This is a genomic window from Halomonas sp. B23F22_20 (genome assembly GCF_043496985.1).
Lineage (GTDB): Bacteria > Pseudomonadota > Gammaproteobacteria > Pseudomonadales > Halomonadaceae > Halomonas.
The window spans coordinates 230,687-280,547 of the sequence record NZ_JBIEKH010000002.1 but is presented as its reverse complement, the minus strand read 5'-3'; the positions used below and the strand labels follow the sequence as shown (position 1 = coordinate 280,547).

The window sequence follows — 49,861 nt, the reverse complement described above, 5'->3', positions numbered from 1 at the left end:
CCGACCGCGAGGAGGGCTTCGCCAACCGCTGGCAGGCGCTGCGCGCCATCATCGTGCCGGGGCTGATCGCGGCGCTGGTGCTGGGCTCGATCTACGGCGGCGTGGCCTCGGTGACCGAGGCGGCGGCGATGGGCGTGTTCGGCGTGCTGCTGGCGGTGGTCGCCCGCGGCGAGTTCTCGGTCAAGACGCTGCACGAGAGTCTCGGCCAGACGCTGACCACCTGCGGCATGATCATCTGGATCGGCATTGGCGCCGCGGCACTGGTGGGGGTCTACAACCTGATGGGCGGCAACCGCTTCATCTCGGGGATGATCATGGGCCTCGACGTGGCGCCGATCGTGATCATCCTGGTGATGATGGCGATCCTGCTGGTGCTGGGCATGTTCCTCGACTGGATCGGGGTAGCGATGCTGACGCTGCCGATCTTCGTGCCGATCGTCGAACAGCTGGGCTACAGCCCGATCTGGTTCGGCATCCTGTTCGCGGTGAACATGCAGGTGTCGTTCCTGTCGCCGCCGTTCGGCCCGGCCGCCTTCTACCTCAAGGGCGTGGCGCCGCCCGAGGTCAGCCTCAAGGACATCTTCGTCTCGCTGCTGCCGTTCATCGCCTTGCAGCTGTGCGTGCTGTTCGCGCTGCTGTTCTGGCCGAACCTGGCCATGTGGCTGGTGGGCTGACGACGCCGGCAAGGCGACAGGGGTGTCGCCTTGCCCTCCCCCTCGACGCCCGACGGAGGCGTCTCCATCGATGACAAGGACAACATCATGGCGACACCAAGACTGACGTACCTGGAGAAGATCGGCTTCGGCAGCGGGGACATGGCCATCAACGTGGTCATCTCCTCGATGTTTCTGATCATCTCCTACTTCTACACCGACATCTTCGGTCTCAAGCCCTCCCATATGGGCATCCTGTTCCTGGTCGCCCGACTGGTCGACGCGGTGACCGATCCGCTGATGGGCATGATCACCGACCGCATCAATACGCCCCGGGGCCGCTATCGTCCCTACTTCCTGATCTTCGCGGTGCCCTTCGGCATCTCGGTGCTGCTGCTGTTCACCACCCCGGACTGGAGCTACAACGCCAAGCTGGTGTGGGCCTATTCGACCTACCTGCTGGTCACCCTGCTGTTCACCGCCGTGACCATTCCCTACATCTCGCTGATCGGCGTGCTGAGCGACGATCCCAAGGACAAGCTGTCCGCCAACGGCTACCGGCTGTTCTTCGCCAAGATCGCCGCCTTCCTGGTCACCATCATCGTGCCCAAGCTGGCCGAGTCATTCGGCGAGGGCCAGCTCGAACTGGGCTATCAGGTCGCCATGGGGCTGATGGGCGGCCTCGCCACCCTGCTGCTGCTGTTCTGCTATCGCACCACCACCGAGCGCGTCCAGCATCGCATCGATGACAAGCCCATCAAGCAGCAGTTCGCGCTACTGCTGAAGAACGACCAGTGGCTGCTGCTGTGCGGCGCCTGCTTCACCGGCACCATGGGCTACGTATTGCGCAGCTCCGTGGCCGCCTACTACGCGAAGTACTACCTGGGTGCCGGCCCGGGCATGCTCTCGGCCTTCCTGACCGTCGGCGTCGGCGCCGCCATCCTGGCCATGGTCGCCTCCACCTGGATCACCAAGCGCTACTGCAAGGTGCAGCTGTTCCGCTGGAGCCAGGTCGCGGTCGGCGTGCTCAGCGTGCTGATGTTCGTGCTGGTCGACCCCGGCGAGGTGGTACTCGCCTTCGTGCTCTACTTCCTGATTTCCTTCGTGGTGGACCTGCACGCTCCGGTGTTCTGGTCGGCCATCGCCGAGTCCGTGGACTACGGCCAGGCCAAGACCGGCCGGCGCGTCTCGGGGCTGGCCTTTGGTGGCATCTCCTTCTTCCAGAAGGCCGGCATGGGCGCCGCGGGCTTCCTGGTGGGCGTGCTGCTGACCTACTTCCACTACGAGCCCAACGTCGACCAGAGCGATTTCACGCTCACCGGCATCGCCCTGATGCTGTCCATCATCCCCGGTGTCTTCCACACCCTGATGGGCGGCTTCATGTTCCGCTACCGGATCACCGACGCCTACTACGCCTCGCTGGGCAACATCGGTGCCGACCGTGACACCTCTCCCTCGACCGAAAGCACCCTCGAGCCGGGCCGCGCCAACTGATGGCCATGCTACGTCCACCCGCACACGCCACGGAGTCCACCATGTCGCTATCTCCCGAGCCCCTGATCGAGCAGCGCGCCGACCCCTGGATCCTCGCGCACGCCGGGCGCTACTACTTCATCGCCTCGGTGCCCGAGTACGACCGCCTGGAGCTCCGATGCGCCGACAGCGTCGCGGGGCTGGCCGCGGCACCGGCGACCACGGTATGGCGCAAGCCCGACACGGGGCCGCTGTGCGAGCTGATCTGGGCCCCCGAGCTGCACCGCGTCGACGGCGACTGGGTGATCTACTTCGCCGCCGCGCCGTCCCGCGAGATCGTCGACGGCCTCTTCCAGCACCGCATGTACGCCATCACCTGCAAGGCGAACGATCCGCTGGCCGGCGAGTGGAGCGAGCCTGCGCAGATGGAGACGCCGCTCGACAGCTTCTGCCTGGACGCCACGACCTTCCATCTAAGCGGGCGCGACTATTACGTCTGGGCCCAGCAGGATCCGGAGATCCCCGGCAACTCGAACCTCTACATCGCCGAGCTGGCAGGCCCTGCCCACCTGGCCGGGCCACCGACACGGCTCAGCGTGCCGGAATACGACTGGGAGACGCGCGGCTTTCTGGTCAACGAGGGGCCCGCGGTGCTCCAGCGTCACGGCCGGCTGCTGCTCACCTACTCGGCCAGCGCCACCGACGAGAACTACTGCGTGGGGCTCTTGTGGGCCGACGCCGACAGCGACCCGCTGGACGCGGCGAGCTGGTCGAAGTCGCCGACGCCGATCCTGGTCAGCGATCCGGCCAACGAGATCTTCGGCCCCGGCCACAATGGCTTCGTGGTCGGCGAGGACGGCACCGACCTGCTCGTCTACCACGCCCGAACCTACACCGACATCCAGGGCGATCCGCTGTGGGACCCGAACCGCCACACCTACGTCAAGCCAATCCGCTGGGACGAGCGCGGCTTTCCGGATGTCGGCCGAGCCGGCGAGGACACTCTGCCGCCGGCCCGATGAGGAAAGGTCATCCGTCATCATCACGACAAAATAGAATCAACATATAAAATTATATGTTGCACATACACCCGGAGCCGGGGCTATGATGGGGCCACTTCGGTGCCTCGCCGCCCCGACCCGACAGCCGAGGAAACACGCCATGCGCATCATCCAATGCCTTCATGACGGCGCGGCCCGCGCCGCCTTGGTCGAAGACGAGAACACCGTCCGCCTGACCGAGGCCGACACCTACACCCTGGCCCGGCACGCCATCGCCGCCGGTCGTCCGCTGGCCGAGATCGTCGAGGCGGCGCTGACCGAGAGCCGCCTCGACTACCAGGCACTGATCGACGAGCGCCGCCTGCTGCCGCCGCTGACCCACGACGATCCGGCCCATTGCCTGGTGACCGGCACCGGCCTCACGCATCTCGGCAGTGCCGACACCCGCTCGGCCATGCATGCCAAGACCCAAGCCAGCGACGATGAGCTGACCGACTCCATGCGCATGTTCAAGCTCGGCGTGGAGGGCGGCAAGCCGGCCGCCGGCGAGGCCGGCGCCCAGCCGGAGTGGTTCTACAAGGGCGACGGCGACTGCGTGGTGGCCCCCGAGGCGCCGATGCCGGTGCCGGCCTTCGCCGAGGACGCCGGCGAGGAACCGGAGCTCGCCGGGCTCTACGTGATCGGCGACGACGGCCGGCCCTGGCGGGTCGGCTACGCCATCGGCAACGAGTTCTCCGACCACGTCACCGAGCGTTTCAACTACCTGTGGCTGGCCCACTCCAAGCTGCGCCACTGCAGCTTCGGCCCGGAGCTGTTGATCGGCGAGCTGCCCGAGCACCTCGAGGGCAACAGCCGCATCGTGCGCGACGGCGAGACCCTGTGGGAGAAACCGTTTCTCACCGGCGAGGCCAACATGGCCCACAGCGTCGCTAACCTCGAGCATCACCACTTCAAGTACCCGGGCTTCCGGCGCCCCGGCGACGTCCACGTGCACTTCTTCGGCACCGCGACGCTGAGCTTCGCCGACGGCGTCCAGACCCGCGACGGCGATCGCTTCGAGATCGCCCTGCCGGCCTTCGGCCGCGCGCTGCGCAACCCGCTGGCGTTCGAGGCCGAGGCCGCCGATACCCCCGTTCAATCCCTGTGACCTCAGGAGGCCCCATGACCCTGGAAGGCAAGCAACTGATCGGCCAGCAGGCCGTAACCAGCGACGGCAAGCCGATCCACGCCGTCGATCCCGCCACCGGCGAGACCCTGTCCCCGGCCTATCCCGCCGGCGGCCAGGCCGAGGTCGAGCAGGCCTGCGAACTGGCCTGGGCCGCCTTCGATAGCTACCGCGAGACCGGCCTCGCGGCCCGCGCCGCGTTCCTCGAGACCGTGGCCGACGAGATCGAGGCCATCGGCGATGAGCTGATTGTTCGTGCCATGGCCGAGTCCGGCCTGCCACGCGCCCGGCTGGAGGGCGAGCGCGGCCGCACCTGCGGCCAGCTGCGCCTGTTCGCCAACGTCGTCCGCGCCGGCGAGTGGCTCGACGTGCGCCTCGATCCGGCGCTGCCCGAGCGTGCCCCGATGCCGCGGGTCGACCTGCGCCAGCGCCATATCGCCCTGGGCCCGGTGGCCGTGTTCGGCGCCTCCAACTTTCCGCTGGCGTTCTCGGTGGCCGGCGGCGACACCGCCTCGGCACTCGCCGCCGGCTGCCCGGTGGTGGTCAAGGCCCACGCCGCCCACCCCGGCACCTCCGAGCTGGTCGGCCGCGCCGTGCAGCGCGCGGTGGCCCGCTGCGAGCTGCCCGAGGGCGTGTTCTCGCTGCTCTACGGCTCCGGCCGCGAGCTCGGCCAGGCGCTGGTGCGCGATCCGCGCATCAAGGCGGTGGGCTTCACCGGCTCGCGCAGCGGCGGCACCGCGCTGATGCAGGCCGCCCAGGCGCGCCCCGAGCCGATCCCGGTCTACGCCGAGATGAGCTCCATCAACCCGGTATTTCTGCTGCCCGCCGCCCTGGAATCTCGCGGCCAGGCGCTGGGCGAGGCCTTTATCGGCTCGCTGAACATGGGCGCCGGCCAGTTCTGCACCAATCCCGGGCTGGTGATCGCCGTCAAGGGCGAGGCGCTGGATGCCTTCGTGGCGTCCGCCGCCGAGGCGGTGAAGGCTTCCGCGGCCCAGACCATGCTGACCCCGGGCATCCATGACGCCTACGTGCAGGGCGTCGACGGCCTGGTCGCCAGCAGTAAGGCCCGCGAGGTCGCCCGCGGCGCCGCCGGCGAGGGCCCCAACGCCTGCCAGACCGGGCTGTTTGTGGCCAGCGCGCAGGACTTCATGAGCGACGAGGCGCTGCAGGCCGAGGTCTTCGGCGCCACCTCACTGGTGGTCGAGTGCGCCGACCTCGACGAGGTCAAGCGCGTGGCGGAATCCCTGGAAGGCCAGCTCACCGCCACCCTGCAGATGGACGACGGTGACCTGGACGCCGCCCGCGCGCTGCTGCCGACCCTGGAGCGTCGCGCCGGCCGGGTGATGGCCAACGGCTGGCCGACCGGCGTCGAGGTGTGCCACGCCATGGTCCACGGCGGGCCTTATCCTGCCACCTCGGACGCGCGCACCACCTCGGTGGGCAGCGCGGCGATCCATCGCTTCCTGCGCCCGGTGTGCTACCAGAACCTGCCCCAGGGCCTGTTGCCCGAAGCCCTGCGCGACGGCAACCCGGCCGGCGTCAGCCGCCTGGTCGACGGCCGGCGTGAAGCCTGAGGAGGCCTCCATGCCCGATAGCATGACCTTCGCCCTGCCCGAGGATGCCGACCAGGCGCTGCTGGTCGGCCGGGTCTGGCGCGAGGCGCCCTACCAGGGCCCGGCCCTGGTGGTGATCCGCGACGGCCGGGTGGTCGACATCAGCGCAAACGTCACCTGCATGGCCGACCTGCTCGAGCGCGACGATGCCGCCGCGCTTGTGGCCACGGCCGAGGGCGAGGACCTCGGCCCGATCGAGGAACTGCTTGCGCGCTCCCTGGCCGAGACGCCCGAAGCGCCCTATCTGCTCGCGCCCTGCGACGTCCAGGCGATCAAGGCCTGTGGCGTGACCTTCGCGGTCAGCCTGATGGAGCGGGTGATTGAGGAGCAGGCCGGCGGCGACCCGGCCCGGGCCGGCGAGCTGCGCGAGGAACTCCGCCAGGTGATCGGCGGCGATCTGTCGAGGATCGTCCCCGGCTCCGAGGCGGCCATGGCGCTCAAGGCCGAACTCCAGGCCCGCGGCGCCTGGTCCCAGTACATGGAGGTCGGCATCGGGCCGGACGCCGAGGTGTTCACCAAGGCGCAGCCGCTGTCGGCGGTGGGCTTCGGCCGCGGCGTGGGGCTGCATCCGGCCTCCGAGTGGAACAATCCGGAGCCGGAGATCGTGCTGGCGGTGGACGCCGCCGGCCGGCCCCGCGGCGCCTCGCTCGGCAACGACGTCAACCTGCGCGACGTCGAGGGTCGCAGCGCCCTGCTGCTGGGCAAGGCCAAGGACAACAACGCCTCCTGCGCCATCGGCCCCTTCATCCGCCTGTTCGACGAGCGCTTCACCCTGGACACGGTGCGCGAGGCCCGGGTGTCACTGCGCATCGAGGGCGCCGACGACGGCTTCGTGCTGGACGATTCCAGCGACATGCGCCAGATCAGCCGAGACCCGCTGGAGCTGGTGGGCCAGACCCTCGGCGCGCATCATCAGTATCCGGACGGCTTCATGCTGTTCCTCGGCACCATGTTCTCGCCGATCCAGGATCGCGACGGCGAAGGCCAGGGCTTTACCCACCACCTGGGCGACGTGGTGACCATCGCCACGCCGTCGCTGGGCGCGCTGGTCAACCGCGTCGACCGCTCGGACCGGCTGCCGCCCTGGACCTACGGCATCCGCCAGTGGATGGCGGATATGGCGAAACGTCGGTAAGCCAATGTGAGGCTCCGCCGGGGGACAAGCTGAAGCGAGGGGTTTTTGGCCATGGGTGAGGCGGATTCCGCCGAACGGGCTGGCCAAGGATGGCCAGCGCCGGTCCTGCTAGCGGCGCAGGATGCGAGAGCGCTGCAGGGCCAAAGTAGCGCCCAAGGACGGGTTCATAGCGCCCTCGCGCAAGCTTGTCCCCCGACTTCTCTTACACGCAAAAGGGGCGGCCCGTTCGGGCCGCCCCTTTCTTCTTTCCTCTTGTCGTTTGCTGACCTTTTACTACCCGCTCTCGAGCCATTCGCGATCGGCTTCCACGCGGAACGGCGTGGCCGGCAACCCTCGCACGCCTGGGCTGACCCGAAACAGTCCGCCGGCCAGGCCCTCGGCGTCACGATCTTCCGCCGCGGTGGTGATATAGAGCGTATCGAGCCCGGGCCCGCCAAAGGCGCAGGAGGTGACCCGCGAGGCCGGCAGCGGCAGCGTCTCGTCGAGGCGGCCATCGGAGGCGAAGCGGCTGACGCGTCCGCCCTCCCAATGGGCCACCCAGAGCCCGCCCTCGGCGTCGCAGACCATGCCGTCGGGGAAGCCCTGGGTCTCGCCGAAGCGGATGTGCTCGCGCTTGTTCGAAAGCCGACCGTCGGGCGCGAGATCGAAGGCATGGATCACCCGCCGCGGGGTGTCGCTGTGATAGAGACTGCAGCCGTCGGGGGCGATCGCCGGGCCGTTGGCGACCCGATAGCCGCTATCGAGTCGCCGCAGACGGCGGCCTTCCAGGCAGTAGAGCGACCCGCTGGATTGCTCGGCGGCGTCGTCCATGGAGCCGAACCACAGCCGCCCTCCCCGGTCGACCTTGGCATCGTTGAAGCGATTGCCGGCAGGCTCGTCGTCGGGGGTCGGCCAGGGCGTGACGATGCGCGGCCCGCCTTCTTCCAGGCGCAGGTGGACCAGCCGCGAGCGCAGTCCGGCGATGAAGCCGTCGCCGTCGTCGCGGGGCGCCAGCCAGCAGCAGGCTTCGTCCAGCGGCCAATCGCGGGTCTCTCCGGAGGACACATCGAAGACCAGCAGGCGGGCGCCGAGAATGTCGACGAACAGCAACTGGCCGGCCTCACCGCGCTCGGGGCACCACAGCGGCCCCTCGCCGAGCCGGGCACGACCGGACCACACGCATTCCAGTGTCGAGGCATCGACCATGGGCGTCTCCGTGCTCGAGAGTCAACGCATCGCGGCCCCACCGACCGGCGGGGCCGCGATGCCTCAGGCGCGCTGTCGGCGGGTCTGCTTCCAGCGATCGAACATCACCGCCAGCAGCAGGATGGCGCCGCGCACCAGGTACTGGTAGAAGGTCGGCACGTTGAGCAGGCCCATGGCGTTCTGCACGCAGCCCATGATCAGCACGCCCACCAGCACCCCGGTGATTGAGGCGATGCCGCCGGACAGCGCCACGCCGCCCAGCACACAGGCCGAGATCACGGCGAGCTCCAGGCCCTGAGAGGTGTTGGGATCGCCGAGCCCCATGCGCGAGGTCAAGAGCACCCCGGCGATGCCGGCGACCACGCCCTGCAGGCCGAAGACGATGATCTTCAGGCGCCGCACGTTGACCCCGGCCAGGGCCGAGGCCTCGGCGTTGCCGCCGGTGGCCAGCACGTTACGGCCGAAGGCGGTCATGTTGAGCAGCACGCCGAAGATCACGAAGCAGGCGATCATGGTCCACACCGGCAGGGTGAGCCCCAGGAAGGAGGCGCTGCCCAGCTCGAAGAAGGCCGGCACGGTGATCATCACCGCATCGCCGCCGGAGGTGATGTAGGCCAGGCCGCGCACGAACTCCATGGCCGCCAGGGTGGCGATCAGCGAGTTGATGCCGAATCGGGCCACCACGAAGCCGTTGAAGGCCCCCACCGCCCCGCCGGCGACCACGCCGCCCAGCACGCCGACAAGCACGCTGCCGGAGGCCGAGGTGGCCACCGCGGCAACCACCCCGGCGAAGGCCACGATGGAGGCCACCGAGAGGTCGACCTCGCCCAGCGCCAGCACCAGCATCATGGTGGTGGCGATGGTGCCGATCAGCGTCACCGAGAGCAGCAGGCCGACCATGTTGCGGCCGGTGAGGAAGTCGGGGATGAACACCGACAGCGCCACGAACAGCACGGCGAAGATGGCGATCAGCCCCGAGGTGTCGAGCAGGGTACGCAGCGGCTTGGTCAGCCCCCGGCGACCTTCGGGACGGGCCGGAGCACCGCCCTCACCCTGCGCAATCTTTTGCGTCGTCATAGCGATTTCTCTCGAGAGTGTTGTGATTTCAGAAGGCGCTCGCTCAGGCCGGCAGCGCCAGGCCCAGCAGCCGCTCCGGGGTGGCGTCGTCGCGTTCCACCACGTCGACCAGGGCACCGTCGCGCATCACGCCGATGCGGTCGCAGATCGAGCTGACCTCGGCCAGGTCGCTGGAGATCACCACCACGCTCTTGCCCTGGTCGGCCAGGTCATAGAGCAGGGTGTAGATGTCGCGCCGGGCCCCCACGTCGATGCCGCGGGTCGGCTCGTCCATGACGAACAGCTCGATCTCCTCGGACAGCCAGCGGGCCAGGATCACCTTCTGCTGATTGCCGCCCGAGAGCGTGCTGATACGGGTGCGCGGCCCCGACGTCTTGATGCTCAGCCGCTCGATGTACTCGCGGGTGTTGGCCAGCTCGCGGGCCGGGTGACGGAACAGTCCCCAGCGCTTGTAGAAGCGGCGGCAGCTGACGTTGAGGTTGTCGGTGACGCTGGCGATGGGGAAGATGCCCTGGGACTTGCGGTCCTCCGGGCACATGGCGATGCCGGCGCGGATCGCCTCGGCGGGCGTGCGAAAGCACCTGGGCTCGCCGGCAAAGCGCACCTCGCCGCCGCGCGGGCGCTCGACGCCGCACACCAGGCGCATCAGCTCGCTGCGTCCGGCACCGACCAGGCCGAACAGCCCGAATACCTCGCCGCGCCGGACGCTGAAGCTGACCGGCTCGCTCAGCCCCTTGCCATCGATGGCATCGATGGCCATCAGCTCCTCGCCGGCTTCGCGGGCGCGATAGCCGTAGACGTCATCGATGTCGCGCCCGACCATCTCACTGACCAGGGTGTCATGGTCCAGCGAGGCAAGGCTCTCGTGGGTGCGGATATGCTGGCCGTCGCGGAATACTGTGACCGCATCGCACATCTCGAACACCTCCTCCATGCGGTGCGTCACATAGAGCACCACCCGGCCCTCGTCTCGCAGGCGCTGCACGATGCGCTTGAGCTGGCGGGTCTCCTGCACCGACAGCGAGCTGGTCGGCTCGTCGAAGGCGATCACCTTGGCGTCGCGCAGCAGGGCGCGACCGATCTCGATCATCTGCTGCTGGCCGATCGACAGGTCGCGGACCTTGGTCGACGGATGGATGGCATCTTCACCGAGGTCGCGCAGGATGCGCAGGGCCTCCTCGCGCATCCGGCGGCGATCGATGAAGCCACGCCGGGCCGGCAGCTGGCCGAGCAGCAGGTTCTCGGCCACCGAGAGGTTGGGCGACAGCGTCAGCTCCTGGTAGATGATGGCGATCCCGTTGGCCAGGGCCTCACGGGCGTTGCCGAACACATGGCGCTCGCCGCCCAGCCACAGGGCGCCCTCGGTGACGCGATTGACACCGCTGAGCACCTTGAGCAGGGTCGACTTGCCGGCGCCGTTCTCGCCCATCAGAGCATGCACCTGGCCGGCCCGGGCGGCGAAACTCACCCCGTCCAGCGCGCGCACCCCGGGGAACTCGACGCTGATGCCATCGAAGCGCAGATAGGAATCAGACATGGGAGCCGTCTCCACCGCGGGCGAAGGGCCCGGCCCCTGGAGGTCCGGGCGGGCGGGATCAGAGGCCGAGGTCATCGCGCACTTCCTGCCAGTTGTCACGGACCATCAGGGTGCCGGTGGTCTCGGTGTTGGCCTGGGGCTTGTCGCCCTCGGTGACCCAGGCGTAGAGGTTCTCCGCGGTCTGGCGGCCGTGCATGGTGGAACTCACCGCCACGGTGCCGTGGAAGCCGGTGGGATTCTCGCGAGAGAATTCGGCGAAGGCCGCGCCGGAGCCGTTGATGCCAACGCCGATCACATCCTCGGCCCCCAGGCCGTATTGCTCGCTGGCCCGCACGCCGCCCAGCACGCTCTCCTCGTTGAGGGCATAGATCACCCAGTGCTCGAAGTCGCCGCGCTTGGCGAACACCGGCGAGGCCGCCGAGAAGGCGCTGCTGGTGTCGGTGTTCTGCTGGGGCGCATCGAAGATGTTGTCCTCCTGGAACCCGGCATCGAGCAGCGCATCGGTGGCGCCGTCGGTGCGCTCCTTGGCGGTGGGCAGCTCGTAGTTGGTGATGCGCAGCGCGGCGACCTCATCGGGATTCCAGCCACGCGCCTCCATCTCGGCGGCGAGGGCATCGCCCACCTGGCGACCGATCTTGTAGCCGGACATGCCCAGGTGCGGAACCGCCTCCATGGGCTCGCCGTCGGGGCCGACGAAGCGATCGTCCACGGTGACCACCTTCATGCCGTACTGTTCGGCGCGATTCATGATCGCCGGCCCCAGGCGCACGTCCGGCGGGCAGATCACGAAGCCCTGGGCACCCTGGGAGTTGAGGTTGTCGATGGCGCTGAGCACCTGCTGGCCGTCCTCGCCGGCCAGGCGTACCACCTCGAAGCCCTGCTCCTCGCCCAGGGCGGTGGCGGCCTCCTGCTCGTTGATGAACCAGGCCTGCTCTGGCTTCTTGACGATGAAGCCCAGGGTGACGTCGTCCTGCGCCTGGGCGCCGGTGAACGACGCCAGGGCGATGGCGCCGCCAAGCGCCAGGCGGGCGAAGCGAGACGTGAGTGTCATGCCGTACTCTCCTGTAGCCCCTCTCGGGGGTCGTTGTTGTCGTCAGTAACGGTTGTCGTGGGTAAGCGTCGTCGCGGCGAACGCACCCCTTCGCGCAGATGACAGCCTTACCCTAGTCAGCTTCCGGCATAACCTTCTAATACGTATCGGCGCTCAAACTGATATACGTTTGGTTATATGGATTCTACGGGGCAAGAGCACAGGGGGCTTGCACCGGGCTGCGCCGATCATGGCTCGCGACTAAAGTCGTTGCCCTGCCTACGCCCGAACGAAAGAAGCCGCCCGAAGGCGGCTTCGATGAGCAGAGGATCGGCTCGACGTTCAGTCGGTCGTGGAAAAGCGATAGACGGTGAGCGAATGATAGGTATCGCCGGGCTCGAGGATCGTCGAGGGAAAGGTCGGCTGGTTGGGCGAGTCGGGAAAGTGCTGCGTTTCCAGCGCGAAACCGGAGCGCTTGACGTAAGGCGCTCCCGCCTTGCCCGTCACGCTGCCATCGAGGAAATTCCCCGAATAGAACTGCAGGCCGGGCTCGGTGGTGGCGATCTCGAGCACGCGCCCGCTGTCGGGGTCGACGACGCGCGCAGCGGGCCGCGGCGACTCCAGGGGTGCGCTCTCCATGGCCAGCACGAAGTTGTGGTCGTAACCGCCACCGCGGGCGAGCTGACGATTGTCGTCGCCGATGCGCTCGCCGATCGGTACCGGTTCGCGGAAGTCGAAGGGCGTGCCCGCCACGTCGCGGATCTCGCCAGAGGGAATCAGCGTTTCGTCCACCGGCGTGAAGGCATCGCCGTGGATCGTCAGCCGATGATCAAGGATGCTCGGGTCACCCTCGCCGGAGAGATTGAAGTAGCTGTGCTGGGTCAGGTTGACCGGCGTCGCCTTGTCGGTCTCGGCGCGATAGCGAACCTCCAGGGTGTTGGCGCCGGTCAGGGTATAGGTGACCGTCGTCTCGAGCCGGCCGGGATAGCCTTCCTCTCCGTCTGCGCTGGTATAGCTCAACCGTACGCCCTTACCGTCGGCCGTGCTGAAGGGCTCGGCCTGCCACAGTCGGCGGTCGAAACCCCGATCACCGCCGTGCAGGTGGTTGTCGCCGTCGTTGGTGGCCAACTGGTAGGTCGTACCATCCAACGCGAAGCGCCCCTGGTCGATGCGGTTGCCGTAGCGGCCGATCAGGGCGCCGAAATAGGGGTTCAGCCGGCGATAGGCATCGGACAGGTAGCTCTCCAGATCATCGAAGCCGAGCACGATATCCTCGACATGGCCCGTGCGATCCGGGGCCCGCAGCGACACGATGATGCCGCCGTAATTCATGACCTCGAGAGTAAGGCCATTGTCGTTGTTGAGGCGATAGAGGGTGACCTCCCGTCCGTCGGGTAGCTCGCCGAACGGCGAGGCCTCGACGCCCTTTCCGCCCCCGGTCGATGGGGAATTCTCGTTCGCCTCTGGCGAGTGGTCTTCGTCAGCCATTGCGACTCCACAGCTCAACATGATCAGGCCGGCAGCCAGGTAGCCGCGTCGGCATTGTGTCGTTCCATCCATAGCAAAAGGTCCACTTTGTTGTCGTTGGCACGTTGCTGTAGAACAATTTTGATAAAGCAACGGGAGAAAGCGCGGGAGGCGTTTCCCCACGGCAACCTAGGCAACGACACCAGGCGAGGACCAATAATGTTCACCCTGCTTCTCGATATACAAAGTGTTATCGCCCCATGAAGGCCACCCGTCCGCCCGACGCCCTTGCCCCGGACTGGTTCCTTCGCGTGCGACTAAAGTTTCGCCACCTGCAGCTGTTCATCGCCCTCGACGAGCAGCGCAACCTGCATCGCGCCGCTGAACGGCTGGGCATGAGCCAGCCTGCCGCGTCCAAGCTGCTCGGCGACCTCGAATCGCAGCTCGGCGTGTCACTGTTCGAACGCCATTCTCGTGGCGTGACCCCCAACTGGTACGGCGAATGCCTGATCCGCCATGCCCACGGCATCCTGTCACAGCTGCAGCATGCCGGTGAGGAACTCAATGCCCTGGAGACCGGCAGCGCCGGCGTCGTGGCGGTAGGCACGGTGATGGCCCCGGCCGTGACGCTGCTGACCAGCGCCATCGAACGCGTCCATCGAGATAAGCCCGGCCTCAAGATCGGCGTCGACGTCGGCGTTAGTCGCGACCTGATCCTGCGCCTGCTGGAGGGCGAGCTAGACTTCGCCATCACCCGCATCCCCGCCGGCTTCCCCGCCGAGCGCTTCGTGTTCGAGGAGATCGGCGAAGAGGCGCTGTGCTTCGTGTGCCGCGAGGGCCACCCATTGACCGGCCAGACGCCGCTGACCCTGGAGACGATGGCGGCCTATCCTTGGGCGCTGCAGCCACCGGGGGCGCTGATGCGCCAGCGCGTCGACGGGCTATTCCTGCAGCACGGCGTCACCCCTCCACGGCAGATCGTCGATACCGCCGACCTGCTGGTGGCCCTGGCGCTGGTCGACAAGTCCGATACCCTCACCGTGACCACCCGCGAGGCCGCCGACCTGCTGTGCGCCCCGCAGCGCTTCCGGCGGCTACCGTTCGAGGAAGCGCTGAGCGTGCAGCCCTACGGCCTGGTGAGCCTGCGCGACCAGCGCCTGTCACCGGGTGCCGCGGCGCTGATGACCACCCTGCGCGAACTGGTCGCCCATCAGAAGCGCCTTGCCGGCTGATGCCCGGGCCTCACGGCTCGAACGGTTCGACGCTCTCACGACGCCCATAGAGGAAGGCGTCCGCCACCTGGCGCAGGGGGGCGACGTCGACCTCGGAACGCCCGGCAGCGGCCAGCTCGGCGAAGCGCGCGTAGAGCCCGGCATATTCCTGGCCGACCATGGCGGCCAGCCGCGACGGCTCGTCGCCCCCGTCGCCGGTGGGGGCGTCCACCACCACTTCGTCATCGATGGTCAGGCGATTGCCGCCATGGCTCAGCCGCAGCCGTCCGGCATCGGTCTCGACCCGCACCTCCCAGGTCACCTCGCCGGACTGGCGGAAGTCGAAGGCCGCGGCGATCGGCGTCTCATCGGCATCCATGAAGGCCAACCGGGCGGCGATCGGCGTCTGACAGTTGGCGGGAACGTCGAGGGTCGCCTGGCGCAGGAAGAACGGCCGCGGCAGAACACGGGTAGCCACCGAGAGGGCGTTGATACCGGGATCGAAGACGCCCATGCCACCGGGATCCCAGAGCCAGGCCTGGCCGGGGTGCCAGACACGCACGTCCTCTTTCCACTCGATCTCGACGGCACGAATCTCGCGAGCCGCCAGCCACTCCCGCGCCGCCTCGACCCCACCGGCCTGCTGGGAGTGCCAGGCGGCGAACAGCGTGCCGGGACAGCCCTCGGCCAGTTCGACCAGCGCCTCGACTTCACTGAGCGTCGCGCCCGGCGGCTTCTCCAGCAGCACGTGCTTGCCGGCCTCCAGGGCCTGGCGCGCCTGGGCATAGCGCAGGCGGGTCGGGGTGCAGATGGCGACGGCCTCGAGGTCGGGCTCGGCAGCGAGCATCGCCTCGAGCGAAGCGTAATGCGCCAGGCCCTCGACACCATCCTGCGGGTCGGCGCCGGCCACCAGGCGATAGTCAGGATTGGCCTGGATGGCCGGCAGATGCTGATCTCGGGCGATCTTTCCCAGGCCGACGAGTCCGATGGAAATGGGAGGCATGGCGCTTCCTGTGCTAGGAGGTGAGTGGCGGGCGAATCGATAGGTGGACCTTACCAGAGCAAATGTCACACATATAGCCCAGCCATGCCGTGCCGTGCCGTTCAGCGCGTGTCAGAGACTGCCGACGGCGACTATCCGCCTCTCTCGGCTTTCCCGCTCACGCCTTTCATGCCCTCCTCGTCGCCGTCCTCATCCTCGGCGGCGCGTTCGATCAATTGCCGTGAATCCGGAGCGCCGGCAGCGGCCTTGCGACGCTGGCGGTGCAGGTCGCGCAGCGTACCGACCAGCATGGCGGCCACGATCATGCCGCCGCCGATGAAGGCCGCCTGGGTCGGCACCTCGCCGACCCAGGCCCAGACCAGCAGGGTGCCGACCAGGGTCTCGAGCAGCATCACCAGGCTAACCTCGGCGCCCGGCAGGTAGCGGGGCCCGGTCTGGATCAGGAAATAGGCCACCGGCAGCAGCAGGCCCATGGCCCCCAGCAGCTGCATGTCCTCCGCCGGCGGCACCCGGGCGCCGCCCAGCAGCGCCCCGGGCAGCAGCATGGCCAGACAGCCCAGCGGCAGGATCACCGTGGTATCGACGCCGCGCCGGCGATCGCCCTTCTGCGCACTGGCCACGGTGGTGTTCACGGCAATCGCGAGCGGAACCCCCAACGCCACCAGCAGCCCCAGCAGGCTGCCGCCGCCGGCTTCTCCGGTGGCCATCAGGCAGGCCCCGGCGACGCACACTGCTATCACCACCCAGGTCTGGCGGCGCAGCCGTTCACGAAAGACCAGCAGGCCGATCAGCGCGGCGACCAAAGGCGCCAGGTTCATCATCACCAGGACGTTGCCGGCGGCGGTGAGGCGATTGCCGATGACGAAGGCCCAGGCGCTGCCGGCGAAAGCCAGCGGGCACCACCATGCCGCAGGGCCGCAGGCCCTGATCGCCGCCGGTAGCTCCCGCCCGTAGCGCACGAGCGCGACCGCCAGCAGCACGACGCCGAGCAGCAGGCCTCGCCAGAACATGAAGGTGGCCACGTCCACCGAGGTTGCCTTGACCAGCAGCGCATCCGGCGACAGGAACAGCACGCCGGTCATGGTGATCAGATAGCCCCGCAGGCGAAACGGCAATCGCGCCCACATTCTCGCTCCCCCCTCGGCACGCATGCCGACGATACGGTGATGAACAGACGACAGGCCATGTCGGAAGAGACGACGCACGAAGGCACGCTTCGGACATGGCCCAGTAAAAACGACGAGCAGGCCGGGGGCTTCCCCGACCTGCTCGGTCCTGACGACTGCCGAGGCGCCCTGGGGCGCCTCGGTTCAGCTAGCCCTGCTCAGGCACGCTCGCGGCGCGGCACCGGGCCGTCGTCGTCGCGACGACGGCGGGGCGCACGCTCGGGCGCACGGTCCTCGCTGATCTCCAGCGGACGACCGGCCACCCTGGCCCGCGCCATCTTGGCGAGGATGCTCGACGGCAGACCATTCGGCAGCTCGACGACGGAAAATGCATTGCGGATGTCGATCCGGCCGATACGGTTACCCTCGATACCGCCTTCGTTGGCCAGAGCGCCGACCAGCTGGCCGGGCTTGACGCCGTCCTTGTGGCCGACGGAGACACGATAGCGGGTCATGCCCTCACGGGGCGCCCGGTCGCGGGGACCGCCCTCGCGGCGCGACGGCTTGCCGTCACGGGGGGTGCGCTCCTTGCGCGGCGCCTGCAGGCGGCCGATCGGCGCTTCATCGGCGCGGGCCAGGCCGGCGAAGGCACAGGCCAGCTCGATGGGGTCGTAGCCCTCTTCGACCAGTTGCTCGACCAGGGCACGCTGCTCCTCGGCACCCTTGGTGACGGCGGCGATAGCGCGCTGATGGAAGACCTGATCGCGATGGGCACGGATGGCAGCCTCGTCCGGCAGCGCCATCTCGCTCATCTTCTGACCGGTGGCCTGCTCCAGCCAACCGACCTTGCGGCCCTCGCGGTTGCCGGCGAAGGTGATCGCCACGCCGTCGCGCCCGGCCCGGCCGGTACGGCCGATACGGTGGGTGTAGGCCTCGGCATCCTGGGGCAGGTCGTAGTTGACGACATGGGTGATGCGCGGCACGTCGAGACCGCGGGCGGCCACGTCGGTGGCGATCAGCACATCGACCTTGCCGCGCTTGAGGCGGGTGATGGTGCGCTCGCGCAGGCTCTGATCCAGGTCGCCGGACAGGCTGGCGACGTTGACGCCGCGGGCGGAGAGCTGCTCCATCAGGGTGGTGCAGGCGGCACGGGTGCGCACGAAGACGATGGCGGCGTCTACCGGCTCGACCTCGATGATGCGCGCCAGCGCTTCCAGCTTGGCCCCGCCCTCGACGCGCACGCGGCGCTGCTCGATGTTCTCGCCGGTGGTGGTACGCGACTCGATGGCCACCTTGACCGGCTCGACCAGGTAGCGGTTGACGATGCGCTCGATCTCGGTCGGCAGGGTCGCGGAGAAGAACACCCGCTGAGCGTCGGTGGGCGTGTCGGCCACCACGCGCTTGACGTCATCGATGAAGCCCATGCGCAGCATCTCGTCGGCCTCGTCGAGCACCAGCGCGGACAGACCGTCGAGCTTGAGGCTGCCACGATCCAGGTGGTCGATGATACGACCGGGCGTACCGACCACCACCTGGGCACCACGACGCAGCGCCTGCAGCTGGTCGCGATATTCCATGCCGCCGCACAGGGTAGCGACTTCCAGACCCTTGAGGTTCTGGCCGTACTTGGAGAAGGAGACGGCCACCTGCTGGGCCAGCTCACGGGTCGGCGCCATCACCAGCACCTGGGGCGCGCGCCGCTCGAGATCGAGGCGCGAGAGCAGCGGCAGGGCGAAGGCGGCGGTCTTGCCGGTACCGGTCTGGGCCTGGCCCAGCATGTCGCGGCCTTCCAGCAGTGCCGGAATGGTCTGTGCCTGGATCGGCGACGGGGTCTCGTAGCCGAGGGTCTCGATGGCAGAGAGAACAGCAGGCAGCAGGGCCAGATCGCCAAAGCTCGGCGAAGCGACGGAAGTCGAGGTCATGAATCACACCTTGGTAGGCCGGCATCGCCGGCAAGAAACATCGTGGCGCCCCCGACGCGGTCACACGGTCGGAGTCCCTGCTCGGGGCAGGTCGTCAACATCGGAGTCGGAGACGCCGGTCGCACCTGGCATCCGGTCGGCTCTGCAGTGGCAGGCAAACCGTCGTGGCGACCGTCTGCGCCGAATCCGCCCGGGTGGCGAATTCTCGTCGGCGCTCCATCTACACAGTTCGAACGCTTTGGGCTTCGGGCCCGGCGTCTTCGCGAGCGTCGCATCCACGGTTCGTGGATCGGCGCTGAGTCATGATGGTGGGGTCAGCACATGCGAGGAGCGCGCATGCTACCATCGTCGCCCTAAGCTGGCCAGCCTTTTCCGCCCCACTCACAGGAGACCTGCATGCCGAACCTTTGGGTCGACGCCGATGCCTGCCCGCGGATTGCCCGCGACATCATCGTTCGTGCCGCCGAGCGCACCACCACGCCCACCACCTTCGTCGCCAACCACCAGGTTCCGCTACCACCGTCGAAGTGGGTGAAGGGCATGGCGGTGAGCCACGGCTTCGACGCCGCCGACGACGAGATCGTCGACCGCCTGGCCTCCGGGGATCTGGTGATCACCTCGGACCTGCCGCTGGCCATGGCCGCCATCGAACGCGGCGCCGCGGTCATGACCACCCGCGGCGAGGCCCTGAACGAGAGCAATATCCGGGCGCGGGTGCAGATGCGGGACTTCATGGAAACCATGAGGGCCAGTGGCGAACACACCGGCGGGCCCAAGGGCTACTCGGACGTCGACCGCCGGGAATTCGCCAATGCGCTGGACAGGTGGTTGGCGAAGAAGAGGAAATAAGAAGGAAGAAGGAAGAAGGAAGAAGGAAGAAGGAAGAAGGAAGTCAAGCTAGCGCGTTTTCTTCCCTCTTCCAGGCGCGAAGCGCCGTACTTCCTTCTTCTAGCGGCGCAGCCGCGCTTCCTCTGGCGCGAAGCGCCGTTCTTCCCTCTTCAGCGGCGCAGCCGCGTCTTCCAGCTTCAGCCCTTCTCGCGAATTCCCCGCCCCGGCAGCCGCTCGCGGTCGTGAGGGCGGTCGAGGCCGAGCAACGGACCCGCCGGCACGATGCCGTTGGGATTAATGTTGGCGTGGCTCATATAGTAGTGGCGCTGGATGTGGTCCATGTCGACCGTTTCGGCCACGCCAGGCCACTGGTAGAGCTCGCGCACGTAATTCGAGAGATTCGGGTAGTCTTCGAGGCGACGCAGGTTGCACTTGAAGTGGCCGTGATAGACGGCATCGAAGCGTACCAGGGTGGTGAACAGCCGAATGTCGGCCTCGGTGAGCCATTCGCCGGCCAGGTAGCGCCACTCGGCCAGCCGCGTTTCCAGGCGATCGAGGGCGGCAAACAGCGTTTCGACGTGCTTTTCGTAGACGGCCTGATCGGTGGCGAAGCCAGTCTTGTAGACGCCGTTGTTGATGTGGTCGTAGACATCGGCATTGACGGCATCGATGGTCTCACGCAGGTCTTCCGGATAGAGGTCCAGACGGTTGCCGGTCAGATCGTCGAACGCGTCATTCAGGATCCGCACCAGATCCGCCGATTCGTTGTTGACGATCTCGCCGGCCTGACGGTCCCACAGCGCCGGCACCGTGACCCGACCGGTGTAGTGAGGATCGGTCAAGGTATAGAGCTGGTGGTGGAAGTCCACGCCGTTCAGCGCATCGCCGCTCGAGCCCTCATCGCGGCGATAGGTCCAGCCTTGGTCGAGCATCAGCGGGCTGGTGTGGGAGACGCCGATCAGCGACTCGAGCCCCTTGAGACGACGCATGATCAGGGCACGATGCGCCCACGGACAGGCCAGCGACACATAGAGATGATAACGTCCGGCCTCGGCAGGTCGAGCGGGCTGACCATCCGGCCCCGCCGAACCATCGGCGGTGATCCAGTCTCGCAGCTTGGCGGACTCGCGTACGAATTCGCCGCCGTGCGTCTTGGTGTCATACCACTGGTCGTGCCACTGGCCATCGATCAACAGTCCCATGCCGGTCTCTTTGGTTGAAGTATCTTCCCCTAGAATAAACCGACAAAATCGATGATCCAGCGCACTTTTTGGCCCCTACCATTCGCTTTTATCGAACGATGATGCGGCACACAGCGCCACATTGTCGCGCAGTTGCTGGGCCATGGCCCGGGTCGCCGGCCCGGCGCGATCCTGGTCGCGGTGAATGAGCTGGATGGGGATCTCTCTCACCCCACCGGCCGCCAGCGGCAGCGGCTTGAGCCGCCCGCTCGTCAGGGCATCGCGGATGCGCGTCTCGGGCACCCAGGCGAAGCCAAGGTTGCGCTCGAGCATGCCGATAGAGGTATCGAGATGGCTCACCGTCCAGCGCTGCTCGGCCTTTAGCCAGCCGGAGTCCAGCGACTGCCGCTGGGCGGAGTCGCGCACCACCAGTTGGCGATGCTGCTCCAGATCACGCAGATCCAGCGCCCTCCCCAACCCGTGCAGGGGATGCTCCGGATGCGCCACGGCAATGAAGCGCACCGACACCAGCGGCTCACCGAGAAAGCCCTGGGCGCCAAGCCCGGAGATCAGCAGGTCGGCCTGGCCGTCCTGGAGCATCTCGACGCCACCGTGCAGCACCGTCTCGTGGAGCTGCACACGGACATGGGGAAAGGCCGCGGAGAAAGCATCCAGCGCCCGAGCCAGCGCATCCGGCGGGAAGATCTGGTCGATGGCCAGTGCGATCTCGGCTTCCAGCCCCTCGGCCAGCCGCGACGCCACATCCTCCAGAGAGTCGGCATTCTCCAGCAGCTGTCGCGCCCGTCGCAGCAGCATCTCGCCGGCTTCGGTCAAGCGCACCTGGCGTCCCACCGGCTCCAGCACCGACACGCCGAGCTGCTCTTCGAGCTTGTGCACAGCGTGGTTTAGCGTCGAGGGGCTCTTGTGGATGGCATCGGCAGCCCGTGAGAAACCGCCATGGTCGACCACGGCGGCGAGCATCTGCCATTGGGCAAGGGTGACGCGAGACATATTCGATTTCCTCGAAACAAATGCGCGAAATGTTGCGCTTAATTTTCGAAAAAATAGGCCTAGAATGCCAGTGATTCCCGTCTCGCTCGAGGAAACCGACATGACAAGCGTCCAACTTCGCCATATCCAGCGTCGTCTGCAAAGCCAACCCAGCCAAGACGGCGACGGCGTCGCCATCCGGCGCCTGCACGATTTCGGCGGCGGCCTCGATCCCTTCCTGATGCTCGATGAACTGGTTGCGGCGCCTGACGACGACGCCATCGGTGGCTTCCCGCCCCACCCACATCGCGGCATCCAGACCCTGACCTACGCTCTGCATGGCGGCCTTCGTCACGAGGATCACCTCGGCCATCACAGCAGCATCGGCGCCGGTGACGCCCAATGGATGCACACCGGCCGCGGCATCATCCACGGCGAAACGCCCTTCGCCGACGATCGGGGGCTCCACGCCGTCCAGCTGTGGCTCAACCTGGCGGCCTCGGACAAGCTCAGCGCTCCCACTTACCGCGACGTGCGCGCCGGCGACATGCCGAGCCTGGGCCAGCCAGGCGCCAGCCTGACGGCGCTGGGCGGCACCTGGCGCCTCACCGATGGCGACACCGTCAGCGGGCCTCTCGATGCTCTGGCGGGTCAAGCGGGCGTGGCACGCGTCACGCTCGAGTCCGCCGGCACGTTATCGCTCGTGGCCGATGCCACCACCCTGCTGGTGTTCGTCTTCGACGGGGAACTGGCGGTATCTGGAGAAGGCGTCGGCCAAGGCGAGCTGGCACGGCTGGGTTCGGGCAATCGCCTGCACCTGGAAAGCCCCAAGGGCGGCCGGGCACTATTGCTGGCCGGTGAGCCCCATGGAGAGCCGATCGCCCACTACGGCCCCTTCGTGATGAACCACCGTCACGAACTCGACCAGGCACTACGCGACTATCGCGACGGCACCTTCACCGACTGACCGCCGGGGTTGCCAGGCATCGACATCACATGGCATCGTACAGTTAGTAAACAGTGTTCACTGACCCCAGTCCTCTCGTCGGAGGGCTGGGGCCAATGCGTGCTGTATAGATGTACAGACTAGGCACCTTAATGATCATGGGTTAAGGTTCTACTGCCTTTTTTTATTCTTTTTACATCTATTCACCACGGCCGATTAAATGATGCGAATCCTCCGTTCGCTGCCCCGCACGCACAAGTTACTGCTGTTACCTGTTGCCACCATGGTCACCGTGCTGGGCGCCCACAAGATTCTCACGACCGTCGAGGATGCCCGGCATGACCGGCAGAGTCAGGATACCGTCCTAGTTCCCCTCGGCGCTGACACCTCCCCCGGCGTTCCCTCACTGAGCCTGGACCGAGCACCGGTCGCCGAGGCCATTCAACTGGCTTCCCGCGCGATGGATGCGACCCGCAACCCCGTGCCGCTTTCCCAGCTGCCTGCGTCAGAGATCGTCGACATACGCAATCTCGAGACACCGAACCAGACCTCCTCCGACACGGCCTCTGCCGACGCGACATCCATGGTCGACGACGGCCCTCGACTCGACGATGGCGCCCGCCACCTGGCTATCGTGATCGGCACGGTAGCCAGCGGCATGCTGGCCGCCAACGAACGTCTGGTCGCCAGCGCCACCTCCTACGAGGACGTCTCCGAGGATGAGCTCGAGCTCTTCGACGACGGGCCGATCGTGCTCGAGGAACAGATCGACGCCGACGAACCCTACGTTCCCGAGTGGCTGGCCTACACCGTCGAATCCGGCGACACCTTCGCGATCATGGCCCAGGAGAACTTGGGCATGGGCTACAGCGAGGTGACGTCGCTGCTCGAGGCAATGCCCGACCCGGAACTGCTGACCCAATGGCGTGCGGGCGATCACTTCGAGTACCAGCTTGACGAACAGGGCGAACTGCTCGCCCTGCGCCTGATGAAGAACGCCCGCGACGGCTACCTGATCAAGCGCGGCGATGACGGCCTCGACGTGGCCACCATCGAGCGGGCCGGCGAAGCCACTCAGCGCCTCTATGCCGGCACGATCAGCGGTAGTTTCGCGCGCTCGGCTCAGTCCACTGGCCTGACCAGCGCCGAGGTGGCCGAGCTCTCCCACGTGCTGGAAAAGAAACTGGACTTTCGCCGCGACACTCGTCGCGGCGATCATTTTCGGGTCCTGGTGGAATCTGACCTCATCGACGGCAGGCATCTCGACCCACGCGTGCTGGCAGTCAGCTACGAAGGCTCGCGCATGGATCTCACCCTGGTGCGCAACGCCGAGGACAATCGGTTCTATACGCCGGACGGCGAGAGCCTGGACCCGGCTTTCGACCGCTACCCATTCGCTGGCCACTATCGCATCAGCTCGCCTTTCAACCTTCGGCGCCATCATCCGATCACCGGTCGTATCAGCCCGCACAAGGGGACCGACTTCGCCATGCCGACCGGCACTCCCGTCGATGCACCAGCCGACGGTCGCGTCGAGCTGGTGGGCAACCACCCCCTGGCCGGGCGCTACATCGTCATCCGCCACGACAACGGCTACAAGACCCGCTATCTCCACCTTTCCCGCCCGCTGGTCAGCCGCGGCGAACGGGTAACCCGCGGCGAACGGATCGCGCTGTCCGGCAACACCGGGCGCAGCACCGGGGCACACCTGCACTACGAGATCCTGGTCAACGACAACCAGGTGGATGCCATGAAAGTGGCACTGCCAGAACACCAGGGTCTCACCGGCCAAGCGTTGGCCAACTTCAAACGCGAGGCAGGCCCCATGCTGACGGCGCTGGAGAACGGCGAGACCGGTACCAGAGTGGCCAGTACCGACACCAAGGTCGCCGACCCCGACGACGAAAGCTGACCTAGGCACTCCTCCCCCACGACGCCCCGCCCTGCGCGGGGCGTCGTCGTCTTCAGCTCTCTCCCCCTGGCGCCTCCTTCCGCTAGACTGGACCTCTGTTCTTGCCACGGAGTCCCCCTTGCCCAGCCCCGCCGCGCCATCACATTCCTCGCCCCTGGCCATGCTCGGCGTGTTTCGTTACAGCCATCGCGCCCTGGGCCTGGTCTGGCAGACCTCGCGTCGCCTGACCCTCGGCCTCGCCCTGTGCACCCTGGTCGCCGGCGTACTGCCCGCCGTGGCGGCCTGGGTCGGGCAACTGATCGTCGACGGCGTGGTGACGGCGATGGATCGACACGAGCAAGGCGCGGCGCTGGCCGACCTGCTGTGGCCGGTGCTGCATTATGTGCTACTAGAAGCCGCTGTGGTGGCGCTCATCGCCCTGGCCCAGCGCGGCCTGGCGGCCCAGCAGTCGCTGCTGCGCGCCCTGCTGGGTCAGAAGGTCAACGTCATGATCCTCGAGAAGGCCGGCACCCTGTCGCTTGCCCAGTTCGAGGACTCGGAGTTCTATGACAAGCTGACCCGCGCCCGGCGCGAAGCCTCGACGCGCCCCCTGGGGCTGGTCAACAAGACCTTCTCGCTGCTGCAGAACGCCATCTCGCTGGCCAGCTTCGGCGTGCTGCTGGTGGGCTTCTCGCCCTGGGCGCTGCTGGTGCTGGTCATCGGCGCCCTGCCGGTCTTTCTTTCCGAAGCGCGCTTCTCCGGCGACGCCTTCCGGCTGTTCCGCTGGCGCTCGCCGCAGACACGCATGCAAATGTACCTGGAGACCGTGCTGGCCCGAGAGGACAGCATCAAGGAGGTCAAGCTGTTCGGCCTCGAACCGCTGCTGCTCGACCGCTACCGGCGCATCTTCGAGACCCTGTACGCCGAAGACCGGCGGCTGACGATACGCCGCGAGACCTGGGGCTTCCTGCTTGGACTGCTCGGCACCCTGGCCTTCTACGCCGCCTACGCCTGGGTGGTGGCGGACACCGTGGCCGGCCGGCTGTCGCTGGGCGAGATGACCATGTACCTGATGGTCTTCAAGCAGGGGCAGGCGGCACTGTCGGCGAGCCTCACCGCCATCGGCGGCATGTACGAGGATAACCTCTATCTTTCAAACCTCTACGAATACCTGGAGCAGCCGGTGCCGGAGCAGACCGGCCGACTCACCGTCGGCGCCCGGCCCGGTGACGGCATCCGCTTCGAGGGCGTGGGCTTCATCTATCCCGGTGCCGAGCGGCCGGCGCTGACCGACATCGACCTCCACCTTGCCCCCGGCCGCAGCCTGGCGCTGGTCGGGGTCAACGGCTCGGGCAAGACCACCCTGATCAAGCTGCTCACTCGCCTCTATGACCCGACTCGAGGCCGCATCCTGCTCGACGGTAGCGACCTGCGCGACTGGGACCTGGCGGTCATGCGCCGCCGCGTCGGGGTCATCTTCCAAGACTTCGTGCACTATCAGCTCAAGGTCGGCGAAAACCTCGGCGCCGGCGACGTGGCCGCCTTCGAGGATGAAGCACGCTGGCAACAAGCGGCTCGGCGCGGGCTGGCCGAGGACTTCATCGCCGACATGCCCGGCGGCTACCACACCCAGCTCGGCCGCTGGTTCAAGGGCGGCCAGGAACTCTCCGGCGGCCAGTGGCAGAAGGTCGCCCTGGCCCGCGCCTATATGCGCGAGGAGGCCGATATCCTGGTGCTCGACGAGCCGACCGCCGCCATGGACGCCGCTGCCGAGGCCGCGGTCTACGCCGACTTCCGCGACCACGCCCGGGACAAGATGACGGTGCTGATCTCGCACCGCTTCTCCACCGTGCGGGCCGCCGACCAGATACTGGTCATCAACGATGGGCGCATCCTCGAACGCGGTGACCATGACAGCCTGATGGAACTCGACGGCCGCTATGCCGGGCTGTTCCGACTGCAGGCCCAGGGCTACCGCTGACCCGCCATTCCAGAACGCAGGACGCACGGCCCCTACTCTTCCGGCTCATTCCCTCTCATCGGCGGCCCGGCCAGGGCAGCGATCAGCGCAGGGTCGCGGTCGTAGATGTCCGGACGGAAACTCGCCAGGCCGCCCGGTTCGCCCTCGGCGGTCCAGTAATGCAGGGCAAGCGGTACCGGCCTCGCCAGGGAGACGTTGCGCGTTTCCCCCCTGGCCAGCAGCGCGTCAAGATTGATCGCGGAGCGGCTGTCGGCGATCAACAGCCGGGTCAACTCCGCCACGCCCTCCACGCGGATGCAGCCGGAGCTCCGCGCCCGCTGGGGCCGGCCGAAAAGGTATTGCGCCGGCGTATCGTGGAGATAGACCAGATGGTCGTTGGGAAAGCGCAGCACCAGCCGCCCCAGGGGGTTGCCGGCACCGGCACGCTGGCGCAGCATCACCGCTCCTGGCTGCCGCCAGTCGATGCCTTGCGGGTCCAGCCGCTGCCCGTCGTGGGAGAGTGCGATCATGTCGTGCTCGGCCAGATAGCCAGGATCACGGCGCAGCTGGGGCAGCACGTCCTCGCGCATGATGGTCGGCGGCACCGTCCAGGTCGGGTTGAGGGTCAGGTAAGTGATCGAAGAGCGCAGTACCGGCGTGGCACGCCCGGGCTGGCCGACGATGACCCGCGACGACCAGGATGTCCCGTCGGGGCGGTGATATTGGAGGCGCTGGCCGGCCAGGTCCACCTCCACCCACCAACCGGACAGGCCGTCGGAGAGCCAGCGGGCGCGTTCCAGGTTGGCGCGCAAGGTCGCTGCGCGTAGTCGCGCCGGCACGTTGAGCGCCGCCCGGGTACGTGGCCCGATCACGCCATCGTCAGCGAGCATGTGGCGGCGCTGGAAGCGGCGCACAGCGGCCACCAGGTCGGGGTCATAGCGATTCTGTGCCGGCGCCTCCAGGGCGATGTCCGGATAGTGCATGACGTCGGCCGCCATCACCTCCAGCTCGCCGATCATCGCCAGCCGCTGGCGCAGCAGGGCAACGTCGCTGTGGGTATCGCCCGGGCGCAGCGCCGCCTCCCGCGACGGCAGCGTCGGCCAGCCGCCCAGGCGCACGATGTGGCGATAGCGGACCAGGGCCCGCTGCAACTGGCGATAGGTCTCGCCAGCCGGGCGCGCCAGGGCCAGCGCCGCCGGCACATCGCCGCCGTCAAGGGCCCGGGTGATGCCCACCAGGTCGAGCCGCGGCGGCGCTACCGGGATCTCCCAGCCGGGATAGACGCGATGGGGATCGAGCCGGCCACGCTGCAGATGGGTCAGCGCCGTCAGCAGGGTACGACTGGCGTCCAGGTCGAAGCGGGCCCGGCCATCGGCGTCGGCGGCCGGATCGAGGGCGGTCCGTGCCTCCTGCTCCAATCGCCCGGGACTATAGTCGGCCGGAGACAACCCCTCGTTCTCCAGAGCCCGCAGCAGTTCGACCAGGGTGGCCACCGCATCACGATCCTGCCAGACCAGCACATTGCCGTTCAGGGCATAGAAACGCGACAACCGCGGCGAGGCCTCGCGCAGGCGTTCGGTCAGAGGCGCAACGCCCGGCGTGGCCATCTCCTTCGCGGCGACGTCCGGCACCGAACCGGCCTCACCCGACGCCTCGGACGGAAGCGTCTCGTCGGCGCCCGCGGCCAGCGGCAGCAACGTCAACAGCAGGATCATACCGCCACGCTGTATGCCTCGTGTTAGGGTATCCGCGGTTCGCATGACTCGGCCTCCTGGCATTCGTCTAATGTGGCTGGTCTTCCTGACCGTTATGACCATAATACGTCAAAAAGGTAGGCTCACGCGCCGTCGCGCCGGGGACTGCAAGAAGAACATCAACCGATTCGCAAGCCATCGTTACATGGGACTTCGCATGCCATCGCTGCGTTTACCAGGTATTGCCGCGGCCGTGTTCGTGGCCGCCGCCCTGTTGGCCCTGGCCATCCCCGCCACGGCCCAGGACTTTCTCTCCCGGGCGATCACCCCGACGAGCCCGCCTTCTCCCCTGGCGAGCCGCCTGATCCACCTCGCGCCTCGCGCCGATCCCCAGGTGCTGCGCCTGGCGGCCCGAGCCCTGAGCTGCGCCGATCCCGACGCCGAGCGCCTGGCGGTGATCGACTTCTCACTGCCGTCCACCGAACAGCGCCTGTGGGTCTTCGACCTGGCTCGAGAACGGCTGCTGTTCCGAGAACTCGTGTCCCACGGCCAGGGCTCCGGCGATGCCCTGGCCAGCGAATTCTCCAACGTACCCAACAGCCACCAGTCCAGCATCGGCCTATTCCGCACCCTCAACAGCTATGAAGGCAGCAACGGCTACTCGCTGCGTCTTGAAGGCCTGGAGCCCGGTGTCAACGACCTGGCCTTCCAGCGCGCCATCGTCATCCACGGCGCCGACTATGTCAGCGAGACCTTCATCGAGCGAACCGGCCGGCTGGGGCGCAGCCACGGATGCCCAGCGGTCCGTGACGAGATCGCGGTGCCGCTGATCGACAGCATCAAGGAGAGCCAGTACCTCTTCACCTATTACCCCGACCCCGCGTGGCTGGCCGAATCGAGCTTCCTGCGCTGCCCCCGCGACGGCCAGCATCTGGCCATGCAGCCCTGACACTACCTGCTGGCTGCCCCTCCTGGCGGGGCTGTATCGGGCACCAAGGCGGGGCACGCCTCGGTTCCCATGAGCTGCCATGCAGCAAGCATCACCCTGTATGGCGGGCAGCCTTTCTGCCTTCACTCTATTAACCACATGAAAAATAAAAACTTCTCTAATCTTGGCAAAAAATATGCTTAACAAAAAGCAGTAGAACCCTGACGTAGACCAGGCCCCTGGGGTACGAGTGCGTCGGACCCGACCTTCAACGGCGAAGGCCCAAGAGATCGTGTGTTCGAACGTCATTCGACGAGGTATCCCCATGGAAATCCGTAACAAGGCCAACAGGATTCGACTGCTCAACTGGAAGATGCCGCAGATGCGTGCCTTCCACTTCTCCTGGTTCGCCTTCCATCTCTGCTTCTTCGGCTGGTTCGGCATTGCGCCGCTGATGGCGGTCGTCCGCGATGACCTGGGTCTGACCAAGACCCAGATCGGCAACACCATCATCGCCTCGGTGGCCATCACCGTTGTCGTACGCCTGGCCATCGGCGTGCTGTGCGACAAGATCGGCCCCCGTCGCGCCTATACCTGGCTGCTGTGCCTGGGCTCGCTGCCGGTGATGGCCATCGGCCTTGCCGACAGCTTCGAGAGCTTCCTGCTGGCGCGTCTGGCCATCGGCGCGATCGGGGCCTCCTTCGTGATCACCCAGTACCACACCTCGGTGATGTTCGCCCCCAACGTCGTCGGCACCGCCAACGCCACCTCCGCCGGTTGGGGCAACCTGGGCGGCGGCACCACCCAGATCCTGATGCCGCTGGTGTTCTCCGGCATCCTGATGCTGGGGGTCAGCGAGACCCTCGGCTGGCGCCTGGCCATGGTGGTCCCCGGCGTGGTGCTGTTCTTCACCGGCATCGCCTACTACCGCTTCACCCAGGACGCCCCGGACGGCAACTTCGATGAGCTGCGCGAGCGCGGCGAACTGCCCCAGGCCGATGGCGAGCACGGCATGGGCCAGAGCTTCAAGGCCGCCGCCAAGGACATCCGAGTCTGGGCGCTGTTCGTGGTCTATGCCGCCTGCTTCGGCGTCGAGCTGACCATCAACAACATCGCCGCCATCTATTACTTCGACCACTTCGACCTGAGCCTGGCCACCGCCGGGATGATCGCCGGCCTGTTCGGCCTGATGAACCTCTTCGCCCGCACCCTGGGCGGCATCTTCTCCGACCTGTTCGCCAGGAACGGTGGCCTCAAGGGGCGCGTGCGCTGGCTGTTCATTGCCATGCTCTGCGAGGGCGTGGCGCTGATGTTCTTCTCGCAGATGCACGTCCTGGCGCTGGCCATCGGCATCATGCTGGTGTTCAGCCTGTTCGTGCAAATGGCCGAGGGAGCGACCTTCGGCGTGGTGCCTTTCATCAACAAGAAAGCGCTGGGCGCGGTAGCCGGCATCGTCGGTGCGGGCGGCAACGCCGGGGCCGTCGCTGCCGGCTTCCTGTTCCGCTCCGAGGAACTGAGCTATCAGCAGGGGCTGTTCTATCTCGGCATCGCCGTGGTGATCGCCTCGCTGTGTGCCCTGGTGGTGCGCTTCTCGCCCGAGGTCGAGGCCGAGGAAGCCAAGGCCTACAGCGACGCCGTGGGCGAGGATACCGGCGCCGCAGCCCTCACGCTGCGCTGACCCCATCGACCCGCTTCCCCACCGATGCCCCGTCGTTCCGCGACGGGGCATCGGCGTTTGCAGGCGATCGCGGATGTGGCCATGCTGGAGGACGGTGGGCTCGCGGAAGGCTGCGGGCCCGCTCTCGACTTCATCCAACCGAAAAGGAGTTTCCCCATGACGATCGCTATCGGTGACCGCCTGCCCAACGTCACGATCAAGACCAACGGTCCCAAGGGCCCCGAGGATCTCGCCACCGGCGACTTCTTCGCCGGCCGCAAGGTAGTGCTGTTCGCCGTTCCCGGCGCCTTCACCCCGGGCTGCTCCAACACCCACATGCCCGGCTTCGTGGTGCACGCCGACGATATCCTTGCCGCCGGTGCCGATGCCATTGGCTGCCTGGCGGTCAATGACGCCTTCGTGATGGGCGCCTGGCAGCAGGACCAGAACGCCCAGGCGATGACCATGCTGGCCGACGGCAACGCCGAGTTCACTCGCGCCCTCGGCCTGGACATGGATGCCAGCGCCGGCGGCATGGGCACGCGCAGCAAGCGCTTCGCACTGATCGCCAACGACGGCGTGGTGGAATATCTGGGCGTCGATACCCAGAAAGGTGTGATCGAGGCCAGCAGCGCCGACACCATCCTCAATCAGCTCAAGGCCTGATTCCCTACCAGGAGGCGACTCACGATGGATGCCATGACCCTGACCGGCAGCTGCCTATGCGGCGCCGTGACCCTCGCCGTGGAAGCCTCGCGCCAGAACATCGGTGCCTGTCACTGCCGGATGTGTCGCACCTGGGGCGGCGGCCCGCTGCTGGCCCTGGAATCGGTCTCGCGCGTCACCGTCGAGGGCGAGGACAGCGTCACCGTCTTCGCCTCCTCGGACTGGGCCGAGCGCGCCTTCTGCCGCCACTGCGGGACCCATCTCTTCTATCGTCTCAAGACTGGCGAGCACTATGCCGTGCCGGCAGGGCTGGTCGACGAGGGCCAGGCCTGGACCTTCGACAGCCAGATCTTCATCGACGAGAAGCCGCCCTGGTACCACTTCGGCAACGCCACCAAGGATCTTACCGGTCGCGAGGTGTTCGAGGCCTTCGAGCGTCGCGATACCTGACACTTGAGGCGGCCCCATACCATCGGGGCCGCCTCGAGCGAGTTAGCGCTCACCGCCTGGCCGTCGCGTCAGAGGCCCCACCAAGCCGCTGGCAGTCCTCGGGTACTGCGTTTATGCTGCGCCTGCGGCGCGGTGGCGCCGCGTTACCTCCGCCAGGACCGACACCATGACCCCAAGGAAGTATCAAGAGGGTGACGCGCCCCGACTGGCCGCCCTGTGGAAGGCCAGCTTTCCCGACTACATCGGCTACAACGCTCCGGAAGCCATCCTCGCGGCCAAGCTGGCCGTGGACGACCATATCTATGTGATCGAGGACGCCGGAGAGCTCGTCGCCAGCTGCCTGGTCGGCTACGACGGTCACCGGGGCTGGCTGTATTCCGTGGCGGTGGCGGCGGAAAGGCAGGGGCAAGGACTCGGCAAGCGGATCGTCGAGCACGCCATCGAACAACTTCGAGCCATGGGTTGCATCAAGGTCAACCTGCAGATCCGCGGCGGCAACGACGAAGTGGCGGACTTCTACCGCCGACTCGGCTTCGCCACCGAGGAACGCATCAGCATGGGGCTACGGCTGAGCTGAGCCAGCCAGACACCCAAACGGCTCAGGCGGCGGCTTCACAGACCCTTGGCGCCGCCGGGCTGGTCTCGACCATCCGCACCACGCTGCCCACCACGATCAGGCACGGCGACGGCAGCGGCGTGTCGGCAAGCTTGCCCGGCATATCGGCCAGGGTGCCGGTGAGCGCCGCTTGCTCGGGCAGGCTGGCGTTGGCCACCAGCATGATCGGCCAGTCATCGGGCAGGCCGGCGCCGCGCAGGCCGGCGCAGATCGCCTCGACCTTGGCCAGCCCCATGTAGAACACCAGGGTCTCGTCGCGGCGGGCCAATGACACCCAATCGGGTGTTCCTTCCGTCCGACACAACTGCGCGGTGATAAAGCGCAGCTGCTGGGCGTGGGCGCGGTCGGTGAGCGGGATGCCCATGCCAGCACAGGCCGCCGAGGCCGCGGTGATGCCGGGCACGATCTCCGCCGACACTCCGCCCTCGGCCAGCGCGCCGAGCTCCTCGCCCATGCGCCCGAACACGCCCGGGTCCCCGCCCTTGAGGCGCACCACCGACTTACCCTGCCCTGCCAGTTCGACCAGCAGCGCGCCGATCTCGGCCTGGGGCACGCTGTGGTGGCCGCGAGCCTTGCCCACGTAGTAGCGCTCGCGCCCGGCGGGAATCAGCGCCAGCACCTCCTCGCCGACCAGGCGGTCGTAGACCACGGCATCGGCCTGGGCGAGCAGACGTGCCGCCTTCAGGGTCAACAGCTCGACATCACCGCTGCCGGCGCCGATCAGATAGACCCGCCCCGGGCGACACTCGCCGTACAGTGAGAGGCGGGCAGCATCGTCGTCGGACTGACCGTTCTTGAGCCCCTCCAGCCAGCGCGAGGCGCTCACTCCTAGATGCTGGCCCCGGCGTGCCAGGGCAGCGATGGGGCTGATGCCATCAAGCAACTTGAACGGCTTGCGGGGCTTGTCCAGCGTGCGCATGGCCACTCTCCTCTTCGGTGTTGTGTTCAGCGTTGACGTCAGCACTGTCTTCGATCAGGGACTTGAGCTCGGGAATGCAGCTGCCGCACTGGGTGCCGCAGGCGAGCCGCGCGCCCAGCGCCTCGACGCTGGCGTCACCGGCCTGGATGGCCTCGACGATGGCCTTCTGGCCCACCTGGTGACAGCTGCACACCAGCGGTCCGGCATCCGCCTCGCCGGCTTCGCAGCCGGCCAACAGGCGGCGACGCACGTCACTGCCCAGCTGCGATTCGGCGAAGCGCTCGTCGAGCCAGGCCAGACCCGGCAACTCGACGGGCGGTGCCACCATCAGCCACCAGCGCAGTCGCCCCTCCTCGACCCCCGCGGCTCGCAGGCGGCCCCCGGTCGGGTCGTCACTCCACAGGGTCGGCGCCGTCGGCAGCCACTGCCGCGCCCAGGCCAACCAGTCGCGGGAGGCTTCGCTGCCGGCGAGCTGCCAGCGTTGGCAGTGGGACAGCGGTATCCGCGCCCAATAGCTGCCGTGGTCGCGGCCCGCGAAGTCGCCGCCCTCATCGGACGCGACCAGCAAGGTGGCCTCCCAGCCGACCTCCAGCGCCTCCAGCGCCACCGCGCCGTGCTTGGATTCCGGCTGGCCTGACAATGGATCGAGGTGGGCGGCAAGCAGGCTGCCCATGCGCGCCGCCCCACTGAAGCGGTCGGTCCAGTGCATGGGCACGAACACCTCGCCGCGACGCTGGCCCTTGGTCAGCCGCACCCGGGCACGGTATTCGCCGCTGGCCCCGGTCAGCCGCGCCAGCTGCTGGTCGCCGATACCGAGCGCCGCCGCGTCCTCGGGGGTGATCTCGATGAACGGTTCGGCACGATGGTTCATCAGCCGCGGGGCGCGACCGGTGCGGGTCATGGTATGCCACTGGTCGCGCACCCGGCCGGTGTTGAGACGCAGCGGTCGCGCCTCGGAGAGTGTCTGCTCGGGGCCGCGCGGGCGCACCGGAATCAACTTGGCCAGGCCGCTGGGGGTCGCGAAGCGACCGTTCTCGAACAACCGCGGGGTGCCATGGGGCGCCTCGGCGGTCACCGGCCACTGGATCGGCGCCAGGGCGTCGTAGCCCGAACGATCGAGCTCGGCCAGCGTCGAGATATCGAACACCCGCGAGCCCGGGGCATCGGGAAGGTTCTCGAAGCCGGAGAGCCGCGCGTGCTCGGCGAAGATCTCGGCGGGATGACCGTAGTCGAAGGCCTCGCCATAGCCCAGGCGACGCGCCACCGCGCTGACGATCCACCAATCGTGGCGCGCCTCCCCGGGCGGCGGCAGCATGCCGCGCTGGCGCGAGATGCGCCGCTCGGAGTTGGTCACGGTGCCGTCCTTCTCCGACCATGACGAGGCCGGCAGCACGATATCGGCATAGGGCAGCAGGTCGGTGTCGGCCATGCACTCGGAGACGATCACCAGCGGGCACTTCTCGAGCGCCGCGCGCACGCGATTGGCGTCGGGCAGGCTGACCGCCGGGTTGGTGGCCATGACCCACAGCGCCTGGACCTCGCCGCGCTCGATGGCCTCGAACAGCTCGACGGCCTTATGGCCGGGCGCTTCGGGCAGGGTCGGCACCAGGGTCTCGGTGGTCCAGAAGCGCGTCACCCGGTCGATGGCGCCTGGAGTGTGGTAGTCCATGTGGGCGGCGAGCTGGTTGGCCAGCCCCCCCACCTCGCGACCGCCCATGGCATTGGGCTGGCCGGTGATCGAGAACGGACCGGCGCCGGGCAGGCCGATCTTGCCGCCGGCCAGGTGGCAGTTGATGATGGCATTGCACTTGTCGGTACCGCTCGAGGACTGATTGATGCCCTGGGAGTAGAGGGTCACCACGTGCAGCTGGCTGGCGAACCAATAGAAGAAGGTCTCCAGGCGCTCCGCGTCGACGTCGCAGTCGGCGGCGATGGCCTCGATGCGGCAGTCGTCCTCGCGGGCCGCGGCCAGCGTCACGTCGAAGCCTTCGGTGTGGTGCTCCAGGTAGATGTCGTCGAGCTTGCCCTTGTCGGCCATCCACCCCAGCAGGCCGTTGAATAGCCGGGCGTCGCTGCCGGGCGCCAGGCCCAGGTACAGATCGGCGATCTCGCAGCTGTCGGTGACCCGCGGGTCGATCACCACCACTCGCATCAGCGGATTGCGGCTCTTGGCGGTGCGCAGCCGCTGGTAGAGCACCGGGTGATTCCAAGCCAGGTTGGAGCCCACCAGAACCACCAGCTCGGCCTCCTCCAGGTCCTCGTAGCTGCAGGGCACGGCATCGGCACCCAGCGAACGCTTGTAGGCGGCCACCGCCGAGGCCATGCACAGCCGCGAGTTGGTATCCAGATGCGGCGTGCCGAGAAAGCCCTTGAACAGCTTGTTGGCGACGTAATAGTCCTCGGTGAGCAGCTGACCGGACAGGTAGGCCGCCACCGCATGATCGCCGGCATCGTCACGCACCGCCTGGATCCGCTCGGCCACGGCGTCGAGTGCGGTGTCCCAGTCGACCTCGACGCCGTCGACCCGAGGTTGGGTCAGGCGGCCGTGGTGACCCAGGGTCTCGGCCAGCGCCGAGCCCTTGACGCACAGCCGCCCGTAGTTGGCCGGATGATCTCCGTCGCCCTCCACTCCGGTGAGGCGCCCATCCTCAATGTCGACCTTCACGCCACAGCCGACGCCGCAGTAGGGGCAAGTGGTACGCGCCTGTTGCATGGTGCTCTCCTCGATCGCGGGTCCCGAAACGACGACGCCCACCGCTGCGCCGGGTAAGCGCGAGGGTGGGCGTCGTTGCCATGGACCGCCAGCGCGGCGGCCCGGGATGATATGCCTGAACTGACAAGACTAAAGCAAAGGGCGTGCCATCTTCGGTGAGCCCCGCGCTGTCGGGCCTGTGCCGATTCTCGGGGAGGCATATTGCACCAGCTGGCGGCGCCGAACGCCCGCCTCGCACCCCGACGGTGCAACACGAAGATGGTGGACCGCCGAATCCGGCGCCCGCGCCGCCTGGAATGAAAGTTGCATCTCCGTGGGGGAAATCTCCGCCATCATGAGCCAGACCCCATGCCCCAGCCACTGCGAATCTTGCTGGTCGACGATGAGAGCGTACGAGCCGCCATGGTCGAGGAAGCCCTCGGCCAGGAAGGACACGAGGTCATCTGCCACCTGCAGAGCCCGGCCAGCCTCAATGATATGGTTGCCCGCCATACCCCCGACGTGGTGATCATCGACATGGACTCCCCCGACCGCGACACCCTCGACAGCATGTCGCTGCTCAACCGCGAGAACCCCCGCCCCGTGGTGTTCTTCGCCGATCAGCACGACCCCCACTCCATGCAGGCCGCGCTGGCCTCCGGCGTCAGCGCCTACGTGGTGGACGGCCTGGTGCCGAGCCGGGTCAAGGCGATCCTCGAGGTCGCCGTGGCGCGCTTCGATGCCTTTCAGTCGATGCGCACCGAGCTCGACCGAGCGCGCAACCAGCTCGCCGACCGCAAGCGGATCGAACGCGCCAAGGGCCTGCTGATGAAGCACCAGAACTGCGACGAGCCTCAGGCCTACCAGATGCTGCGCAAGCTGGCCATGGACCGCGGCCAGCGCATCGGCGAGGTGGCCGCCAACGTGATCGATATCCTCGAAGGACTGGAGAAAGGCCAATGAGCATGCCCCACGCCCCCGAGCGCCCCTGCCTGACCCTGGGCTTCGTCCCGCTGCTGGACGCCGCCCTACCGATCATCGCCCGGGAAGGCGGCTTCTTCGCCGCCGAAGGGCTCGATGTCACCCTGTCTCGGGAGAGTGCCTGGTCGACCCTGCGCGACAAGCTCGCCGCCGGCCTGATCGACAGCGCCCAGATGCTGGCCCCACTGCCGCTGGCCATGAGCCTGGGCGCCTCAGGGCCTCACTGCGACATCCTGGCCCCGCTGGTGCTCGGTCGCAACGGCAACACCCTGGTGCTGTCGCACCGCTGGGCCGAGGGCATGGCCACTCCCTACGACGACACGCCCGGGGGGCGCGATCCCGCCGTCAACGCCCGGGACTTTGCTGCCCGACTGCAGCACTGCGGGCCAATGCGCCCACGGCTGGCCATGGTGCACCCCTTCTCCAGCCACCATTACCAGCTGCGCGACTGGCTGGCTCAGGGTGGCATCGACCCCGATACCGACGCCGAACTGGTGGCCCTGCCGCCGTCGCGGATGGTCGAGGCGCTGGAGCAGGGGCGCATCGACGGTTTCTGCGTCGGCGAGCCCTGGGGCAGCCAGGCCGACCATCGCGGCGGAGGCCACATCGTCGCCACCGGCGCCCAGCTATGGCCCGGCCATCCCGAGAAGATGCTCGGCGTGACCCGTGACTGGACCGAGCGCTACCCGGCCACCCTGACGGCGATGATCCGAGCCCTGATTGCCGCCGCCGACTGGCTGGCCGCCGCCCCCGAGCATCGCCGTGAGGCGCGTGACTGGCTGGCCCTGCCGCCCTATCTGGACCGTGCCATGGATCACCTGCCGACCCTGCCGCTGGGCGAGCCACCGGTCGACCAGCGTTTCACGAGCCTACGCCCCGAGGCCGACCAGCTGCGTTCGGTGGTGCAGCACCTGGCCCAGCAGCTCGACGGCCCCCTCGATCGCGACCGGATCGATGCCTGCTACAGCCCCGTGCATTTCGATGCTGCCACGCACCAGGGATGTGCATGACGCCTGATTCAAGGCGATACCTCAGGTTCTCAATCAAGCCGATAATCTTTCCAAAATACTGTCTTTAAAGGGGTTTGCCAGAAGCTGGTCCGATAATTGATTGGTACTGATCGAACGGAGGACCCGTGCCCCCGGCGGTCAACGGCGATCGCACATCGAATACCAGACGAAGACGTCTCCACGCTCCCCACAGTCGGGGGGGCGTCGAGGCGTCTTCTGCGTTTCAGGAGGACATCCCATGTGCCCCGATGGCTTCTCGAGGCCTCAGGCAGCACCAGGCCCCATCGATCACCTGGTGATCGTCGGCAACGGCATGGCCGGCCAGCGGCTGGTCGAACGCCTGGTCCGCCGGGACGGCGCCCCGCGTCGCATCACCCTGATCGGCGAGGAACCCTGCCCCGCCTACAACCGCATCCTGCTCTCGCCGCTGTTGGCCGGCGAAATGGAACGCGAGGCCCTGACCCTGCGCGACGCCGACTGGTACATCGAACACGGCGTCGAGCTGGTGCTCGGCGAGCGGGTCGAGACCATCGACCGCGAGGCGCGGCGCCTGACCACCACGAGCGGCCGCGAGATCGACTACGACCGCCTGGTGCTGGCCACCGGCTCGCGCCCCGCCATGCCGCCGATTCCCGGGCTCGAGCTCGACGGCGTGCATGCCTTTCGCGACCTCGACGACGCCGCGGCCTTGACCCGTCGCGCCGAGAACGGCGGCCGCGCCGTGGTCATCGGCGGCGGCCTGCTGGGCCTGGAAGCCGCCGAGGGGCTACGCAAGAGAGCGCTGGGCCAGCGCGGCATGACGGTGAGCATCATCCAGCGCGACGACCGGCTGATGAACCGCCAGCTCGACGTCACCGCCGCCGACCTGCTCGAACGTGAACTCGCCGGCCGCGGCCTCGATATCGTCACCGGCGGCCAGATCGACCACCTGGAAGACGATGGTCACGGCCATGTCACCGCCGTCCTGCTGGCCGACGGCCGCCGGCTGCCCGCCGACTGCGTGGTGGTGGCGATCGGCATTGCGCCCAACGTGGCGCTTGCCCGGGCGGCCGGGCTCGAGGTCAACCGCGCCGTGATCGTCGACGCCTACCTCACCAGCTCCGACCCGGCGATCCACGCGCTGGGCGAATGCTGCGAGTTCGAGGGCCAGACCTACGGGCTGGTCGAGCCGATCTGGCGCCAGGTCGAGGTGCTCGCCGCCCGACTGGCCGGCGAGAGCGCCGATGACGACGCACAGGCCCGCTACGTCGAGAAGCCCTGCGCCACCAAGCTCAAGGTCAGCGGCGTGTCGCTGTACTCCTTCGGTGCCATCGAGGCCGACGCCGACCACGAGGTGCTGACCTATCACGATCCAGAACACGGCGACTACCGACGGCTGCTGCTGCGCGACGGACGCCTCGAGGGCGCCGTGCTGTATGGCGATACCGCCGCCGGCCCCTGGTACTTCGAGCAGTCGCTGGCCGGCCGCGACCTCTCCGCCTGTCGCCAGGCGCTGCTGTTCGGCCAGGCCGACGCCAAGGCGCTGCTCGACGACACGACATCCACGACGCCTCATCATCAGGACAGCTCCCCGCAGGAGGAAGCCGCATGAACACGCCCAGCCAAGCGAAACCCCAGCTGATCATCATCGGCAACGGCATGGTCGGCCATCACCTGGTCGAGCAACTCATCGAACGCGGCGCCACCGAGCAGTACCGCATCACGGTGTTCGGCGAGGAACGCCATCGCGCCTACGACCGCGTCCACCTTTCCGAATACTTCGCCGGCCGCGACGCCGAGTCGCTGGCCATGAGCGATGCCGACTTCTATGCTGCCGGCGGCGTCGAGCTGCGCCTCTCGGAGACGGTCACCGCCATCGACCGCGATGCCAGCGAGGTGGTCACCGACCAGGGCCGCTATCCCTATGCGCGGCTGGTGCTGGCCACCGGCTCCTATCCCTTCGTGCCGCCGATCCCCGGCCACGAGCGCGACAACTGCCTGGTCTACCGCACCCTGGACGATCTCGACGCCATCCGCGCCGCGGCCGAGAACGCCACCACCGGCGTGGTGGTCGGCGGCGGCCTGCTGGGCCTCGAGGCGGCCAACGCCCTGCGCGGGCTCGACCTCGACACCGCCGTGGTCGAGTTCGCTCCCCGGCTGATGCCGATGCAGGTCGACGCCGAGGGCGGCGAACTGCTGCGCGAGAAGATCGAGTCCCTCGGCGTACAGGTGCTGACCGATCGTGCCACCCAGCACATCGAGGACGGTCAGGCCAGCTTCCATCGCATGGTATTCCAGGACGACAAGGTGCTGGAAACCGACCTGATCGTGTTCTCCGCGGGCATCCGGCCTCGCGACGAGCTGGCCCGCGACTGCTCGCTGGAAATGGGCGAGCACGGCGGTGTGGTGATCGACGATCGCTGCCTGACCAGCGACCCGGCGATCCTGGCCATCGGCGAGGTGGCGCTGTGGAACAACAGCATCTTCGGCCTGGTGGCCCCCGGCTACCAGATGGCCAAGGTCGCCGCCGATACCCTTCTGGGCGGAGAGCTGACCTTCGAGGGCGCCGACATGAGCACCAAGCTCAAGCTGCTCGGCGTCGACGTGGGCGCCATCGGCGACGCCCACGGCAACCAGAACCCCGGCGCGCGGACCTTCCGCTATCTCGACGAGATAAAGCAGGAATACCGCAAGCTGGTGGTTTCCAGCGACGGCAAGAAGCTGCTCGGCGCCATGCTGGTGGGTGACAACGCCTACTACGACACCCTGATGCAGTACTACGCCAACGCCATGGAACTGCCCGAGGACCCGGCGGCGCTGATCCTGCCCTCCACCGAGGGCGCGCCGACGCTGGGCGCCGACGCCCTGCCCGACAGCGCCACCATCTGCTCGTGCCACAACGTCACCAAGGGCGCGATCTGCGAGACCCTCGATGCCGGTGCCGTGGATCTGGGCAGCGTCAAGTCCTCCACCCGCGCCAGCACCGGCTGCGGCGGCTGTGCGGCGCTGCTCAAGAGCGTGGTCGACCACGAGCTCGAGGCCCGCGGCGTGGAGGTCGACCAGTCGATCTGCGAGCACTTCGCCCACACCCGCCAGGAGCTCTACGACATCGTTCGCGTCGAAGGCATCAAGACCTTCGGCGAGCTGATCGACAAGCACGGCCATGGCTCTCCGCAATCGCCAGGCCTGGGCTGCGACATCTGCAAGCCGGCGGTGGCCTCGATCCTGGCCTCCTGCTTCAACGAGCCGATCACCGACGCCGCGCACATCCCGCTGCAGGACACCAACGACACCTTCATGGCCAACATGCAGAAGAACGGCACCTATTCGGTGGTGCCGCGGGTCCCCGGTGGCGAGATCACCCCCGACAAGCTGGTGGTGCTGGGCCAGGTGGCGCAGAAGTACGCGCTCTACACCAAGGTCACCGGCGGCCAGCGCATCGACCTGTTCGGTGCGCGCCTCGAGGACCTGCCCGACATCTGGGGCGAGCTGATCGAGGCCGGCTTCGAGACCGGCCACGCCTACGGCAAGTCGGTGCGCACCGTGAAGTCCTGCGTGGGCAGCACCTGGTGCCGCTACGGGGTGGCCGACAGCGTCGGCATGGCGATCCAGCTCGAGCACCGCTACAAGGGCCTGCGCTCGCCGCACAAGCTCAAGTTCGCGGTCTCCGGCTGCACCCGCGAGTGCGCCGAGGCGCAGAGCAAGGACGTCGGCGTGATCGCCACCGAACACGGCTGGAACCTCTACGTGTGCGGCAACGGCGGCATGCGCCCGCGCCACGCCGAGCTGCTGGCCACCGACCTCGATGACGCGGCGCTGATCCAGGCCATCGACCGCTTCCTGATGTTCTACGTGCGCACCGCCGACCGCCTGCAGCGCACCTCGGTGTGGCGCGAGAACCTGGAAGGCGGTCTGGACTACCTCAAGGAGGTGGTGCTCGAGGACAGCCTGGGGATCGGCGACGAGCTCGAGGCACAGATGCAGACCGTCATCGACAACTACGAGTGCGAGTGGGCCGGCGCCATCAACGATCCCGAGAAGCTCAAGCGCTTCCGCAGCTTCGTCAACGACGCGCGCCCCGATCCGGACATTATTGTGACCGAGGAGCGCGGCCAGCTGCGGCCCGCGTAAGGCATCGCGCTTCCGATAGCAGGATAGACGCCGGGGACAAGCCTAAGCGAGGGGTTTTTGGCCATGGATGGCCAAAGTAGCGCCCAGGGATGGGTTCATAGCGCCCTCGCGTGGCTTGTGGCCGAAGCGTCTACTCCGCTTGATACTCGGCCATAAGCCCTAGAGGACTCCCCCATGACCACCACAACCGCAGAAGCACCGACCATGAACCAGACCTGGCAGACCCTGTGCACCAAGGCCGACCTGGTCCCCCACTCCGGCGTCGCCGCCTGGATCGAGACCGCCGACGGTCCGGCCCAGGTCGCGCTGTTCTATTTACCCGACCCGAACACGCCGGAAAAGACAGTACCCGGCTCGAACACGCCGCAGACCGGCCATTTGCCCGAGCTCTACGCTGTGGACCATCGCGACCCATTCTCCGGCGCCAACGTCATCGCCCGCGGCATCGTCGGCGACGTCCAGGGCGCGCCGGTGGTGGCCTCGCCGCTGTACAAGCAGCACTTCCGCCTCACCGATGGCCAGTGCCTGGAAGATGAAACGGTCCGCCTGAGGACCTGGCCACTGCGCCTCGACGGCGACGAGGTACAGATCCTGGTCTGACCCCGGCCATCGCCGATACTTTCGTCGAGCTGCGACAAAAGGTCCTGCCGGGGAGCGCGCCCGGCAGGACCTTTCCGATTACCATGACGCCCCGATCGCCCCCTGATCGTGGATGACGATGTCCCGAACCGCCCCGTCGAACCCGCTGCCCTATCGCCTCGCCGCCGGACTGGCGCTGCTGGCGATGATCATGCTGTTCGCCGGGCCGCTGACCTCCCAGCTCCAGGCCGCCGACCACCATCACCCTCCCGGCGAGCACGAGGCGGGCCACTCCCACGGCGCCATGCCGGGCATGCCGACGTCGGGCGACGGGGCCGCCGTCTTCCGCTGGTTCGAGCCATGCGGCTACTGCGCCCTCTGGCAGCAGTTTCCCTCGGCGCATGTCGCCCTTCCCGCCATCGCCCGCGAGGCGCTGAAGCCGGCGTGTAGTCACTTCCAGCCGGCAAGACCGGCCGCCACCCGAAGCGTGGCCGACCCCGGGGCACGACCGCGCCCCCCCCCCCGCCTCTCTTGATGCCTGCTGACCGCTGATCCCTTCCCGGCCCCGGCCACGACGCCGAGCGTCGCGCTGCCACCTGCCCGGAAAGACCACCGATTCGACATCAAGGGAAGCTCATGCCCATGATTTCTCACGACCGCGCGCCGAGTGCGCGGTCGATGCCCGCGCGTGTCATCACGCCCTTCACCCGACGCGGCGCGCTAGCCACTACGCTGAGCGTGGCGACCATCCTGCTCACGGCCCCGTGCCTGGCCCAGGGCGCCAACCCCTCTGCGGAACACGAAGACCTGAAGCCGCTGGTCGTCACCGCGGTGCCGCTCAGCTCGCCGATCACGGTCGAGACCGATCCACGGCAGCCGCGCCAGCCCGCGCCGGCGAGTGATGGCGCCGACTACCTGAAGACCATCCCCGGCTTCGCCGCCATCCGCAACGGCGGCACCAACGGCGACCCGGTCTTCCGCGGCATGTTCGGCTCGCGGCTGCAGATCCTGACCAACGGCAGCGAGATGCTAGGCGCCTGCCCCAACCGCATGGACGCGCCGACCTCCTATATCTCGCCCGAGACCTACGACCGCCTGACCGTGACCAAGGGCCCGCAGTCGGTGATCTGGGGTCCGGGGGCTTCGGCCGCGACGATCCGCTTCGACCGCGGCCCGGAGCGCTTCGACGCCCCGGGCGTTCGCGTCGACGGCAGCGTCATGACCGGCACCTACGGACGCCTCGACCGCCGCCTCGATGCCACGGCGGGCAGCCGGGACGGCTATCTGCGCGTAATCGGCAACGAATCCGAGGCCAACGACTACCAGGATGGCGACGGCGACACCGTGCCCTCGCGGTGGGACAAGTGGAACACCGATGTGGCGCTCGGCTGGACGCCGGACGACGATACCTGGCTGGAGATCAGCGCCGGCCGCGGCGACGGCGAGGCCCGCTACGCCGGGCGACGCATGGACGGCAGCCAGTTCCTGCGCGAGACTGCCGGCCTGCGCCTCGAGAAGACGAACCTCGGCGAGCACTGGCGCAGGCTGGAGTTTCAGGCCAACTACGCCTACGCCGATCACGTCATGGACAACGTCAGCCTGCGCGACCCCGCGCCCATGGAAGGCATGGGCGGCGGCATGGCCATGGGTAGCAGGAGCATGAGCGACGGCATGGCGATGCGGCTGGATAATCGCACGCGCAGCGCGCGACTCGCCTCGACCTGGGAATGGGACGACATCAGCTGGATCGCCGGCGTCGATGCCCGGCGCCAGGAGCATCGCCGCCACGATGACGGCCTCTGGAACAGCGACTACGGCCGGACCCGGTTCGGCGTCTTCCAGCGGCTGACCTGGCAGGCCAGCGATCAGGGCCGCGTGATCGGCGGCATGCGCCTCGACCGCTATCGCGTGGAGGACCGGAACGACGACACCGCCACGGCCGGCGATACACGGCGCCGCACCCTGCCCGGGGGCTTCGTGCGCTACGAACGCGATCTCGCTGCCCTCCCGGCGACCTGGTACGCCGGCATCGGTCACGTGCAGCGCTTTCCCGACTACTGGGAGCTCAAGCCTGACCAGAACGGCCCCAACGGCAGCCTGAACGCCTTCGACGGCGTCGCCCCGGAGAAGACCACCCAGCTCGATATCGGCGCCCAGTACCGGGGCGAACGCACCCGCGCCTGGGTCTCGGGCTACGTCGGCCACGTCGAGGACTTCATCCTCTTCGACTATGCCGATGTCAGGACCCGCGTCGACAACGTCGACGCCCGGATCGCCGGCGCCGAGCTGGGCATCGCCCATGACCTGACCCTGCACTGGACCGGCGAGGCGAACCTGGCCTACGCCTGGGGGCACAACGCTGGCGACGACGAGCCGCTGCCCCAGATACCGCCACTGGAGGCCCGTTTCGGCCTGACCTACGAGCGACACGACGTCTCGCTCGGCGCCCTGTGGCGCCTGGTGGCCCCGCAGCATCGCATCGCCCTCGAGAAGGGCAACGTGGTCGGCCAGGACCTGGGCGACGCCGCCGGCTTCGGTGTCTTCTCGCTCAACGGCACCTACCGCCTCGATCCCCGCTTCACGCTCAGCGCCGGCGTCGACAACCTGTTCGACAAGACCTACAGCGAGCACCTCAATCTGGCCGGCAGTGCCGGCTTCGGCTACCCCGCCGAGACCCGCGTCAACGATCCCGGGCGGATGCTCTGGACCCGGCTCGATTTCCACTTCTAGGGCCGCGTGGCGCCCGCCCACGGCGGGCGCCCTCCTGTCGCATACCACCGCGTCCAGTCCCCTTCCCCCGGAGAAGCCCCCGGCACCGATCCGCCGAACGTTGAGACAGCATCGATCAGCAGGTGATTGTGCAAAGCAGCGGGATTGGGCCATGCTTGGAGCGAAAGCCCTTTGTGACGGTCCCATGAAAACGGAGGTGAGCACGACACTATCCCACAGCCCTGCACGTCGCGCCTGTCACGGAACTGACACCCCGCGCTGACAGTGTCGACATCGAGGCGTCATCTTTGACGTCGATCCGGTGACTATCAGGAGAGCTGCGCCGATGGTACGCATCGACAAGAAAGCCACCCGGCTTTACGTGCTGGACACCAACGTCCTGATCCACGACCCCGCCGCCCTCTATCAGTTTGATGAGCACGAAGTGGTCATCCCGATGACCGTGCTCGAGGAGCTCGACAAGCACAAGAACGGCATCCGCGAGATCGCCCATACCGCCCGGCAGGTCAGCCGGACCCTTTCGGACCTCACCACCAATGTCGATCTCGGCCAGATTCGCGACGGCATTCCCATCCCTCGCCTCACCGGCCCCGAGGGGCGGCTGCGACTGCTCTGCTACGACGACCTCTCGATCCCGGACCATCTGGAGGACAGCCCCGACAATCGTCTGCTCACCGAGACCTGCCGCCTGCGCGACGAGCGCCCCGACGCCTCGGTGATCCTGGTCACCAAGGATATCAACCTGCGGGTCAAGGCTGCGGCGGTGGGCGTGCCGGTGGAAGACTACCTCACCGATCGCGCCTTCGACGACAGCGATGCCATGCTCGGCGGCGCCCGCGTCTATCCCGAAGCGGGCCACGACGGCAGTGGCCTGTGGGAAAGCCTCAAGACCGAGGTGAAGGTCGATCGCGAGGACAACGGCCGCGTGGTCTATCGCCTGACCGGCGAGATCCCCGCCGACTGGCACCTGGGCATGCTGGTCTCCGACAGCGATGACGAGGCCAGCTTCGAGGCAGTGATCCGCGACCTCGGGCCGAAACACGCCCATCTCGAGCTGCTCACCAACTATCGGCACGGTGCCAGCGTATGGGGGGTACACGCCCATGACAGCCGACAGAACTTCACCCTTAACCTGCTGATGGACGACGACATCGACCTGGTCACCATCGCCGGCAGCGCCGGCACCGGCAAGACCTTCATGACGCTCGCCGCCGCCTTCCAGCAGACCCTGGACGCCAAGCGCTTCGAGCGCATCGTCTTCACCCGAGCGCCGATCTCGATGAGCGAGGACATCGGTTACCTGCCCGGCACGGAGGAGGAGAAGATGTCGCCCTGGATGGGCGCCTTCCACGACAACATGGACAACCTGCTGCGCGACGAGCACGACGGCAGCACCGCCTGGAACCAGGAAGCCACTCGCCAGCTGCTCGGCTCGCGGGTACAGATTCGCGCCCCGGGCTTCATGCGCGGCCGCACTCTCAACGACACCTTCCTGATCATCGACGAGGCACAGAACTTCACGCCCAAGCAGCTCAAGTCGCTGCTCACACGCGCCGGGCGCAACACCAAAATCGTCTGCCTGGGAAACGTGGGGCAGATCGACACACCCTACCTCACCGCCAACACCTGCGGCATGGCCGCAGTGGTCCAGCGCTTCCGCGACTGGCCCCACGCCGGACATGTCACCCTGAAGAGCGTGGAGCGTTCACGCCTGGCGCTGGCCGGCGAGGAACTGCTCTAGCCTCCACCATCCGCTACTGAAACGATACGGGCCGACGCCGAAAGGGCGCCGGCCCGTCTGCGTGGTGGCCAAGGTCGCGCAGACAACGGGCGCGGAAGCGCTCAGCCGCCGCGGTTGACTGCTTTCTCGATCACCGCCTCACTTTCACTGCCGGGGCCCTTGCGCAAGACCGTCTGTGCCTCGTGGTAAAGACACACGAAGCGCTGGCAGGAAGCGCAATGCACATGGTCGTCGGGATTCTTCACACTGGAGACCCGCATCCGATGGCTGCCGCAGTTGGGGCAGGCCACGGGCAACCGAAAATCTTCGGAGAGTGTCATCGGCTCCTCCTGTCGATATGGATCACACCGCCCTATCCTGCCCCAGCCCACACCGCGTAGGCCAGTCATCTCGTCCTGGAGACGACGAAGCCGGTTGCCGCAATGGCCCTCCCCTTATGGGCACCGACGTGCAAGCTCATGTGAGCCAACGACAGGAGCCTGCTGTGATGACCGATGTCAATTTCCGGCAATGGTGGGCCTTGGCCGATGATCCAAGGCTTCGGAGCCATCGCGTGACATGAATACCAGCCATCGTCACCAACGAAGGGGGCGCCATATCCGCCTCCAGGCCTGAACCAACGAACCGACTTACCCTGTCGATTGCTTGATAAACAGATCGCTGTCATTCACTATGCCTTGGCACACTGACAGGATATGATCAATCTGTGCTTCGGTGACAGAGCTGTTCAATGAGAAACGAATGAGATTCTTTTTCTCAGTGGTAGCAGGGCTACAGAAAACCGCCCCAAAGACACCGCAATCCTCCAGATGATCCCTCACTCTTTCGGTGTTTCTTCTTTCCCCCGTCTCCAGCGCCACGATCTGGGACTGACTGCGAGTCTCAACACCTATCTCTCTCAGCCCTTCTCTCAACGTGCGTGAGTTATTGAAAAGTCGATCTCTCCTTTCATCCGACTTCTTGACGACATCAAGCGTCTCCTCTATTGCCTCTATCTCATAGGGCAATATGCAGGAACTGAATATGGCAGGAAACCCGACAAAGGGAATGCATTGATTGGCACTGTTGTTGACCCATATCGCGCCCGCACGATAGGCAAATGTCTTGGCAAGGCTGGCTGTCATGAAATCGACCTGGCGAGAAAGCCCTAACTCAGAGAGCAGGCCGCCCCCCTTTTCGCCATGTGTACCAAGAGAGTGCGACTCATCGACCAGAATGGCACAGCCAGTATCCTTGGCAATTCTTACCAGATCGACGAGGGGGGCCACCGTGCCAATGGTACTGTAGATAGAGTCGACTGCGATCAGCCCAGGGCCATAGCGCTTGATCTGTTTTATCAAATGATCACAGCTGTTATGCAGGAAAGGATGGATATTGGCATCGGCATAGCGAGCCCCTTCCCATATCGACATATGCGCAAAAAAATCTATGTAAACATTGCAACCGGGAGGACACACGGTTTGAAGCAACCCTGCATTGGCGTTCCAGCCAGACTGTGACAATAAACAGGAGTTGAAATTCACGTAGTCTGCAAGCTGATGTTCCAGGCTGGGTTTGGATGCTTCATCCTGCAGATAGATAGCGGACATGAACACGCTGTCCTGACTTTTCTCAATCGCTTCTTTTAAACGAGCCTGAATCGATGAATGATTGGCCAGGCTAAGATAATCATTGCTTTGCAGAACGATATCACCTTGGGAGGGCCGCCTTCCCAACACCAGATGTTTCCCGCTATCGTTTTGCTCTATAAGATCGTGAATAAAGCAATCCAGCCTATCCTGAAACACGTCAGGCAACTGAACTGCCTTGGCCTCCATTCCCATAGCACAAGACTCCTTTCCAATCCATCCATAGTGTCAAATGGCGAAACAGCAACATCGGTGCGCTTCGAGAGCTCATCCTTCTTCGTCTGGCAGCTCGGAAGTTACGGCACCTTTACGTCCGCCGCGACAGCCATCAAATCGAAAGGAGAAAGTCATCTACATGAAATACGAGAATGTCAATGAAACACAAAGAACCGTGTTTTCGCTTTCCCTAACGATGCATCAGGCGGCACAGTTCATCGTAGTTCACTAATTCAAGATCGTCACGTCTCGGTGAATAGAAAGAAGAACAAGCATTCTCTATGCTAATTTCGATATCCATTGACCAACAATACTTCGGTAGAAAGCCAGCCATTAGGCGTCTGCAGCGCCTCATTGCTAGCATGGACGACGCCGCCCTCTCATGCTTAAGTTCTCATCGCACCGGCCCACCGATAGCTCATTAGGCCGGCGGTGGGCCAACGGGCCGGTGACGACTCTCGTGTCGACACGATATCCAGAGACTCCCTTGCGATGGTTGAGACGTTGGATATCTTCACCATCGCTCAGCCGCTAGAGGGAGCCCGTCTCGTCACGCTCGCATAGAGCACGCCCCGGCCAGTCAAAGAGCCCGTCATCTGCCGAGGCGGCGCGTCTCAACGGGTCAGCCGTTCGGCGAGCCAACGGCCAATGTCGGCCACCTGCTGCGGGCAGACCGCATGGGCCATGGGATACTGGCGATAGTGGACGGGGTAACCCATGGCCTCGAGACGGTCGCGAGCGGCCAGGCCCAGCGCCTCGGGCACTACCGGGTCGAGATTGCCGTGGTGAATCTCGATGGGCAGGTCGCGATTGGCTGCCGCGGGCTCGAGGCTGTCGACCGTGGCCAGGTAAGTGGACATCGCCAGCAGC

The 49,861-nt window shown here is 66.9% G+C and carries 40 protein-coding genes (1 of these 40 only partly in view); 24 read left to right on the top strand and 16 right to left on the bottom strand.

The window, feature by feature from the left end:
- From ACGTN6_RS02375 to ACGTN6_RS02350, 6 genes are all read left to right on the top strand, one after another.
- Positions 1 to 674, top strand: a 674-nt coding sequence (locus ACGTN6_RS02375; protein ID WP_394589622.1) for a TRAP transporter large permease subunit, incomplete at its 5' end; no start/stop codon positions are given.
- Positions 675 to 761: 87 nt separating this feature from the next.
- Entirely contained in the window at positions 762 to 2,147 is a 1,386-nt protein-coding gene (locus tag ACGTN6_RS02370) for an MFS transporter (RefSeq protein WP_394589621.1), read from the top strand.
- Positions 2,148 to 2,188: 41 nt separating this feature from the next.
- A complete protein-coding gene (locus tag ACGTN6_RS02365; RefSeq protein ID WP_394589620.1) occupies positions 2,189 to 3,148 on the top strand; it encodes a glycoside hydrolase family 43 protein in 960 nt (319 codons plus the stop codon).
- Between the two features lie 139 nt (positions 3,149 to 3,287).
- Entirely contained in the window at positions 3,288 to 4,274 is a 987-nt protein-coding gene (araD1, locus tag ACGTN6_RS02360) for an AraD1 family protein (RefSeq protein WP_394589619.1), read from the top strand.
- 14 nt (positions 4,275 to 4,288) lie between these two features.
- Positions 4,289 to 5,866, top strand: coding sequence for an aldehyde dehydrogenase (NADP(+)) (locus ACGTN6_RS02355; RefSeq protein ID WP_394589618.1), 1,578 nt, complete (start codon positions 4,289 to 4,291; stop codon positions 5,864 to 5,866).
- 10 nt (positions 5,867 to 5,876) lie between these two features.
- Complete coding sequence (locus ACGTN6_RS02350) at positions 5,877 to 7,040, top strand: fumarylacetoacetate hydrolase family protein (protein WP_394589617.1); 1,164 nt, start codon at positions 5,877 to 5,879, stop codon at positions 7,038 to 7,040.
- 273 nt (positions 7,041 to 7,313) lie between these two features.
- Here ACGTN6_RS02350 and ACGTN6_RS02345 read toward each other — a convergent pair whose 3' ends face one another.
- The 5 genes from ACGTN6_RS02345 to ACGTN6_RS02325 form a co-directional block, all read right to left on the bottom strand.
- The gene (locus ACGTN6_RS02345; protein ID WP_394589616.1) at positions 7,314 to 8,225 is read right to left on the bottom strand and encodes an SMP-30/gluconolactonase/LRE family protein; all 912 of its coding nucleotides are present in this window, start codon (positions 8,223 to 8,225) and stop codon (positions 7,314 to 7,316) included.
- Between the two features lie 63 nt (positions 8,226 to 8,288).
- Positions 8,289 to 9,302, bottom strand: coding sequence for an L-arabinose ABC transporter permease AraH (araH, locus tag ACGTN6_RS02340; RefSeq protein WP_394589615.1), 1,014 nt, complete (start codon positions 9,300 to 9,302; stop codon positions 8,289 to 8,291).
- Positions 9,303 to 9,345: 43 nt separating this feature from the next.
- A complete protein-coding gene (gene araG, locus ACGTN6_RS02335; RefSeq protein ID WP_394589614.1) occupies positions 9,346 to 10,839 on the bottom strand; it encodes an L-arabinose ABC transporter ATP-binding protein AraG in 1,494 nt (497 codons plus the stop codon).
- Positions 10,840 to 10,897: 58 nt separating this feature from the next.
- Positions 10,898 to 11,890 (bottom strand): arabinose ABC transporter substrate-binding protein, encoded by a 993-nt coding sequence (locus tag ACGTN6_RS02330; RefSeq protein ID WP_394589613.1) that lies wholly within the window; start codon positions 11,888 to 11,890, stop codon positions 10,898 to 10,900.
- Between the two features lie 321 nt (positions 11,891 to 12,211).
- Positions 12,212 to 13,357: an aldose epimerase family protein gene (locus ACGTN6_RS02325; RefSeq protein ID WP_394589612.1), complete on the bottom strand. Its 1,146-nt coding sequence runs from the start codon at positions 13,355 to 13,357 to the stop codon at positions 12,212 to 12,214.
- A gap of 239 nt (positions 13,358 to 13,596) precedes the next feature.
- Between ACGTN6_RS02325 and ACGTN6_RS02320 the strand changes: the two genes are divergently transcribed.
- Complete coding sequence (locus ACGTN6_RS02320; protein ID WP_394589611.1) at positions 13,597 to 14,568, top strand: LysR substrate-binding domain-containing protein; 972 nt, start codon at positions 13,597 to 13,599, stop codon at positions 14,566 to 14,568.
- A gap of 10 nt (positions 14,569 to 14,578) precedes the next feature.
- On the opposite strand, the gene ACGTN6_RS02315 is transcribed toward ACGTN6_RS02320, so the two are convergent.
- The 3 genes from ACGTN6_RS02315 to ACGTN6_RS02305 form a co-directional block, all read right to left on the bottom strand.
- Positions 14,579 to 15,550, bottom strand: coding sequence for a Gfo/Idh/MocA family protein (locus tag ACGTN6_RS02315; RefSeq protein WP_394589610.1), 972 nt, complete (start codon positions 15,548 to 15,550; stop codon positions 14,579 to 14,581).
- A gap of 131 nt (positions 15,551 to 15,681) precedes the next feature.
- Positions 15,682 to 16,677: a DMT family transporter gene (locus ACGTN6_RS02310; protein WP_394589609.1), complete on the bottom strand. Its 996-nt coding sequence runs from the start codon at positions 16,675 to 16,677 to the stop codon at positions 15,682 to 15,684.
- A gap of 197 nt (positions 16,678 to 16,874) precedes the next feature.
- Positions 16,875 to 18,578, bottom strand: coding sequence for a DEAD/DEAH box helicase (locus tag ACGTN6_RS02305; RefSeq protein ID WP_183389851.1), 1,704 nt, complete (start codon positions 18,576 to 18,578; stop codon positions 16,875 to 16,877).
- Positions 18,579 to 18,974: 396 nt separating this feature from the next.
- Here ACGTN6_RS02305 and ACGTN6_RS02300 point away from each other — a divergent pair, with 396 nt between their 5' ends.
- Positions 18,975 to 19,427, top strand: coding sequence for a YaiI/YqxD family protein (locus ACGTN6_RS02300; protein WP_394589608.1), 453 nt, complete (start codon positions 18,975 to 18,977; stop codon positions 19,425 to 19,427).
- A gap of 176 nt (positions 19,428 to 19,603) precedes the next feature.
- Here the strand turns inward: ACGTN6_RS02300 and ACGTN6_RS02295 are convergent, their stop codons facing one another.
- Complete coding sequence (locus tag ACGTN6_RS02295; RefSeq protein ID WP_394589607.1) at positions 19,604 to 20,608, bottom strand: glutathione S-transferase family protein; 1,005 nt, start codon at positions 20,606 to 20,608, stop codon at positions 19,604 to 19,606.
- A gap of 75 nt (positions 20,609 to 20,683) precedes the next feature.
- Positions 20,684 to 21,598: a LysR family transcriptional regulator gene (locus tag ACGTN6_RS02290; RefSeq protein ID WP_394589606.1), complete on the bottom strand. Its 915-nt coding sequence runs from the start codon at positions 21,596 to 21,598 to the stop codon at positions 20,684 to 20,686.
- A 100-nt stretch (positions 21,599 to 21,698) separates the two neighbouring features.
- Between ACGTN6_RS02290 and ACGTN6_RS02285 the strand changes: the two genes are divergently transcribed.
- The 3 genes from ACGTN6_RS02285 to ACGTN6_RS02275 all read left to right on the top strand — a co-directional run bounded on the left by ACGTN6_RS02285 (position 21,699) and on the right by ACGTN6_RS02275 (position 26,395).
- The gene (locus ACGTN6_RS02285) at positions 21,699 to 22,544 is read left to right on the top strand and encodes a pirin family protein (protein ID WP_394589605.1); all 846 of its coding nucleotides are present in this window, start codon (positions 21,699 to 21,701) and stop codon (positions 22,542 to 22,544) included.
- Positions 22,545 to 22,743: 199 nt separating this feature from the next.
- Positions 22,744 to 24,435 (top strand): peptidoglycan DD-metalloendopeptidase family protein, encoded by a 1,692-nt coding sequence (locus tag ACGTN6_RS02280; RefSeq protein WP_394589604.1) that lies wholly within the window; start codon positions 22,744 to 22,746, stop codon positions 24,433 to 24,435.
- A gap of 160 nt (positions 24,436 to 24,595) precedes the next feature.
- Complete coding sequence (locus tag ACGTN6_RS02275) at positions 24,596 to 26,395, top strand: ABC transporter ATP-binding protein (RefSeq protein ID WP_394589626.1); 1,800 nt, start codon at positions 24,596 to 24,598, stop codon at positions 26,393 to 26,395.
- Between the two features lie 32 nt (positions 26,396 to 26,427).
- Here ACGTN6_RS02275 and ACGTN6_RS02270 read toward each other — a convergent pair whose 3' ends face one another.
- On the bottom strand, positions 26,428 to 28,134 hold the full coding sequence (locus ACGTN6_RS02270) for a L,D-transpeptidase family protein (RefSeq protein WP_394589603.1): 1,707 nt from the start codon (positions 28,132 to 28,134) through the stop codon (positions 26,428 to 26,430).
- Positions 28,135 to 28,285: 151 nt separating this feature from the next.
- Here ACGTN6_RS02270 and ACGTN6_RS02265 point away from each other — a divergent pair, with 151 nt between their 5' ends.
- The 5 genes from ACGTN6_RS02265 (at position 28,286) to ACGTN6_RS02245 (ending at position 32,346) form a co-directional block, all read left to right on the top strand.
- Positions 28,286 to 29,017 carry a murein L,D-transpeptidase catalytic domain family protein gene (locus ACGTN6_RS02265; RefSeq protein ID WP_394589602.1) on the top strand — a complete coding sequence of 244 codons (732 nt, stop codon included), beginning with the start codon at positions 28,286 to 28,288 and terminating at the stop codon, positions 29,015 to 29,017.
- A gap of 304 nt (positions 29,018 to 29,321) precedes the next feature.
- Positions 29,322 to 30,674, top strand: a complete 1,353-nt coding sequence (locus ACGTN6_RS02260; RefSeq protein WP_394589601.1) for an MFS transporter — start codon at positions 29,322 to 29,324, stop codon at positions 30,672 to 30,674.
- Positions 30,675 to 30,830: 156 nt separating this feature from the next.
- Positions 30,831 to 31,319 carry a peroxiredoxin gene (locus tag ACGTN6_RS02255; RefSeq protein WP_394589600.1) on the top strand — a complete coding sequence of 163 codons (489 nt, stop codon included), beginning with the start codon at positions 30,831 to 30,833 and terminating at the stop codon, positions 31,317 to 31,319.
- Positions 31,320 to 31,343: 24 nt separating this feature from the next.
- On the top strand, positions 31,344 to 31,769 hold the full coding sequence (locus ACGTN6_RS02250; protein WP_394589599.1) for a GFA family protein: 426 nt from the start codon (positions 31,344 to 31,346) through the stop codon (positions 31,767 to 31,769).
- 166 nt (positions 31,770 to 31,935) lie between these two features.
- A complete protein-coding gene (locus ACGTN6_RS02245) occupies positions 31,936 to 32,346 on the top strand; it encodes a GNAT family N-acetyltransferase (protein WP_394589598.1) in 411 nt (136 codons plus the stop codon).
- A gap of 22 nt (positions 32,347 to 32,368) precedes the next feature.
- Here the strand turns inward: ACGTN6_RS02245 and cobA are convergent, their stop codons facing one another.
- Together cobA and ACGTN6_RS02235 are read right to left on the bottom strand one after the other, a co-directional pair.
- Positions 32,369 to 33,304, bottom strand: a complete 936-nt coding sequence (cobA, locus tag ACGTN6_RS02240) for a uroporphyrinogen-III C-methyltransferase (RefSeq protein ID WP_394589597.1) — start codon at positions 33,302 to 33,304, stop codon at positions 32,369 to 32,371.
- Entirely contained in the window at positions 33,261 to 36,017 is a 2,757-nt protein-coding gene (locus ACGTN6_RS02235) for a nitrate reductase (RefSeq protein WP_394589596.1), read from the bottom strand. Before ACGTN6_RS02235 ends, cobA begins: the two co-directional genes overlap by 44 nt.
- Before the next feature lie 348 nt (positions 36,018 to 36,365).
- Between ACGTN6_RS02235 and ACGTN6_RS02230 the strand changes: the two genes are divergently transcribed.
- The 8 genes from ACGTN6_RS02230 (at position 36,366) to ACGTN6_RS02195 (ending at position 47,147) form a co-directional block, all read left to right on the top strand.
- Positions 36,366 to 36,959, top strand: coding sequence for an ANTAR domain-containing response regulator (locus ACGTN6_RS02230; RefSeq protein ID WP_394589595.1), 594 nt, complete (start codon positions 36,366 to 36,368; stop codon positions 36,957 to 36,959).
- Complete coding sequence (locus tag ACGTN6_RS02225; RefSeq protein ID WP_394589594.1) at positions 36,956 to 37,987, top strand: CmpA/NrtA family ABC transporter substrate-binding protein; 1,032 nt, start codon at positions 36,956 to 36,958, stop codon at positions 37,985 to 37,987. Before ACGTN6_RS02230 ends, ACGTN6_RS02225 begins: the two co-directional genes overlap by 4 nt.
- A gap of 238 nt (positions 37,988 to 38,225) precedes the next feature.
- The gene (locus tag ACGTN6_RS02220; RefSeq protein WP_394589593.1) at positions 38,226 to 39,578 is read left to right on the top strand and encodes an NAD(P)/FAD-dependent oxidoreductase; all 1,353 of its coding nucleotides are present in this window, start codon (positions 38,226 to 38,228) and stop codon (positions 39,576 to 39,578) included.
- On the top strand, positions 39,575 to 42,097 hold the full coding sequence (gene nirB, locus ACGTN6_RS02215; RefSeq protein ID WP_394589592.1) for a nitrite reductase large subunit NirB: 2,523 nt from the start codon (positions 39,575 to 39,577) through the stop codon (positions 42,095 to 42,097). The genes ACGTN6_RS02220 and nirB overlap by 4 nt, the downstream gene beginning before the upstream one ends.
- A 174-nt stretch (positions 42,098 to 42,271) precedes the next feature.
- Positions 42,272 to 42,697, top strand: coding sequence for a nitrite reductase small subunit NirD (gene nirD / locus ACGTN6_RS02210; RefSeq protein WP_394589591.1), 426 nt, complete (start codon positions 42,272 to 42,274; stop codon positions 42,695 to 42,697).
- A 118-nt stretch (positions 42,698 to 42,815) separates the two neighbouring features.
- Positions 42,816 to 43,211 (top strand): DUF2946 family protein, encoded by a 396-nt coding sequence (locus tag ACGTN6_RS02205; protein ID WP_394589590.1) that lies wholly within the window; start codon positions 42,816 to 42,818, stop codon positions 43,209 to 43,211.
- A 101-nt stretch (positions 43,212 to 43,312) separates the two neighbouring features.
- Positions 43,313 to 45,406, top strand: a complete 2,094-nt coding sequence (locus ACGTN6_RS02200; protein ID WP_394589589.1) for a TonB-dependent copper receptor — start codon at positions 43,313 to 43,315, stop codon at positions 45,404 to 45,406.
- 325 nt (positions 45,407 to 45,731) lie between these two features.
- On the top strand, positions 45,732 to 47,147 hold the full coding sequence (locus tag ACGTN6_RS02195; RefSeq protein WP_394589588.1) for a PhoH family protein: 1,416 nt from the start codon (positions 45,732 to 45,734) through the stop codon (positions 47,145 to 47,147).
- A 101-nt stretch (positions 47,148 to 47,248) separates the two neighbouring features.
- Here ACGTN6_RS02195 and ACGTN6_RS02190 read toward each other — a convergent pair whose 3' ends face one another.
- From ACGTN6_RS02190 to ACGTN6_RS02180, 3 genes are all read right to left on the bottom strand, one after another.
- Complete coding sequence (locus ACGTN6_RS02190; protein ID WP_394589587.1) at positions 47,249 to 47,467, bottom strand: hypothetical protein; 219 nt, start codon at positions 47,465 to 47,467, stop codon at positions 47,249 to 47,251.
- A gap of 309 nt (positions 47,468 to 47,776) precedes the next feature.
- Positions 47,777 to 48,970, bottom strand: coding sequence for an alpha-hydroxyketone-type quorum-sensing autoinducer synthase (gene cqsA / locus ACGTN6_RS02185; protein ID WP_394589586.1), 1,194 nt, complete (start codon positions 48,968 to 48,970; stop codon positions 47,777 to 47,779).
- 635 nt (positions 48,971 to 49,605) lie between these two features.
- A protein-coding gene (locus tag ACGTN6_RS02180) for an alpha/beta hydrolase (RefSeq protein ID WP_394589585.1) crosses the window boundary here: on the bottom strand, positions 49,606 to 49,861 show its end. Its footprint extends 413 nt past the window's final position; the window shows 256 of its 669 coding nt (coding positions 414-669); its start codon lies off the right edge, out of view — the gene reads right to left on this strand; it ends in the stop codon at positions 49,606 to 49,608.

Coding starts and splice junctions, on each gene's coding strand:
- ACGTN6_RS02370 (WP_394589621.1), top strand. CDS start 762: ATGGCGACACCAAGACTGACGTACCTGGAGAAGATCGGCTTCGGCAGC.
- ACGTN6_RS02365 (WP_394589620.1), top strand. CDS start 2,189: ATGTCGCTATCTCCCGAGCCCCTGATCGAGCAGCGCGCCGACCCCTGG.
- araD1 (WP_394589619.1), top strand. CDS start 3,288: ATGCGCATCATCCAATGCCTTCATGACGGCGCGGCCCGCGCCGCCTTG.
- ACGTN6_RS02355 (WP_394589618.1), top strand. CDS start 4,289: ATGACCCTGGAAGGCAAGCAACTGATCGGCCAGCAGGCCGTAACCAGC.
- ACGTN6_RS02350 (WP_394589617.1), top strand. CDS start 5,877: ATGCCCGATAGCATGACCTTCGCCCTGCCCGAGGATGCCGACCAGGCG.
- ACGTN6_RS02345 (WP_394589616.1), bottom strand. CDS start 8,225: ATGGTCGATGCCTCGACACTGGAATGCGTGTGGTCCGGTCGTGCCCGG.
- araH (WP_394589615.1), bottom strand. CDS start 9,302: ATGACGACGCAAAAGATTGCGCAGGGTGAGGGCGGTGCTCCGGCCCGT.
- araG (WP_394589614.1), bottom strand. CDS start 10,839: ATGTCTGATTCCTATCTGCGCTTCGATGGCATCAGCGTCGAGTTCCCC.
- ACGTN6_RS02330 (WP_394589613.1), bottom strand. CDS start 11,890: ATGACACTCACGTCTCGCTTCGCCCGCCTGGCGCTTGGCGGCGCCATC.
- ACGTN6_RS02325 (WP_394589612.1), bottom strand. CDS start 13,357: ATGGCTGACGAAGACCACTCGCCAGAGGCGAACGAGAATTCCCCATCG.
- ACGTN6_RS02320 (WP_394589611.1), top strand. CDS start 13,597: ATGAAGGCCACCCGTCCGCCCGACGCCCTTGCCCCGGACTGGTTCCTT.
- ACGTN6_RS02315 (WP_394589610.1), bottom strand. CDS start 15,550: ATGCCTCCCATTTCCATCGGACTCGTCGGCCTGGGAAAGATCGCCCGA.
- ACGTN6_RS02310 (WP_394589609.1), bottom strand. CDS start 16,677: ATGTGGGCGCGATTGCCGTTTCGCCTGCGGGGCTATCTGATCACCATG.
- ACGTN6_RS02305 (WP_183389851.1), bottom strand. CDS start 18,578: ATGACCTCGACTTCCGTCGCTTCGCCGAGCTTTGGCGATCTGGCCCTG.
- ACGTN6_RS02300 (WP_394589608.1), top strand. CDS start 18,975: ATGCCGAACCTTTGGGTCGACGCCGATGCCTGCCCGCGGATTGCCCGC.
- ACGTN6_RS02295 (WP_394589607.1), bottom strand. CDS start 20,608: ATGGGACTGTTGATCGATGGCCAGTGGCACGACCAGTGGTATGACACC.
- ACGTN6_RS02290 (WP_394589606.1), bottom strand. CDS start 21,598: ATGTCTCGCGTCACCCTTGCCCAATGGCAGATGCTCGCCGCCGTGGTC.
- ACGTN6_RS02285 (WP_394589605.1), top strand. CDS start 21,699: ATGACAAGCGTCCAACTTCGCCATATCCAGCGTCGTCTGCAAAGCCAA.
- ACGTN6_RS02280 (WP_394589604.1), top strand. CDS start 22,744: ATGATGCGAATCCTCCGTTCGCTGCCCCGCACGCACAAGTTACTGCTG.
- ACGTN6_RS02275 (WP_394589626.1), top strand. CDS start 24,596: ATGCTCGGCGTGTTTCGTTACAGCCATCGCGCCCTGGGCCTGGTCTGG.
- ACGTN6_RS02270 (WP_394589603.1), bottom strand. CDS start 28,134: ATGCGAACCGCGGATACCCTAACACGAGGCATACAGCGTGGCGGTATG.
- ACGTN6_RS02265 (WP_394589602.1), top strand. CDS start 28,286: ATGCCATCGCTGCGTTTACCAGGTATTGCCGCGGCCGTGTTCGTGGCC.
- ACGTN6_RS02260 (WP_394589601.1), top strand. CDS start 29,322: ATGGAAATCCGTAACAAGGCCAACAGGATTCGACTGCTCAACTGGAAG.
- ACGTN6_RS02255 (WP_394589600.1), top strand. CDS start 30,831: ATGACGATCGCTATCGGTGACCGCCTGCCCAACGTCACGATCAAGACC.
- ACGTN6_RS02250 (WP_394589599.1), top strand. CDS start 31,344: ATGGATGCCATGACCCTGACCGGCAGCTGCCTATGCGGCGCCGTGACC.
- ACGTN6_RS02245 (WP_394589598.1), top strand. CDS start 31,936: ATGACCCCAAGGAAGTATCAAGAGGGTGACGCGCCCCGACTGGCCGCC.
- cobA (WP_394589597.1), bottom strand. CDS start 33,304: ATGCGCACGCTGGACAAGCCCCGCAAGCCGTTCAAGTTGCTTGATGGC.
- ACGTN6_RS02235 (WP_394589596.1), bottom strand. CDS start 36,017: ATGCAACAGGCGCGTACCACTTGCCCCTACTGCGGCGTCGGCTGTGGC.
- ACGTN6_RS02230 (WP_394589595.1), top strand. CDS start 36,366: ATGCCCCAGCCACTGCGAATCTTGCTGGTCGACGATGAGAGCGTACGA.
- ACGTN6_RS02225 (WP_394589594.1), top strand. CDS start 36,956: ATGAGCATGCCCCACGCCCCCGAGCGCCCCTGCCTGACCCTGGGCTTC.
- ACGTN6_RS02220 (WP_394589593.1), top strand. CDS start 38,226: ATGTGCCCCGATGGCTTCTCGAGGCCTCAGGCAGCACCAGGCCCCATC.
- nirB (WP_394589592.1), top strand. CDS start 39,575: ATGAACACGCCCAGCCAAGCGAAACCCCAGCTGATCATCATCGGCAAC.
- nirD (WP_394589591.1), top strand. CDS start 42,272: ATGACCACCACAACCGCAGAAGCACCGACCATGAACCAGACCTGGCAG.
- ACGTN6_RS02205 (WP_394589590.1), top strand. CDS start 42,816: ATGTCCCGAACCGCCCCGTCGAACCCGCTGCCCTATCGCCTCGCCGCC.
- ACGTN6_RS02200 (WP_394589589.1), top strand. CDS start 43,313: ATGCCCATGATTTCTCACGACCGCGCGCCGAGTGCGCGGTCGATGCCC.
- ACGTN6_RS02195 (WP_394589588.1), top strand. CDS start 45,732: ATGGTACGCATCGACAAGAAAGCCACCCGGCTTTACGTGCTGGACACC.
- ACGTN6_RS02190 (WP_394589587.1), bottom strand. CDS start 47,467: ATGACACTCTCCGAAGATTTTCGGTTGCCCGTGGCCTGCCCCAACTGC.
- cqsA (WP_394589586.1), bottom strand. CDS start 48,970: ATGGGAATGGAGGCCAAGGCAGTTCAGTTGCCTGACGTGTTTCAGGAT.